The organism is Bacillus sp. Brlt_9 (assembly GCF_051948935.1).
GTDB lineage: Bacteria > Bacillota > Bacilli > Bacillales > Bacillaceae_G > Bacillus_A.
Window position 1 is genome coordinate 1 of sequence record NZ_JAYJLO010000014.1, and the last position, 57,671, is coordinate 57,671.

Below are 57,671 nucleotides of genomic sequence, written 5' to 3' on the forward strand. Positions count from 1 at the left end.
CATTTTCGCGGAAGTAGTTCAGTGGTAGAATACAACCTTGCCAAGGTTGGGGTCGCGGGTTCGAATCCCGTCTTCCGCTTAATTACTAAGGGGCCTTAGCTCAGCTGGGAGAGCGCCTGCCTTGCACGCAGGAGGTCAGCGGTTCGATCCCGCTAGGCTCCATCTAATAGAGAAGCTTACATCATATGATGTAAGCTTTTTTTGTGTTTGAAAAGACAACGTTCATACTTGTCGTTTAAAATGAAGAAAACGTAAAAGTAAAGGGTGGGGATAATTGTGAAAGTTGTTATTGCATCTGATTCATATAAAGAAAGTTTAAAAGCTATAGAAGTATGTGAAGCTATAGAAAGAGGTTTTGGAGCAATTTTCCCTAAAGCAGAGTATGTAAAGATCCCGATTGGAGATGGAGGAGAAGGAACGGTGAATTCCCTTGTTGATGCTACAGGGGGGAGAATTATATCACTTCATGTGACAGGGCCGCTTAGGGAGAGCGTACAAGCCTTTTATGGTATGTCTAAAGATAAAAAGGCAGCGTTTATTGAAATGGCAGCAGCATCAGGATTACAACATGTTCCGGTTAAAAAACGAAACCCACTTATTACAACGACGAAAGGGACAGGAGAACTTATATTACATGCCCTAGACGAAGGAGCAGAGCATATTATTTTAGGACTTGGAGGAAGTGCTACAAATGATGGCGGAGCGGGTATGTTGTCAGCTTTAGGAGTTAGGTTTATGAATCAAGAAGGGGAAGTAATAGAGCCATCTGGAGGAACATTACATTCGATTGTCACTATTGATTTTTCGCAAATGGATTCACGTTTAGCGCATATAAAGTTAGAAGCAGCATGTGATGTAGATAATCCGTTAGTTGGAATAAGAGGAGCATCTTTCGTATTTGGACGGCAAAAGGGTGCGGATGCAGAGATGATGAAAGAGCTGGATGAAAATTTAAAGCATTATGCGCATATCCTAAAACAATCCTTATCTTGCGACGTATGTAAAACACCTGGTGCAGGAGCGGCAGGTGGAATGGGAGCAGCTGTTATTGCAGTGTTAAAGGGAAACTTGCGGAGAGGAATTGAAATTGTATTAGATTATACAAACTTTGATAAGCATATAGAAGGTGCAGACTTAATTATAACTGGTGAAGGGAGAATAGATGAACAAACAGCATATGGAAAGGCCCCTGTAGGTATTGCGGAGCGTGCAAAGCATTTTCATATTCCTGTCATTGCTATTGGAGGATCTGTATCTCCGAATTATCCGGCTGTTCATGAAAAAGGAATTGATGCAGTGTTTAGTATTACAGCGAGTCCGATGACGTTAGAAGAGGCATATAAAGTAGCAGAAGAGAATGTTGAAATGACAGCAAAGAATATTGCAGCAGTGTGGAAAATTGCATCAGAAAAACACTTCTAAATGTAGGAGTGTTTTTTATTATTATTTAATAATAATGATGTTAGTTGTTTCATCAAGTTAACTTTATACATAGAATAGTCTTAACATTTGGATTTTAAAGCGGATATAAGTGAATAATTTGTATATCCATACAGAAAAATGTCGAGTTGAGTCAGACTATATAAAAGATTTAAAATATTTAGTGAAGGCACAAAAGGGGGATACTATCTATGAAAAAAGAAATCTCAGTTATTGGAGTTCCAATGGATTTAGGACAGATGCGTCGCGGGGTAGATATGGGGCCAAGCGCAATCCGTTATGCAGGCGTAATTGAAAGAATTGAAGAAATTGGATATAACGTTAAAGATATGGGAGATATATGTATAGAGAGAGAAAAAGAAGTAGATGTAAATACAAGCTTAAGAAACCTTACACAAGTTGCAACTGTATGTAACGAATTAGCAAGTAAGGTAGATCATATTATAGAAGAAGGACGTTTTCCACTTGTATTAGGTGGCGACCATAGTATCGCTATTGGTACATTAGCTGGTGTTGCGAAACATTATAAAAACTTAGGTGTGATTTGGTATGATGCACATGGTGATTTAAATACAGAGGAAACTTCACCATCTGGAAATATTCATGGTATGTCACTTGCTGCAAGTTTAGGATATGGACATCCCGCGCTTGTAGATTTATACGGGGCATATCCAAAGGTGAAAAAAGAGAATGTTGTAATTATCGGTGCACGTGCATTAGATGAAGGGGAAAAAGACTTTATTCGCAATGAAGGCATTAAAGTATTCTCAATGCACGAGATTGATCGTATGGGTATGACGGCTGTTATGGAAGAAACAATCGCGTATTTATCTCATACTGATGGTGTGCATTTATCATTAGATTTAGATGGTCTTGATCCTCATGATGCACCAGGAGTTGGAACACCTGTAATTGGTGGTTTATCTTATCGTGAAAGCCATTTAGCAATGGAAATGTTAGCAGAAGCTGATATTGTTACATCTGCTGAGTTTGTTGAGGTAAATACGATTTTAGATGAGCGAAATAGAACGGCAACAACAGCAGTTGCTTTAATGGGTTCTTTATTCGGTGAAAAACTAAAATAAATGTAAGAAAAGCAACTGAGAAGTTGCTTTTTTTATTTGAAAATAGGCGTATAATAATGATTTATATTATACTGTAAGATAAAAATGTTTGACATCTTACCAATTTGAGGTAAAGGGGGTTGTTTGTAATTGTCGTTTGTTTCATGTATGGTATAATTAACTAGTTGTTGGAAATACATACAGATAGAGCATAAAACAATATTTCAATATATGGATAGAATTGCTCGTAAGTAGGAGGAAGGGATAGCATGCCTTTTGAAGATACGACCATTTTGAAATATCTTAGTACGGCATTAGATATTGCCATTGTATGGTTTATTATATATAAGCTAATTCTTATAATCCGAGGGACGAAAGCTGTTCAACTTTTAAAAGGGATTACAGTTATCATTGTCGTTAAGATGATTAGTATTTTCCTTGAATTGCATACGCTATCTTGGCTAACTGAACAAGTATTAACGTGGGGATTTTTAGCCGTTATTATTATCTTTCAGCCAGAATTGCGAAGAGCACTTGAGCAGCTAGGACGTGGGAGCTTATTTTCACGTACTGGAACCCATGAGGATGATGAGTCTGAAATGGTTGCAACAGCGATAGCAAAAGCAACGGAATATATGGGGAAACGTAGAATAGGTGCATTAATTACTTTGTCAAAAGAGACCGGTATGGTTGATTATGTGGAAACAGGTATTCCGCTAAATGCAAACGTATCATCGGAATTACTCATTAATATTTTCATTCCTAATACACCTCTTCACGATGGAGCGGTCATTATGCAAGGAAGTACCATTAAAGCAGCAGCATGCTATCTTCCATTATCAGAAAGTCCGTTTATTTCTAAAGAATTAGGAACTAGACATCGTGCTGCAATGGGAGTTAGTGAAGTTACTGATAGTATTACAGTAGTTGTGTCTGAAGAAACTGGTCAAATTTCTTTAACGAAAAATGGTAAGTTGCATCGTGATTTGAAGACAGAACAGCTGAAGGATATGTTATTAGCTGAATTTAGTGGAAACGAAAAAACGACTTCTTCGTCTTTATGGAATTGGAGGAGAAAGCGTCATGGATAAGTTAATGGAGAATCATTGGTTTTTAAAGGGTATCTCATTACTATTGGCGTGTATGCTTTTTATGTCAGCGACGTTAACTGAAAAAAATACGACATCAGGTATATTACCTTTTGCAAATGATACGAAAGAAACATTAACTAATTATGAGATTAATCTTAAGTATGATGAGGAGAAATATATTGTAAGTGGTATTCCAGCAGAGGGCGTTAAGGTGAAGTTAGAAGGCCCAAAAGCATCAGTTGCTACAGCAAAAGCAAAAAAACAATTTGACATACCAATTGATTTGCGAGATAGTCCAAAAGGAACTTATGAGATTTCTTTAAAAACGAACGGGCTTCCAGATGATGTGAAAGGAACAGTTCAGCCATCAACAATTAAAGTTACTCTTCATGAAAAGGCGAGAAAATATGTTCATGTAGATTTGAAATTATCAAATGAGGATCAGATGCCAGCGGGGGCTACTCTCGAAAAATCAAGCCTTAAACCGGATACTGTTGAGGTAGTTGGGACGAAAGAAGAAATTGAAAGCATTTCAGCTGCCAAAGCGTATGTTGATTTAAAGGGTGTTAATAAAACTGTTACAAAAACGCCCGAAGTTACATTATACAATAAAGAAGGAAAACGTTTAAATGTAAGAACAAGTCCATCTAAGATTAGTGTAACGTTGAATGTGGCAACGCAAACTACAGCCAATAATACTGAAAAAACTGTTCCTGTAACGTATACGAAAAAGGGGAGTTTAGCAGAAGGATTGGCCGTTACAAATATTAGCGTTGAGCCGCGAGAAGTAACGATAGCAGGTCCAAAAGATGTATTGGATAATATACAATCGATAGGGGGGGTCGAAGTAGATCTTAGTCAATTGACAGAGTCTACAACATTCGATACCTCTGTTTTATTGCCAAAGGGTGTAACAAGTGCAAAACCGAATCAAGTGAAGGTTTCAGTAGGCGTACAAAAAACAAAACAAACGAAAACAAGAACGATTGATGGTATATCGATTCAAAAAAATGGACTTTCTAAAGATGTTACGGTCCAGCTACTTTCGCCGCAAGATGGGAAGATAAGCGTTGATATTTCAGGAGAAACAAGTATAGTAGATAAAATAACAGCAGCTCAAATAACAGCAGCCATTAATCTGCAAAATGTATCTCCGGGAACAAAAGATGTTTCCATTCAAGTGAGCGGTCCTAGTAATATTTCAATAGAACCAAAGCAAAAAAGTGCTAAGGTCACAATTGTGAAGAAAGAAAGTCCAGATAAAGAAGTACAAGGTGACGGTGAAAAAACAGATTCAAATCATAACCAAGATAATCAAACTGAAAAACCAAAAAATCCTGAACCTGAACCTAAGCCTGACCCGGAAAAGGAACAAGAACAAAATAAAGATAAAGAAAAAGAAACTAGTCAAGAGCCAACAGTAGATAATCAAAAAGAGCCAGAAAAAGGAGCGAATCATAATGGGTAAATATTTTGGTACAGATGGAGTACGTGGGGTTGCGAACCAGGAGTTAACACCTGAATTAGCGTTCAAAATTGGACGTTTTGGTGGTTATGTATTAACAAAAGATACAGATCGTCCAAAAGTAATTATTGGCCGTGATACACGTATATCAGGGCATATGTTAGAAGGAGCTTTAGTAGCAGGTCTATTATCAACTGGAGCAGAAGTAATGCGTCTTGGTGTTATTTCTACACCGGGTGTTGCTTATTTAACAAAAGCGTTAGATGCACAAGCAGGTGTTATGATTTCTGCATCTCATAATCCGGTACAAGATAACGGAATTAAATTCTTCGGTTCAGACGGTTTTAAATTAACAGATGAGCAAGAAGAAGAAATCGAAGCTTTATTAGATAAAGAAGTTGATGAATTACCACGTCCGACAGGTACTAACCTTGGACAAGTGAGTGATTATTTTGAAGGCGGACAAAAATATTTACAATACATTAAACAAACTGTAGAGGAAGACTTCTCTGGTTTACATATCGCTTTAGATTGCGCGCATGGTGCTACGTCTTCATTAGCTCCGTACTTATTTGCTGATTTAGAAGCTGATATTTCAACAATGGGAACTTCACCAAACGGTATGAATATTAACGATGGAGTAGGTTCTACACATCCAGAAGTATTAGCGGAATTAGTAAAAGAAAAAGGTGCTGATATCGGTCTTGCTTTTGATGGTGACGGTGACCGTTTAATCGCTGTAGATGAAAAAGGAAACATCGTTGATGGCGATCAAATTATGTTTATTTGTGCGAAATACATGAAAGAAACTGGTCAACTGAAGCACAATACAGTTGTTTCAACGGTTATGAGTAACTTAGGTTTCTACAAAGCACTTGAAGCTAACAGTATTACAAGTGATAAAACAGCAGTTGGTGATCGCTACGTAATGGAAGAGATGAAGCGTGGTGGATATAACCTGGGCGGAGAACAATCAGGTCACATTATCTTACTTGATTACATTACAACTGGTGATGGAATGTTAAGTGCACTTCAACTTGTAAACATCATGAAAATGACGAAAAAACCATTATCTGAGCTTGCAGGAGAAATGACGAAGTTCCCGCAATTACTAGTAAACGTTCGTGTAACAGATAAAAAACTAGCATTAGAAAATGAAAAAATTAAAGAAATTATTCGTGTTGTAGAGGAAGAAATGAACGGTGATGGCCGCATTCTTGTTCGTCCATCTGGAACAGAGCCACTTATTCGTGTAATGGCAGAAGCACCAACACAAGAAGTTTGTGACGCATATGTACATCGTATTGTAGAAGTTGTGAAAGCTGAAGTTGGCGCTGAATAATTCAATAAATTTATGAAAAAGGAGCACAAGAAGTGCTCCTTTTTCATATGTTTTATAGACGATGAAAAAAATTTCATTGACGGTTTATCTATGTTTGTTATAAGATGGTCTTGTTCTTTTTCTCAAAGGAAATATTGTAAATTATAGAAGCGCCAGAACTACAAGTAGTGTAGTTGACGAGGTGGGGTTTATCGAGATTTCGGCGGATGACTCCCGGTTGCTCATCACAACCGCAAGCTTTTACTTAAATCATTAAGGTGACTTAGTGGACAAAGGTGAAAGTGTGATGAGAGAAAAGGAACGGATACAAACTAGCTGTATAAGTATATACGGACTTAAACCCAATCGAGAGGAAGGTGAAAGCCGTTACAAGCTTACAGGGCTAGCAATATGTAATCCGTTTTTTAGTATAAATAAAAATGGTATCGGACTATGTCGTTACATGTTCGCAGAGCAATGTAAGCATTTGTAACGGCGACTAAACATGTGTGGAATCGTAGGATTTATTGGAGAGCAAGATGCAAAGGAAATTTTATTAAAAGGTTTAGAAAAGCTAGAATATCGTGGATATGATTCAGCAGGTATTGCAGTACAAGCAGAGAACGGTGTTGTTGTATACAAAGAAAAAGGCCGTATTGCAAAACTTCGCGAAATCGTAGATGAGAACGTAGCAGCAAGCGTGGGAATCGGTCACACACGCTGGGCTACACATGGTGTTCCAAGTAAAGTAAACGCGCATCCGCATCAAAGTACATCAAAACGCTTTACACTAGTTCATAACGGTGTAATTGAAAACTATGAATTAGTGAAAAAGGAATATTTACAAGATGTAACGTTCGTAAGTGAAACAGATACAGAGATTATCGTACAGCTTATGGAACAACAAGTGAGCACAGGATTAAGTGTAGAAGAAGCGTTCCGTAATACGCTATCTCTTTTACATGGCTCTTATGCAATCGGACTACTTGATGCTGAAAATCCAAACATGATTTATGTTGCTAAAAACAAAAGCCCGCTATTAGTAGGTGTTGGTGACAACTTTAATGTTGTGGCGAGCGACGCTATGGCGATGTTACAAGTTACAGATCAATTTATTGAATTGATGGATAAAGAAATCGTAATTGTAACGAAAGAAAGCATTACAATTAAAAACTTACAAGGTGAAACGATTGAACGTGCACCGTTTACAGCGGAATTAGACGCAAGTGATATTGAAAAAGGAACATACCCTCATTTCATGCTTAAAGAAATCGATGAGCAACCACTTGTAATCCGTAATATAATTCAAAAGTATCAAGATGAAAATGGCGAGATTGAATTAGATCAAGACATTCGCAATGCGATTTTAGATAGCGATCGTATTTACATTATTGCATGTGGAACAAGTTATCATGCAGGTCTTGTTGGAAAACAATTTATCGAGAAGTTTGCAAAAATGCCAGTTGAAGTGCATGTAGCAAGTGAATTCTCTTATAACATGCCATTATTAACAGAAAGACCATTCTTCATTTACATTTCACAAAGTGGTGAAACAGCTGATAGCCGTGCAGTACTTGTACAAACAAATGAAATGGGTCATAAAGCATTAACGATTACAAACGTACCTGGTTCTACACTTTCTCGTGAAGCTGATTATACACTTCCGTTATACGCGGGACCAGAAATCGCAGTTGCATCAACGAAAGCTTACACAGCACAGCTTGCAGTACTTTCAATTTTGGCTGCAGACATTGCGAAAGCGAAAGGTGAAGTTCTTGATTTCGACTTAACACACGAATTAGGACTTGTAGCAAATGCAATGGTAGAACTTTGTGATCGAAAAGAAGAAATGGATGCATTAGCAAAACAATTTTTAGCAACAACGCGTAACTGTTTCTTCATCGGACGTAGCGTAGACTTCTACGTAGGATTAGAAGGTGCGTTAAAGCTAAAAGAAATCTCTTACATCCAAGCAGAAGGATTTGCTGGAGGAGAATTAAAACACGGTACAATCGCCTTAATCGAAAACGGTACACCAGTTATCGCACTTGCTACACAAGAGCACGTAAACCTTGGAATTCGTGGTAACGTGAAAGAAGTAGTAGCACGCGGAGCTAACCCATGTATCATCTCAATGAAAGGCTTAGAAATGGAAGGTGACAGCTTCGTATTACCAGCTGTACACGAAGCACTAGCACCGCTAGTAGCAGTTATTCCATTCCAACTTATCTCATACTACGCAGCACTGCACCGCGAGTGTGACGTTGATAAGCCACGTAACTTAGCTAAATCTGTTACGGTTGAGTAGGAGATCGGTGGATTTGAAATAAAGATACGATGTTTTACCCCTTTAGATATAGCTATCTAAAGGGGTATTTTTGTGTTAAAAAGAGCATCTAAAATCGATAGGAGAAAGTCAGGTTGCCCGTACTCCACTAAAGTATCACTTTAATTTTTCTGAATTTTTCGTTATCATTTTAAGTATTCGTGAACAATTTCCTTTATTATGAAAAGAAGAGAGGATAGATTACTAGGTATTACAAGGGGGCTTATTAATGAAAGTGAAAGCAAAAACATATTTAAGTATAGAAGAGATTATTTCATTACCGGCCTTATCAAGTGCAAACATAAGTGATGATGGCAAAAATGTAGCGTTTGTCAAGAAGACCGCTAACTGGAAAGGCAATACGTATAGAAATCATGTATGGATATATGAGAAAGATAAAGGGCAGAGTTATCCACTAACAAATGGGGATATAGATAGTACACAGCCATTATGGTCTCCAGATTCTAAGAGCATTGCATACCTTAGCCCAGGTGGTGACGGGGATAATACAAATCAGATCTTTGTTAAGTCAATAGAAGGTGGTAGTGAGGTTCAAATCACGAATGAGAAGGATGGAGTTAATACATTCAAATGGGAGCCTACTGGTAAAGGTTTGTATTATAGTGCACAGTCAAAAGAATGTGAAGAAATAAAGAAACGTAAGGAACTATATGGAGATTTCGACCATGTAGGTAAGGAACATCGGAATAATTGTTTATATTACATTGAAATAGAAAAAGGGATACAAAATGATAAAGAGGAACGTGAGATTAGTGGTATTTATCAACTAACGGATGGTAAGGATTTTTATATACATAACTTTGATATTTCTAATGATGGAAAAAAGGTTGTATGTATGGCTACACCAAGCCTAAATGATTATATGAATGGTGATCTATACATATTAGATGTTGAAGCTGGGGAACTACAAAAGATGAATATAAATAAGTTGTTAGGAGCGAGTGTCTGCTTTTCTCCTGAGGGCGATAAAATATGTTACGCAGCAAGTATAAGAGAGAAGGATTACTATAGAAACCATATACAAGATAGTACATTAGAGATATATGATATGAATACGGGAGAGGTAATTCAACCTTTAACAAACTTTGATAGTACGGTTATGCCATTACAGTGGACGGCTAAAGGGATTTTAATTAGATGGCAGGATAAAACGAATTACCGTATTGGATTGCTATGTGAGAATGGCACTGTGGAAATGTTAAGCGAACCAGTAGATGGGTTTATAATGGATGCCGCTATAACAAGGGATGGCAATCATATAACATATACTAAGGCTATAACAAATGAAACCTTTGAAATCTATTTGGATGATAAAAAAATAACAAATGAAAATAGCTTTTTCGAAGGAAGGCTTAAAAGTAATAGAGAAATCATCTCATGGAAAAGTAGTGATGGTCTTGAAATAGAGGGTGTTCTATCAACTCCAGTAGAGTTTGATACAAATAAAAAATATCCCTTATTAGTAGTAATCCATGGTGGTCCGAATTGGGCGTCCTTTCCGATATTTTCAGATTATTTTAATGAGAAATATCCGATTGAGCAGTTTATCGAAAAAGGCTTTATCGTTTTAGAGCCAAACTATAGAGGAAGTTCTGGTTATGGTAATGAGTTTTTAAAAGCAAACTATAGAAAACAAGGAATTGCTGATTATGATGATGTTATATCTGGAGTGGATGCACTAGTTGAAAAAGGGATTGTAGATAAAGATAGAGTAGGAGTTATGGGATGGAGTAACGGAGGATATATATCTGCTTTCTGTTCTACATTTAGCAGTAGATTTAAAGCTATTTCAGTTGGAGGTGGCATTACGAACTGGAGTACCCATTATGTAAATACAGATATCCCTTACTTTATTAGCATGTATTTAGGAAATACTCCATGGAATGATCCAGAGATATATAAGAAGGCATCGCCAATGACATATATTAAATCAGCTTGTACACCTACGTTAATTCAACATGGGGAAAAGGATGCAAGAATTCCAATTACAAATGCATATGAGTTATATGAAGGATTAAGAGATATGGAAGTTGATACAGAACTAATTATATTTAAAGAAATGGCATATAGTTCTGATCAGCCAGGAATTCATGTAGCTATTATGAAGCAGAACTTGATGTGGTTTTCACATTATATTCTTGGCGAAAGTATGGAGGGATTTCGTACTATATAATGGATATTCGTACAGGGATTTTTCGTTGTGTAATCGTGTCAGGTTGTTGTAAACTGTATGCAAACCATTATGATTATAAGGAAACGTAATTCGGAGGACTAATATGACAGAGAATAAAAATGAGTTATCTGTAGAACAACGTGAAGAACTATTAAAAGTATTACAAGCACGTTTTGAGAAAAACATGAACCGCCATGAAAGTCTTGAATGGGCTAAAGTTGAAGCGAAACTGGCTACTAATAATGAAAAATTATGGTCAATTCATGAAATGGAAGTAACTGGCGGTGAGCCGGATGTTGTTGGTTATGATGAAGAGAAGGACGAGTATACTTTCTGTGATTGTTCAAAGGAGAGCCCTAAAGGCCGCAGAAGTCTTTGTTATGATCTTGAAGCGTTAGAGGCAAGAAAAAAACATAAACCAGAAAATAACGTTATTGATGTCGCAACTGCTATGGGCATTGAATTATTAACTGAAGAACAATACCGAGGGTTACAACAACTTGGGGATTTCGATATGAAATCATCAAGCTGGGTGCAAACACCTTCAGATATTCGAGAACTCGGTGGTGCGCTATTTTGCGATTATCGCTTCGGACACGTTTTCGTGTATCACAATGGGGCAGACTCTTATTACGCTGCCAGAGGTTTTCGTGGCTCGTTAAGAGTTTAAATTTGGAGTAAACAAAAAAGAGCCTATACGTAGGCTCTTTTTCTTACTTATATTTTAAAAGTAAACTGTTACTACGCAGTTTTACTTAATTTATATGTTTCATGTTTGTTTTTACGGAAAAGTTTAGGGAAAACATAGCCATCTAATCCAATGCGTCCAGCATTATGACCTGCAACTAAAATGAACATAGTTAAAATAAGTAGATTTGGGTTTACACTAACAGTTCCACTTAGTAAAAATGAAAGATTCATTATAATTCCAAAGAATGCAGCAGTTTTTGTTAATCCGCCTAAAATTAAACCTAGACCTACTAAAATTTCTCCCCATTGAACTAAAAAGCTAAATAGGTCTGCATTTGGAAGAACAAAGTGTTGAAGGAAATCTGCCCACCAACTTTGTACGGCAGGGTGGTCACCTGACGCTTGAGCGATAGCGCCCTTTAGAAAACCACTTGCATCAAAAGATTGTCCGAAAACTTTACCTATCCCAGCAGAGAGCCATGCATATCCTATGTAAAATCGTAAAAATAATAATATGAAAGCAGCACGTTTATCAGTCCTTAAAAAATTGATAACCATTGAAATCCCTCCAATATTGTATTTACAAGTTTATTATATATCCATTGTGAAAAAATTCACAATGGATAAAGTGTGAACAAAAATGGTTGTTTTATACAAATAAAAAAGGCATATAACAATCCTATGTTATATGCCTTTTCTATTATATATTTAGTAATTTATTTCGGTAATGTAAATTTAACTTTTTTCCCTTGTGAAATATCTTTTGCTTCTTTATTTCTCATAGGTCCTAACTCAATCTCAAAGCTTTTGTCTTTCCAAATCTTTTCATACTGCTCTTGATCTAAAATATATACTTGTAGTAACTCTCCAGATGTTCCCGTTTTAACTGCAGCGTTATAGTCGTAATTTAGTAGCATACCTTCATTAATTGTATATTGTGTACCATCATTCACTCTCAATGTAGAGCTTATAGGAGATAGTGAAACGTCTTGAGTATCTTTGTTATCAAGCTTGAATTTCACTGTTAATAGAACAATACCATTTTTGAAATTTGCAAAGCGTGGTGCTTCGACAGAATTTGGTGTGAATTGAGTAAATTGGTATCCGTCTAATGTAACATTAACAGCGCCTAATTCTTGGCTGTTATTAATACTTGATTTCTCTTTTAACATTTTTTTATCGCCCATGTTATTAGCTGTAGCTTTATCTTGGTAGAAAGTGTTATTTGTTGCAACTTTTTCAGCACCTTGTTTGTTTAAACTTAATGAAAAGCTTCCAGGGCTTCCGATTGGAGCATCAAATTTTCCTTTATTCGCTTGTGCAGTTGGGACTGTGACTGAGACTGTTGAGAGACTTGAAATTTTGGCTAAATCATCTTTTCCGAATGGATAAGCGATATAACCAGAAATAGTTTCTCCTGCTTTTACTAAGTAATCATTCGTTGGAGCAAGCTTAGTTGGGAGCTGGTCTTCTTTTGGAATTAAGTCTTTATAGTTACTATATACTTTCTGCGCACCAGTAAATGACATGTCCAATGCTGGCATATAATAAATATCTTTAGCTGAACTATTTTTTACGCTGTAGTTCACAAGAATAACTCCGCCCTCTGTTTGACGATTAAACGGAATGTCGAAGTTTGTATGGAATCCGTTTAATTCAACTACTGTATAACCATTCATTGTTACTGAAACATCTTCAGCTTTATACACTTGTGGTTCTTTATTTTCAAAAAGAACTTTTGTTTTACCACCTGTTTCTTTTTCCATATAGGAAATCAGCTTAGAGTAATCGCTTGAGCTAGTAGCTGTATTTTCAGGCTTTTTATCGTCATTTTTTTTATCTTCGGATTTTTTTTCTTCCGGTTTATTTTCTTTCGTTGTATCCGTTTTTTCTGTTTTGCTTTCTTTTGTTGTATTTTCTTTTTGTTCTTTATTTGTCGTATCGCTTTGACCACAGCCAGTTATTACAAACGCTGCTACGATTACTGTAGAAAATAAAGAAAGTAATTTTTTTGACATGCTTTTTCCCCCTATTTGTTTAAAACTAGTTGAGTCTGTATAATCAGACCGTTTATAACTCTCACATTAGCCCCACAGTTTATTATAAAAAATAAAGGCAGTATTTACCAGTGTTTTTCTGATTGTTTTAATTATTTAGTTATTGTAATATACTAAAATTAGTAGAAGATCAGCATGGAATATTGAGTTTTATTTTTTTATCATTTGAAATATTACATCATATTGGTATGATAGAAATAGAGATATATGGAAAGGGGACAAGGACTTAATATGTGGATGAGCTTGTAATGATTAGAAACTAGATAGATAAATTTTTCTCTCGTAAGTGAGTGTTTATTTAGCTATCTGTAAATCATGCGAGGACTGCATATTTGGCTTGTACATCCCTTTTGTAAGGATAATGTGTAGGGAAATTCATATCTCTTATATAAAGTATGCGTCCTTTAAATTGGAGGAGTATATGATGAATCAATTAAAAAATAAAATAGCAGTTGTTACAGGGGTAAGTCGTCTAGATGGTATAGGTGCAGCGATTTGTAAAGAATTAGCTGAAGCAGGATACGATATATTTTTTACGTATTGGACAGCGTACGATAAAGAGATGCCTTGGGGCGTTGAGCAAAGTGAACAAATACAATTAAAAGAAGAGTTACTAAAAAACGGTGTGAAAGTATCCAGTATGGAGTTAGATTTAACTCAGAATGCTGCACCGAAAGAGCTTATAAATAAAGTTACTGAACAATTAGGTTACCCTCATATATTAATTAATAATGCAGCGTATTCTACGAATAATGACTTCTCTAATTTGACTGCTGAAGAATTAGATAAGCACTACATGGTTAATGTTCGTGCGACTACGTTGTTAAGTAGTCAATTTGCCCGAGGATTTAATAAGAAATCTGGTGGTAGAATTGTGAATATGACATCGGGACAATTTAAAGGACCTATGGCAGGAGAACTAGCGTATGCAACAACGAAGGGAGCTATTGACGCTCTTACTAGTACATTGTCAGCTGAGGTAGCTCATTTAGGAATAACAGTGAATGCAATTAACCCAGGTCCAACTAGTACGGGATGGATGACCGAAGAGATACAGCAAGGATTAAAGCCGATGTTTCCTTTTGGTAGAATTGGTGAGCCAAGGGATGCAGCAAGACTTATTCAGTTTTTAGTAAGTGAAGAAGCAGAGTGGATTACTGGACAAGTTATTCATTCTGAAGGTGGATTTAAAAGGTAAAAAGAAGGTATCTCACCCTGGTGAGATACCTTCTTTTTTAATCTTTCTTCAATCTTCGTGCAACACCGTTGCCTAAAGACTGTAGTCCTTGAACGAGGATAATTAAAATAAAGACTGTTGCATACATTACTTCAGGTTCGTAGCGTAAATGTCCGAATCGATATGCTAAATCACCAAGACCGCCAGCACCTACAAGTCCAGCCATTGCTGTTGCGCCAATTAAGCCAATTGTTGCGATTGTTAATCCAAGTACAAGGGAGGGACGAGCTTCTTTCACCATAACGTGCCAAATAATTTTTATAGTAGAAACGCCCATCGCTTGGTAAGCTTCAATAACACCACGATCCACTTCTAATAAAGCTGTCTCCATTAGTCGTGCAATATAAGGAGCTGTGAATACGACAAGCGGTACGATAACACCTTGCACGCCAATGGATGTTCCCATTAGAAACTTTGTAAAAGGTAAAATGAAGAATAATAGAATGATAAATGGAAGAGAGCGAATGATATTAATAATTGTATTCAGAATTGGATAAATGATTTTATTTTCGTGCTGTCCACCAGGTCTCGTTAAAACAAGTGTGACACCGAGTGGTAGTGCAATAAGGATAGAGATGAATAGTGAAATAGATGTCATTTGAAAGGTTTGTATTGTCGCCTCCCATATAACTTTACCCCATTCATCCAAAAAGGACTTGTTTCCCATAATCTGTTCTACCTCCTTCTACGATGATCCCTTGCTCTTGTAAAAATGATAAAGCGCGGGCTACTTCATTTTTCTCACCCTGCATATGAATGATCAGTTTCCCATAAGCTTCATGTTTTAACTGTGTAATATTACCGGATAAAATATTTGGATATACTTGAAAACGTTTTGTAGCAACAGCTAATGCTGGCTCTCCTGAAGCATTCCCTATAAAGGAGAGAGTCACAATTTCACCGGTAGTTTGTAGTTCTTTTTGTACCTCTTCTGGAATCTTCGCTGCAAATGCACTATTTACGAATTTCTTCGTTGTTACATGTTGTGGGTTTGTGAAGATATCCTTCACAGTCCCGCTTTCAACTACTGCTCCATGTTCCATAACAGCAACTTGGTCACATATACGCTGGATGACATTCATTTCATGTGTAATTAATAAAATTGTAATCCCGATTTCTTCATTAATCTTTAGTAATAGGTCAAGAATAGAATCCGTTGTTTCTGGATCTAAAGCGCTCGTTGCTTCGTCGCTTAATAACACCTCAGGTTCATGTGATAGTGCACGTGCAATGGCAACACGTTGTTTCTGACCACCAGAAAGTTCACTCGGATAGGCATCTTTTCGGTTGAAAAGATCGACAATACGTAAATACTTTTCTACCCTTTTTTCAATTTCATTTTTGGAAAGACCAGATAGACGTAACGGTAATGCGATATTTTCATAAACTGTCACAGTTTTAAGTAAGTTGAAGCCTTGAAAAATCATCCCGATTTTTTGTCTCGATTTTGCTAGTTCTTTTGCTGATAAAGTTGTTAAGTCTTGGCCGTTTACGATGATATTTCCTGTCGTTGGTTTTTCTAATAAATTTACACATCGAATTAATGTACTTTTACCAGCGCCGCTATATCCAATGATTCCAAATACTTCGCCCTTTTTTACTTGGAGGGAAGTAGGTTTCAGAGCTTCCACATTCCCTTTTTTTGTTGTAAATATTTTGGATACATTTTTCAATTCAATCATTATCGTCAGCTCCTACCAAGACGGTAAAACAGAACCATCAAATTTTTTCTCGATAAATTCTTTTACTTCTTTAGATTGATAAGCTTTCTTTAATTTATTTACAACAGCATCATCTTTATTTTCAGTACGAACAACGACCCAGTTCACATATGGTGAATCTTTTCCCTCGCGGAAGATAGAATCTTTCGCAGGGCTTAATTTTGCACCTAATGCAAAGTTTGTATTAATTGCAGCTGCTTTCACTTCGCTTAGTTGTGTCGGTAATTGAGATGCCTCTAATTCAACAATCTTTAATTTTTTCGGATTTTCAATGACATCTTTCGCAGTCGCTTTTTCTGTCGCCTTTGGATCCACTTTTAAAACACCTGCTTTTTCAAATAGTTTTAAAGCTCGAAGTTCATTCGTTGGATCATTTGGCACAGCAATCGCATCGCCCTCTTTTAAATCTTTTACATCCTTTAAGCTTTTAGAATATACACCCATAGGGAATGTTACTGTTGAAAATACTTCCGTTAATTTCATATTGCGCTCAGCTTTAAATACGTCTAAATAAGATTTTGTTTGATAGCTATTTACATCAAGACTTTTTTCATCTAAGGATACGTTGGGTGCTACATAATCATTAAATACTTTTACATCAATTTCGAGTCCGTCTTTCGCTGCCACTTCTTTCACCTTTTCAAAGATTTGTTCATGCGGTCCGCCAGTTACGCCGACAGTAATCTTTTTCTCATCTAACGTTTTTACCTCTTTATCGGAATTAGCACCACATGCACCTAATAATAATACAGCTCCACTTACAATGCTCAATAATACTTTTTTCATCTATAATTCCCCCTTCATATACGTTCCAAAATAAAAAGCACCTCTCAAAAATAAGAGAGGTGCCGAATAGACAAAATAGTTTCCTCTCTTATCTTCCAAAACGAAAAATCGTTTTGCAGGAATTAGCACCTTAGCTTATACGTTATAAGCTCGGTTGCCGGGCATCATCGGGCCAGTCCCTCCGCCACTCTTGATAAGAGTATGTGTATGTAGTTTTTTAATATGGTACTAATAGTAAATCTTACAAAAAGAATTGTCAATGTTATTTTCTGAATATATTTTATTTTAAGGTAATCGAAACGTTACCTTTCTTATGTCCCTTTTCCACATACATATGAGCTTCAGCAATTTCTTCTAATTGGTAGGTTCTATCAATAACAGGCTTTAAATGTTCTGTTTCAGTTAGTTCTTTTAGTAGAATCATATCCTCTTTACTTACCTTTGCCATCATTCCATTAACAGATACATATTTTCCATTGGGTGTTAATGTATTTGTACAAAGGGATTTTTTATACTTCCCGACTGCATCAAATATAATATCGTAGCGCTCGCCCTGCTTAGTAAAATCTTCTTTCGTATAATCGATTACGTTATCAGCTCCTAAAGATTGAACGAGTTCAAAATTTGAATGACTACAAACAGCCGTAACGGTCGCACCGAAATATTTAGCAAGTTGTACAGCAGCTGTTCCTACCGATCCTGAGGCACCATATATGAGCACTTGTTGCCCTTTTTTTATACGGCCCTTTCTCAGGAAATGCAATGCTGAAGTTCCACCAAAAGGAATAACTGCCGCTTCTTCATACGTCACATTGGTAGGTTTTAATGTGATTAATCCACTTTCATGTACGCATGTGTACTCGGCATAACCACCGAGGTTTAGTTCTGTTAATGCAAAAATTTGATCCCCTTTTTTAAATTGAGTTACATCTGTTCCAATTTCCTCAATTTCTCCAGCTAATTCTACACCAAGTATAGGGTTTCTCGGTTTTCTGAAACCTAATATGATCCGCATAGGAATCCAAAATAAGAGGGGACTATTAAAACCGCGTATTCTACAGTCTCCAGTCGATACACTTGTTGCATGAATTTTAACTAATACTTCGTTCTTTTTAGGAGTAGGTTTCTCTATATTTTGAAGCTGAAGAACGTTAGGTGGTCCATACTTTGTGCAAATAATTGCTTTCATAATGACCTCCTGAAATGAGTTGTTGTTATTTACATCATATTTAAGCTCTTCATTAAACATGTCGCTATATAGCAAATATAGATTGAAAATTATATAGATTTCATAGGAAAAGAGGTGATATTATTTTGGGAAAGGGGGCGACATTATGAAAAAAATTATTTTTGTTTCAAGTTTAGTACTTGCAATCAGTCTAGGGGTAGGATGTAGTAATGAGAAAACAGCAAAGACGGATGAACCGAAAAAAGAATCTGTTCAAAAAGAAAAGGAATTAGCAGCGAAGGATGTTTTCAAGAAAACGAACGAAGCTTTTAAAAATGAAGAACATGTAACGATGACATATGATGTAGGGATAAAAGCTGAAGGAACAGAGATGGATATATTAAAGGCTAAGATGCAATTAGAGCCAAAGACAAAGAATTCTCGTTCTGAAATGAATATTTCTGGTACAGATGTTGTAGTGTATACTGTGGATGGTAAAGTAGCTGGTGAGGTGAAAAACCCTAATACAGGAGAAGTTATAACCGTGCCAGAGGAGCAATTAAACGCTGGTGGAATGAAAGCAACTCAAGATATTATAGATAAGTTAGAAGTACCGGAAGTAGTTTTAGATAAAATGAAGATGGAGAAAAGCGGAGATAAATATAAACTGAAATTTACATTAAAAGGGCAAGAAACAGAAAGTATGTTAACTAGCATGGATGAAACGCAGAAGAAAATGTTACAAGCACAAAATGCGAAGATAGAAGAAGTGGACGCAGAATATATCATTACAAAAGATTTTAAATATGAATCAGCAAAGATAGACATGATTATGAGTAGTAATGGCAAGGATAAAGCACACATTATTACGAACGCAAAATATACGTCGTACGAAAAGTTTGACCCAATACAATTGCCAGTAGCAAAGTAACAGTTTTGATGAGGGGACCTAAAATAAGGTGCCCTCTTTTTTGTATACTTTCTTCAAAGGAAAATAGGTACAATATGAAGAGGGAAAATTGTAGAAGAGGAGAGTGTCATTTGAAAAAAAGAAAGATAGCGGTGGTTATGATAGTTTATACAGTGTTGCTTGCGACATCTGTAAATACATATAAAGAGCAATTAAATCATCCGATTATGAGCGATGTAGGAAAGTTACTCCCGACGAAAATAAAACGTGTTGAAAATGCTGAGGATGAAATTTCATTAAAACAGGTTGTGCAAGATGCAAATGTTTCTGGGGAGAAAATTTCTATCGCAGGTATGCAACATAGCCAAGGCGGACAGACGTATTATCCGAACGGTACGATACTTGATATGAAAGGATATAATGAAATATTAGAGTTTAATCCGGAGAAGAAGAGGATTAGGGTGCAAAGCGGTGTCACATGGAATGACATTCAAAAGAAAATTAATCCGTATGGTCTTGCGGTTCAAGTCATGCAATCTCAAAATATTTTTACTGTTGGTGGTTCATTAAGTGTAAATGTACATGGGCGTGACATTCGTCATGAAGCATTGATTGATACAGTAGAGTCATTTAGATTGTTAATGGCAAATGGTACGGTGCGTAATGTAAGTAGAGAAGAGAATGCTGATTTGTTTCCGTATGTAATTGGGGGATACGGATTGTTTGGCGTGATTTTAGATGTGACACTAAAGTTAACAAAAGATGAATTGTATGAAACGCATACGAAGGTACTAGATTATAAGGAATACTCTTCATATTTTAAGAATAAAGTGCGAAGGGATGAGGATATACGTATGCATTTAGCACGTATTTCTGTTGCCCCACATTCATTTTTAAAAGAAATGTATGTGACAGATTATGTATTAGCAAAAGATCAGCAGAAGTTGAGAGAGTACAGTGAATTAAAAGAAGAAAATATTATAGCTGCGCCAAAGTTTTTACTCGGTTTATCACGCTATAGTGATTGGGGAAAAGATACATTTTGGGATATACAAAGAAGTTATTTTGAAAGTACAAATGGTAAGTACGAAACGCGAAATAATGTAATGAGATCGGATAGTGCCTTTATGGAATACGATAACCCAAACTTGACTGAGGTTTTACAGGAGTATTTCGTACCGATAGACAGTTTTGCAGCATATATAGATGACTTGCGGAGTGTTTTAAATGAAGAAGAATTAAACCTTCTTAATATTACAATCCGCTATGTAGAAAAGAATGAGAATGCGGTACTATCTTATGCGAAAGATGATATGTTTGCACTTGTGCTTTTAATTAATCAAGGGCGCTCAGAGGATGAAATAAAGAAAACAAAAGTGGTCATTCAGAAGATGATTGATGTTACTTTAAAGCATAATGGAAGTTATTATTTACCGTACTATTCTTACCCAACGAAGGAGCAGTTAAAGAGGGCATATCCTCGTATAGAAGAATTCCTTCAGAAGAAAAAAGAAGCGGATCCAAAAGAGAGATTTGTGAATTTATTTTATAGGGAGTATACGAAATGACATATAGAAGATTTGTAGCCTCACAAAGCATCATTATGATGGCGGGAAGTATGGTGTTTCCTTTTTATATACTATTGCTTCGAAACGTTGGGAATAGCTTCTCGCAATTTGGCTGGGCGTATGGCTTATTCGCTTTAACTTCAGCACTTGTATATCCGGTAGTAGGAAAGGTGTCTGACCGAGTAGGTGATCGGAAATTATTAATTATATATGCTTGGTCTATGGCAGTATTAATGCTTTGTTTCCCGATTGCCACGGAAGTCTGGCATGTGTATATTCTTCAAATTGTAATGGGGGTTTTAGGTGCTGTGCAGCGTAATACAGAGAAGACGTCGTTAGCACGAAAGGTTGTACAAGAAAATGCTGGTTATGAGATTGGAAAATATCATGTGTGGACATCGATTGGAGGAGCAGTAGCAATTATTGCAACGGGATATTTAGTAGATTTCTTTACGATTGGTACGATTTTTTATATTGCATCTATCTTATATGTAGTAAGCGGAGTTGTATTAAGTAGTAAAAAAATATAATTACCCCCATTTTTACCTGAATACCCTTTATTTGTTATACTAAAAGGGAAAATAAAAGAAAAGGGGACATTGCCTTTGATGAAATTTTTAATTTTAGCTATTCTCACTTTGTTTTTGATTCCATGGACAAGAAGCGGTAGTAAACTTCGAGCAGTGGATAAGAAAGGGGATGAGAAGGTTGTAAAGGGTAAGAAATCATCCATTTTAGTTATTCCTGTTTTATTTTGGATAGGTATTGCAATCTATGAATATCTTTGGCTAATTGATGATCGAGCAGATTCGATTCTTACTCATTATGCCGTTGCAGTAGCGGTTTTAATTGGGCTTGTTTTATTTTCACAAAATCAAATAGGGAAATTAGAAGGTACGTTAAAAGGGCTTCTCATGTTTGTTTTACTAGCAAGTTACGGCTATTTTGGTTATTTGCACGATATAGTAATCACGCAAAAAAAATATGATTCTGTTGTAAAGGTAGAGAAAGATATTTCAGAGCCATTTACTGAAAATGATCAGCCGTTTACAGTGCCGCCAAAGACAGCGGAAAATAAGATGAAAAAAGTATTTGGAGATATTCCGAAAGTAGCTTATTTTGAACTAGGAGAATTAACGCCACAAATGGTAAATGGCGAGGCTTTATATGTAGCACCAATTGAAGTTTCAGGCTTTTTTAAAGCACGTAAAGCAGAGACAATTCCAGGATACGTAACGATGTCAGGTACGAACCCGGATGCGGAAGCAAAACTGCACCTAGGTTATAAAATGAAATATGTGCCAAGCATGTTTTTCGGGAATAATTTAGAGCGTGTTGTAAGGAAAGCAGAACCAAATCTAATCTTTAAAGGGAACCCTAAATTTGAAGTAGATGATAAAGGGAAACCTTATTATACAATGACGTATGGTGAATTTATTTCAGGAAGATCTGGATTTGAAGTAGAGGGCGTTGTAGTAGTAGACGCACAAACAGGTGAAGTGAAAAGATACGACAAAGGAAAGGCACCTAAATTTGTTGATGGCGTATTAAATCACGAGACTGCATCTACATTAAATACGTATTTCGGTAAATATATTCACGGATTTTGGAATACAAAATTCTCACAAACGGATATGAAGATCCCGACTGAGTGGGGAACGAAAGAAGGAGTTACACCAATCTTCGGTAAGGATGGAACGTTATATTACTTTACTGATTTCACCTCTCCGAAAGAAGGAGTAGATTCTGCGTTAGGTTACTCACTTATTGATGCGCGTACAGGTAAGTTATATTACTATAACGGAAAAGAAGTGAAGGGAATTATGGATGGTTCAGCTGCTTCGGAAGTAGTGGATAATTCCTTTAAGAGAGAGAAATGGCATGGAACGATGCCGGTTATTTATAACGTGTACGGTAAACCTTCTTGGATTGTACCTGTTATTGATGACGGAGGGTTAGTACGTGCTCATACAGTTATCTATGCTTCTAATGCAAAAATATTTGCAACAGGTTCGACGCAAAAAGAAGCGCTTGAGAATTATAAAAATGCACTGAGCGGAAGTGGAGATTCATTTAGACCGACTTCAAGTGGTAAAGAGGCACAAAAAGAAGGCGTTGTACAACGTGTGTATAAAGAAAAATCAGGTGAAAATACAATTGTGTATGTACTGTTAGAGAATGAACAAAAAGTATTTATGATACCTGTGAAAAAATTCCCATATGCTATGTTTACAGAAGTGGGCGATCCAATTCAAATCACATATTTAGATACAGGAGAGGCGATGTCTTCCGTATCTAAATTTGCAAATAGCAATTTGAAAAAGTAAAGCGATAGAAATTCTATCGCTTTTTTTTTACAGTATGAAACAGGAAAATGCACTATACTTGACGTATGTTTATGTTGTAACTATAATTGTTACGATTTAGTAGTTATAGGAAAGGGTGAACGGAAAAAGTGAATGGAGTTAATCAAGAAATATATAAACCTGTAAAGACAAATAGGTTATGGATGATTCTTGTACTAGGGACACTTACGGCGATTGGGCCATTATCTATTGATATGTATTTGCCTTCTTTACCGAAATTAACAGATGACCTACAAACAGGTGCATCCCTAGCGCAGCTAACATTAACAGCTTGTTTACTTGGGCTTTCAGTAGGGCAATTATTTGTCGGTTCAATTAGTGATATTTACGGAAGGCGCAAACCTCTTATTATTGCTCTTATTATTTATGTTGCTTCTTCTTTACTTTGTGCTGTTGCGCCATCTATTTGGAGTTTAGTGTTATTGCGCTTCTTACAAGGGGCTTCAGGATCGGCTGGGATTGTTATATCACGTGCAATGGTACGTGACATGTATTCAGGTTCTGAAATGACGAAGTTTTTCTCACTGCTTATGTTAGTAAACGGAGCAGCGCCTATTTTGGCACCGATTATTGGAGGACAATTGTTACAATTTACAACATGGCGCGGTGTTTTCATCGTTCTTGGAGCAATTAGTGTATTCATGTTAATATCAGCTACTTTCGTATTACGTGAAACATTACCTCCTGAAGAGAGAGAAATGGGTGGATTGTCAGGAACATTGGCGACGTACGGAAAACTGTTAAAGGATCGTCTGTTTATGGGATATGCATTGTCACAAGGGCTAGTAACGGCGGCAATGTTTGCGTACATTTCGGGCTCACCATTTGTTTTACAGAACATATACGGAGCATCACCACAGCAATTTAGTTTATTCTTTGCAATCAACGGTATCGGTATTATTATTGCTAGTCAGGTAACGGGTCGTTTAGCAGGGAAAGTGAATGAGAAGACTTTATTTGTTGCTGGTATTATTATCGCAGCTGTTGGCGGTTTATCTTTACTACTGACAATCTTACTAGGAATAGGTTTAATTGGTGTTTTATGCTCGTTATTCCTTGTCGTATCAAGTGTCGGGGTTGTATCAACGACTGGGTTCTCGTTAGCGATGAGAAATCAGAAACAAGCCGCAGGAACAGCATCAGCCTTATTAGGATTATTACAGTTCATTTCAGGAGCACTTGTTGCACCGTTAGTAGGTATTGGGGGAAGCAACACTGCATTACCGATGGGGGTTGTGATCGCTCTTTGTGAAATTGGTGCTGTATTATGTTATCTATTTATGGCCAGAAGAAGTGAAAAGCAGTTTGAAATGCAACAAAGACAAAATTTAGAGGCTTAAATTATAAAAAAGAGCTGATTCAAATACATTTTGAATCAGCTCTTTTTTCATTTCTTTGAAATAATGAATGCAGCTTCGCAAGTTGATGCAAAAGTTATTTGCAGAAAGTGACGATACTGTGACAAAAATGTAGGCATGTATATTAAGGTATCGTCTTAAGTGTAAAAAGTAGGATGTTCTCGGTATAATAACAAGTGGAGATATAAGAAACTATAATGAGTAGTAGCTGTAGATAAAAGGAGAAGAAGAGATGAAGAAGGTTTTGGGTATTGCTGTAATGGGAAGTATGATCCTTTTAGCGGGATGTAATGGAAATAAAGATACGAAAGAACCGAAAGAAAAGGTAGAGCAATCTACTGAGCAAACAGAAGAGATGAAAGAATACCGTGCAGTACATGAAAAATACGATATGAAAATGAATAAAGAAATTAATAAAGCATTACAGTTATGGGAAGTGGCAAAAGAAAAGGGCGGTAAGGAAATAACGAATGCTAAATATAAAGAAGACGTGCAGAAGGTAACAACGGGCATGTTAGAAGATATAGATCACATACGTAAAGAAATTCGTGTGCCGAAGTCGAAAGAACAAGAACATGAAATGTATGTTGGTTTCTTAAATGAAGCAGAACAAGCGATGAAAAAATTACAGAAGTTAGCTAAAGAAGAAGATTCATCTTTGATTCGTGATATAGAAATTAATTTTTCAACAGCATCGACATACTATAAACGTTTTCAAGCAGAAACGAAAAAATAACCTTGCGCACGCGCAAGGTTATTTTTTCTTCTTACCATCTCCGTCTTCATCCTCGGATACTAATACCTTCTGTTCTTCGTGAAATTCAGAAATGGTTTGACCGGTAATATTATCGAATGGAGTATAAAAAGAAGTGATATGTTTCTTTTTAATAAAGAGTTTATAGAAGCCGATGATGACAAGTATAACGATTGTTAAGGGTAATCCTATAGTAGCAAGAAGTAAGGGATCCATCTTATAACTCCTTTAACAGTATTTCTTTTTAGTATAAGTGAAAACTATAATTTCGATAAATGACATTAAAAACTGATTTTTCTAAATATATCCAATTTGATTGACTTTTCATTTTTTCAGAATTATAATTCGAAATATACAATTTGAACCAAATAATAATATAGCAATTTACTTATCCAGAGAGGTAGAGGGACTGGCCCTATGACACCTCAGCAGCGGGTTCTGTAAGATGAACACCGTGCTAATTCCAGCAAGCAAGTCTTGAAAGATAAGTGATGGGCCTTCGTTTATTAAGCCTTGATCTTATTTTTTAAGATCAAGGCTTTTTGTATTTTAAGAAGCGGAAAGGTAATAGGAACAAATATGTCATTAAAACAAAGTAAATTCATTTGTTTAGGGGGTTATTGAAGTGTATGTTATTAAAAAACTATCGGTTATGGTTTTCACGCTATGGGTCATTACGACAGTAACATTTTTGATTATGCATATTATTCCGGGGGATCCATTTTCATCAGATGCGAAAATCTTTCCTGAAGAAGTGATACAAAACATGAGAGCGAAGTATCACCTCGATGAACCGTTATGGAATCAATATGTCGCTTATTTAGACGGCGTAGTTCATTTTGATTTTGGTGAATCTGTTCAATCCACAGGTCAAGGTGTATCAGAAATTATAACGACAGGATTTGGTCCTTCAGCGATTATTGGTTTACAAGCACTTATTATTTCATTATTAGTCGGAATTGCAGCAGGTACATTTGCAGCCCTATATCATGGGAAAGTAATTGATTATAGTGTGAGCTTACTTGCCATTCTCGGTATATCTATTCCAAGTTTTATTTTAGCACCATTATTTATACAAGTATTTGCTATACAGTTTGAACTGTTACCAGTAGCGTCTTGGGGCACATTCGAACATACCGTATTGCCATCCTTCGCATTAGCGTTAGGGCCAATCGCGGTTATTACGAGATTTGTTCGCTCTAATATGATTGAAGTATTGCAGAGTGATTATATTAAATTAGCAAGAGCGAAAGGTATACCAATTAAGAAGATTATTATAAGGCATGCCCTTCGAAATGCAATTGTTCCAGTTCTTACATTTGTTGGGCCTTTAATGGCTGGACTTTTAACAGGGACTTTCGTTATTGAAAAAATATTTTCCATTCCTGGTCTAGGAAAATATTTCGTAGATAGTATTTTTAACCGGGATTATCCGGTCATTATGGGAACGACGATTTTCTATAGTGCATTATTAATTTCTTGTATTTTCATTACAGATATTATTCACCGTATTGTTGATCCACGTATTCGTTCTATTACGTAAGGAGGGGGGACATTTAAATGGGAGCTTATGAAATCAATAAACAGTTATTAACGAATGAAGAGAAAAAAGAATTAACGATAAATAAAGAGCAGCAAACAATTAGCCGAAAGAAGGAAGTGTTTCGCAAGTTTATATCAAACCCTATAGCAGTTTTAGGGGCAGTGACGCTATTACTAATTATTATTTTCTCACTAATTGGCGAAAGTTTAACGTCATTTACTGCGAGTGAACAAGTGAAAGAAGCAACTAATTTACCTCCTAGTAGCGAGCATTGGTTCGGAACCGATGATTTAGGAAGAGACATATGGGCGCGTACTTGGGCTGGTGGGAAAATCTCGCTAACAGTTGGATTGGTAGCAGCAGCGCTAGACATAGGGCTTGGTGTACTGATCGGAGGATTTAGCGGATATGTAAGAGGGCGTAATCGTCTTGGAACGTTAATAGATGAATGGATTATAAGAGGGATTGAAGTGTTATATGGTATCCCATATTTATTAATTGTTATTTTACTATTGATCGTGATGAAACCAGGACTTTTTACAATTATAATCGCTCTTGCATTAACAGGTTGGATTGGCATGGCACGCCTCATTAGAGCCCAAGTCTTGTCTTTAAAACAAAGAGAATTTGTTATCGCAGCAGAGCGGTTAGGTACGTCTCATATGAAAATTATATATGGACACTTAATTCCAAACTTAACAGGCATTATTATCGTAAATTTATCATTTACAATTCCGGCAGCTATTTTCTCAGAATCATTTTTAAGCTTTATCGGACTCGGAGTGCAATCACCAGCGGCTAGCTGGGGAACGATGACGAACGATGCACTCGGGACATTGCTAAGCGGAGAGTGGTGGCAATTATTCTTCCCGGCAATCATGATTGCACTCATCATGTTCGCATTTAATGCAATTGGTGATGGCTTACAAGATGCAATTGATCCAAAAATCGTAAAACAGAATCGAAAGGAGAAAAAACATGGGACAGCTCTTATCTTTAGAAAACGTAACGTTAGCCGTTGAAAAAGAGAATAGTAAACAAGCAATTGTGAAGCATGTTTCCTTTTCTATTAGTGAAGGTGAAATAGTTGCGCTTGTAGGAGAAAGTGGCTCAGGGAAAAGTGTTACAGCACAATCTATTATCGGCTTAAATCAAGAATCAATTCATATTGATGATGGAAATATATCTTTTGAATCAGAGGAATTAACGAATCTACAAGAATCAGAATGGAATCAAGTTCGTGGGAAGGATATTTCTTTTATCTTTCAAGATCCACTTTCATCTTTAAATCCGACGATGAAGGTGGGAAGGCAAATTACAGAAGTGATTTTGCAACATGAGAAAAAATCGAAAAGAGAAGCAAAAGAAATTGCAATTAACTTATTAAATGATTTAGGGATACATGAAGCAGAGAAACGTTTTGAACAGTACCCACATCAATTAAGCGGAGGTATGAGGCAACGTATTTGTTTAGCAATTGCATTTGCTTGTCACCCAAAGCTCGTTATTGCAGATGAGCCTACAACTGCATTAGATGTAACGATTCAAAAACAAATTATGGGGTTATTAAAAGAGCGAAAAGAAAAACAAAATACGAGTATTTTATTAATTACACATGATTTGGCGCTTGTACGTGAAGTAGCAGATCGAGTAGTTGTGATGTACGGGGGACGTGTTGTTGAAAAAGGGACGATACAAGAAGTAATAGGTTCACCGAAGCACCCATATACGAAAAGTTTATTGCAAGCAATTCCGAATATGGATGATGCTGAAAAGGTACTTAGAGCAATTGAGGGAACAACACCATCAATTGAAACATTGAACAGCTTTGGGTGCCCATTTGTAAATAGATGTCCAGTAGCAATACAAGAATGCATTCATCGTTTCCCAGAGAGAACAACATATTCCGCGGAACACAGTTCACATTGTTGGCAGCATGTTCTAGAGCATAACCAAGCGAAATCAAAAGAGAAGGTGAATGCCTCATGAAGACAGATTTAATTACTGTAAAGCAAGTAACGAAGACGTATGGAAGTAAAAAGAAAGAAATAGCAGCGCTAAAAGAAATATCACTTTCTATCCCGAAAGGAACAACACTTGGCATTATTGGAGAAAGTGGTTCAGGAAAAACGACACTTGGTAAGCTCATAGCTGGGATTGAGAGTCCAACGTCTGGTGAAATTGATTATAACGGTCAAGTTGTTCACAAGTTGAAGTCAGCTCATAAGCGAGATTTCTTGCAGAAAGTACAGTTCATTTTTCAAGATTCAACAGCCGCATTAAATCCGCGCTGGAAAGTACGCGATAGCGTAACAGAAGGCTATATTTCATTCGGTTTAGGCGATAAAGGGCTGAAAGATAAAGTCGCAGGTGATGCACTAGAACGTGTTGGACTAGATAGACGATATATTGATCGTTACCCGCACGAATTTAGCGGAGGACAACGTCAACGTATTGCTATTGCAAGGGCGTTATTATGTGAGCCTGAGGTATTAATTCTTGATGAACCAATTTCTGCGTTAGATGTTTCATTGCAAATTCAAGTTGTACATTTACTGCAGAAAATTCAAAAGGAGCAAGGTTATACATATTTATTTATCGCGCACGATTTACCGATGGTTCACTACTTATGTGAAAAAGTGGCTGTCTTATATAAAGGAGAACTTGTTGAATTTGGAAATACGGATGAAGTGTTCCGTAATCCACAACATTCTTATACAAAAACATTATTAGCGTCAACACCAAAAATTTCGGGTTAAAGGAGAATGTAGGATGAAGAAGTTTTTATTATTTGTCATTATGACCGTATTAGCAATTACTTCTGTCGCTTGTGGTAAAAAAGAGGCACAAAAGGCGAGTGCTGGTAAAGGAGAAGGGGATAGATTAGTAACGAATATTGGTAGCGACCCATATACACTCGATTCCGCTATTGCAACAGATAGCACGTCAGGTTATGTAATTGGACATTTATTCTCAAGCTTATATACGCAAGATAGCGATGGGAAATATCAAAATGAATTAGCAGAGAAAGAAGAAGTAAATACTGAGGGAACTGAATATACAATTCATTTAAAGAAAGATATTAAATGGTCAGATGGTTCTCCTATTACGGCAAATGACTTTGAATTTGCATGGAAGCGATTGTTAAACCCAAAAACGGGTTCTATGAATGCGACAGAAATGTATTTTATTAAAGGGGCAGAGGCATATAATACTGGAAAAGGTGAAGAAGGCCAAGTTGGTATTCAAGTTGTTGATCCTCAAACATTAAAGGTAACACTTGAGCACCCAGTGTCTTCTATTAAACAAAAATTAGCGAGTTCATTATTTATTCCATTATCTAAAAAATCAATTGATGATAATAATAAATTAAAAACAGATCCAAAAGAGTTAATTACGAACGGACCATTCACGTTAAAAGAATGGAAGCATAACCAAGCAATTACAGTGCAAAAAAATAAAGAATACTATGATAAAAAGGTAACATTAAAAGAAATTGAGTTTCGTATTATTCCAGACTCTAAAACAGCTTACCAATTGTACAAATCAAAAGAATTAGATTTACTAAGTAGCTTACCACAAGAAATGATTGAGAAAGAAAAAGGAAATAAAGAATATAAGCGTGTTGCAGGATTCTCATCTTATATTTATTCGTTTAACGTAGAAAAAGAGCCATTCACAAATGCGAAAGTGCGTAAAGCATTCTCATTAGCAGTTGATCGTAAGTTCATCGTTGAAAAACTGTATAAGAATAATGCACAAGAAGCAAATGCATTCGTTCCAGAAGGAGCAAAAACACAAAGTGGCCGTGATTTCCGTAAAGAAAAAGGTGGTTACGTTAAATTTGATCCAGCAGAAGCGAAAAAGTTACTAGAAGAAGGTATGAAAGAACAAGGATGGTCTACATTACCTGAAGTAACATTAAAATTCACTACAGATACACAACATAAAAAAGTAGCAGAAGCAATGCAAGAAATGTTTAAGAAAAATCTTGGCGTAGATATTAAATTAGAGAATAAAGAGTGGAAGAGTTACATCGACACATATAAGCAAAGTGATTTCCAATTAGCTTATATGGGATGGGGCGGTTCTTTATTAGATCCAATTACTAAACTAGATTTATATGCAGGTGATGGTCCAAACAACTATGCAAAATGGCATAATAAAGAATTTGACGCTTTAGTAAAAGAAGCAGAAGTGGAACAAAATGAAGACAAGCGTTTTGACTTATTGCATAAAGCAGAAGATATTATGTTTACAGATTCACCGTTAATTCCAATTATATTCCCTTCTGATTCTTACTTACAAAAAGGATCAGTATCTGGACTTCAATATTATGTGGGATCTAAACCAGATTTAAGATATGCAAAAATAAAGAAGTAGGCAACCGCCTACTTCTTTATTTTATTTCTCTTTTATATTCCTTTTTTGTTCCATCAGAGAAGACAACTTCTAAATCGAATTTTTGATAGTCTTTATCAAGTTTAAACACGTTTACTACCTGATCGATTACTTCTTGGTCAGGAGTATCTTTATCAAATTTTAATTCTTGTAGAAGTGGGCTTAATTTTGTGATAGCTTCGTCACCTGTGAACTTTGCATTTGATTTGTGGTCTTCAAGTTTTGCTTCCATTTTTTTATCAGCCGCTACATTTTTATAATCAGCTTCGTAGTCTTTTTTCGTATCTTGATAGTCCGCATCTAAACTAAATTCATTAAAATTAAGTTTTAAATCTGCAGGAGCCTCATTTTTTGCTTCTTCCGTCGTTTTCTTATCAGAAGTTGTATCTTCTTTTGCAGGAGCTTTACATCCTGTTAATGCAGGTACTAGCATAAGAGCTAATAAAACTGATAGTAGAGTTCTCATTATAAATTCCTCCTTATGTAAATTGCTTCTATACAAGTTTTTCCAAAAAACATGTAATTATGTATGCATTGAAAATAAATTATTAACTTGTAGCCACAAAGATTAATCCGCAATTTAAATCAAAAACGATTTGTATGTATATGGTAAATTAAGGTTGTGAGGAGGGACTAAAATGCATGAAGAATATAAAGAGATGATAAAGAAGGCAATTGAGTATATAGAGAGTCACTTACATGAGGAACTTACAACAGAAAGAGTGGCGTCTCACAGTGCGGTGTCGATGTACCATTTTCATCGTATTTTTCAAAGTTATATTGGGATGAGTGTAACGGATTACATTCGAAAGAGAAGATTAACTCATGCTGCACAGGCTTTAGTATCGACTGAAAGAGCTGTTATTGATATTGCAATGCAATATGGTTTTTCCTCACAAGAGGCATTTACGAGAGCTTTTAAAAGAATGTTTCAATTGCCACCAAAGAAATATCGAAAGTACTTCCAGTCATTTTATATAGAAAGAGAGGGTGTTTCAATGCAAAAGGGTATACCGAAAGGATGGATCTTAAGTGGAAGCCATCCTGCTGAATATGAGATGGGTTTAGATTATGAAGTTGTCCATCAAGGAAAAGTATCTGCATACATAAAAGCAAAAGAGAATGTTACGCATGGAGGATTTTCAACATTAATGCAAATGTTTCGAGCGGATAAATATGTAGGGAAAAGATTACGTTTTACAGCATTTGTTAAGAGTGAGAACGTAAGAGATTGGGCAGGGTTGTGGATGCGAGTAGACGGAAAAGATACAGAACCGCTCGCTATGGATAACATGCAGAATCGCCCAATTAAAAATACGAATAACTGGCAATCGTACTCGGTTGTATTAGATATAAAAGAAGGAGCGCTTGGTATTGCATTTGGCGTTTTATTATCAGGAGAAGGCTGTGTGTGGCTAGATAGTATTCGATTTGATGAAGTGGATGAAAAAATTCCTTCAACAGATTTGGCTGAAAACTTTTATGAAACACTACTAGAAGAACCGGTAAATCTGCAATTTGAAGAAATAGAAAAGTAAGGGGAAAAGATATGCTCAAATATGTAAAACTAATAAGTATTAGTTTAGTAATATCGTCTTGTATTATGGGAATTAACTATTTAGTTAGCTATCTTTGGTCAGGGCATATACCTTCTTTGACGTGGAGAACATATTTGATGTTTATGTTTATATTTATGATGAGTTTTGGTTCAATGCAAAAGGAAGGTAAAGAGGATTATTGACAATAGTCTTCTTCGCATTTCTTTCATTAACACAAATGTTTCTAACTGTGTTTGGAAATGCAGGTATGATTTTTAATATTATCTCGCTATCGTTACAACTTGTAAGTTCGGGTGTAATCGTACCACATGAAATGCTTTCTAAAACATATCAAACAATTGGCGAATTATTTCCCGCAACATATGCAGCGAATGGCTATTATACAATAATATTTGGAGGAGTTAGTTTAGAGAAAAATATTATTGCATTATTAGTTATTGTATTGGTTACACAATCAGTAGCAGTGATGACTTTAGCTATAAAAGGAATGGTAAAGGGAAGAAGAAGCTCTGTAGTTAAAGAAGCATAAAATAAAAAGGTATCCTCGGTGGGATACCTTTTTATTACCACTTATTATTTTGCAACTTCTGTCCACTTGTAGTTAAACTCACCGCCGAAGTCAGTTGTTACAAGTCCTTTAATAAATCCGCGTTGTAAGTAAGAGCGACCTTGTTGATATAAAGGAGCGACAGCGCCGTCTTGTAATAGAATTTTCTCAGCTTGTTTCATTGCTTCAAAGCGAGCTTTTTCATCGCCAGCTAAATCTGTTTTCACTTTATGAATGAGCTCATCGTACTCTTTGTTAGAGTATTTATCGAAGTTATAAGCACTATCTGTTGTAAATAAATCTAAGAATGTAATTGGATCAGCGAAGTCAGGGCCCCAGCCATCAATACCGATTTCATAGTCACCACTTAATAGTAGTTTTAACTGTTGTTTACGTGGTTGTGGTTTTAATGTCACTGTTAATCCATCTAGATTCTTTTCTAATTCACCCTTTAAATACTCACCAGTCTTTTTAGCTAAAGCATTATCACTAGTTAATAGTTCGATTGTTACTTTGTCAGTACCAAGTTCTTGCTTCGCCTTTTTCCAGTTTTCTTTTGCTATTTTCACATCATCTTTGACTAGGTTTCCATTTTCTTTACGGAAGTCGTTACCTTCTGGACTTTTTGCGAATTTCACAGGAACCATTCCTTCAGCTGGAACAGCACCGTTATTTAAAATTGTTTCTACGTATGCTTTCTTATTCATTGCTCCGTTAATAGCAAGGCGTGCATGTTGATTTTTTAATGTTTCATTTTTTTGATTGAGTCGTAAAAATTGAATGCCAACTTCAGCGCGTTCTTTGAAGTTTGGATCGCCCTTATATTTATCAACAAACTCCGCAGTTAAAGCAACGCGATCAATTTGTCCTGAATCATATAAGTTAACTTCTGTAGACTTATCTTTAACGACATTGAAGTTGATTTCTTCTAATTTTACAGTTTTAGCATCCCAATAGTTAGGGTTTTTCTTCAATTGGAAGCTTTGCTCATGTTTCCAGTTATCTAATGTGAAAGCACCGTTGTAAATTAAATGATTTGTTTCTAAACCGTATTTATCGCCTTGAGACTTTAAGTAATCTTCATTAATTGGTAAGAATGTTGAGAATGTAGTTAAGCTTAAGAAGTAGGGAACAGGACGGTCTAGTTGTACTTCTAAAGTTTTGTCATCAACAGCTTTAATACCTAATTGATCAACCGGTAATTGTTTTTGGTTTATTTGTTTCGCATTTTTTATATCGAAGAATAAGAATGCGTATTCAGCTGCTGTATCAGGGTTTACGGCACGTTGCCAAGCGAAGACGAAGTCCTTTGCTGTAACAGGAGTACCGTTTGACCATTTTGAATCACGCAGGTGGAATGTATATTTTGTTTTATCGGGACTAACGTCAACGGACTCAGCGACACCAGGAATTGGTTTGTTATCTTCTCCCATTGCATATAAACCTTCAAAAACATTGCGCATTACGCTCATGGATTCCCCATCCGTTGCTTTTGCAACATCCATTGTTGGAATTTCTGAAGCGAATGATAAGTTAATTGCCTGTTTATCAGGTGCTTTATCATTTGCTTTCGCTCCGCTTGCATGATCTTTATTTCCCCCGCAAGCAGTTAGTAATAGACTTGCCCCTAAAACAGATGCAACAACAGGTACAACTTTTTTCTTCATTGTTCGTTCCTCCCTAAATGTGTTGTTCGTAACGTCATAATGTCCATGTCTTGAAGTGTAACTATAGAAGAAGAGAAAACCTATTATAGATATGTGTATGTAGGTAATCATGTGTTCTATATGTATATACATGTTGAACTATAATCTATCGTTATATGTTTCAACGTAGTAGACGTTATATTTTGATGGTGAAATATTTCGTTTCTTTGATTATTTAGAATATTAACACTGGAAAGAACTATATGTCAATAATAAAAATTGAGTATTAATTTTTTAAAATAATATATTAAAAAAGCGGATTTCCTCTTATTGAGAATCCGCTTTTAATACATTTTTTCAATAAAATAATTGCTGTAGATAGAAAAACTTCAATTCAGCTTGCCTTTTATTTTTTAATTTGTGCCCACTTGAAGTTTAATTGCCCTGCAAAGTCTACTTGCACAATTCCTTTCACATAAGAACGTTCTAGATACGATTCGCCTTTTTGGTAAAGAGGAGCGATAACAGAGTCTTTAAATAATATTTTCTCGGATGTTAGTAATGCTTCCCAGCGAGCTTTTTCATCACCAGCTAAAGTTGTTTTCACTTTCGCTATTGTTTCATCGAACTCCTTATTAGAGTAATGATCTAAGTTGTAAGGGTTATTTGTTGTAAATAGTTCAAGGAATGTAATTGGATCCGCAAAGTCAGGGCTCCAGCCGTCAATTCCAATTTCGTAGTCACCTTTTAATAAAAGTGAAACTTGTTGTTTACGTGGTTGTGGCTTTATTTTTACTGTTAAGCCGTCTAAATTCTTTTCTAGTTGTCCTTTTAAGAATTCACCAGTTTTCTTCTCAAGGTCACCGTCACTTGTTAATAGTTCTAACGTTATTTTTTCAGATCCAAGTTCTTGTTTCGCCTTTTTCCATAATTCTTGTGCAGATTTTGTATCAACCTTTGTTAAATCACCGTTTGCAGTACGGAAGTCTGTTCCGTCAGGTCCTTTTGCGAAGTTTTTCGGCACGAGACTAGAGGTTGGTGTAGAGCCGTCATTTAATAACGTATTTACAAAGGATTTTCGATCGATTGTTTGATCGATTGCTTGGCGGGCAGAAACGTTTTGAAGTACTTTGTTTTGTTGATTCATACGTAGAAACTGTACCCCTACGTTCGGCCGTTCTTTAAAGTTGGTATCTTTTTTATATTTATCAACGAAGTCAGATGTTAGTTTGATACGGTCTAATTGTTTTGACTCGAATAAATTTACTTCTGTAGATTTTTCTTTTACGACGTTAAAATTGATTTCTTCCAGTTTGACAGTATCTTTATCCCAATAGGTAGGATTTTTCTTGAATTTAAAGCTTTGCTCGTGCTTCCAATCGCTTAGTGTAAAAGCTCCGTTGTACAAGATTGTATTGTCTTCTAAAGCGTACTTATCACCTTGTGCTTTAAAGAATTCCTCGTTAATTGGTAGAAATGTTGGAAATGCTGTTAAGCTAATAAAGTACGGAACAGGGCGTTCTAATTCTACCTCAAACGTATGGTCATCAATTGCTTTTACACCAAGTTGATCGGCTGGAAGTTCTTTGTTGTTAATTTTTGATGCATTTTTAATATCAAAGAATAGAAATGCATATTCAGAGGCTGTTGCTGGATCAACAGCTCTTTGCCAAGCGAAGACAAAGTCTTTCGCTGTAACAGGAGTGCCGTTTGACCATTTTGAATCTCGCAGGTGGAATGTGTATTTCGTCTTATCACCACTTACTTCATGAGATTTTGCAACACCAGGGACAGGTTTATTACCTTCACCAAGATTATACAAACCTTCAAATACGTTTCTCATTACTTGACCAGAATCAGTATCTGTAGCACGAGCTGTATCCATTGTTCGTATTTCAGTAGGTGAAGATAAGTTTAAAACCTGCTTACTAGGCGCCTCGTCTTTTGCATTTGCTCCGCTTGCTTCGTTTTTATAACTACCGCAACCAGTTAATAAAATACTTACTCCTACAACTGATGCAATACCGGGTACAAACTTCTTTTTCATTTGATTTTCCTCCTAAATAATTAAGTTTGGATGATGATGAGGGAAATGAAAAATAAAAAATCCCTCTTTTCATATTGAGAAAGAGGGATTTTTACGTACAAGTTATGCACCCGTATATAAACGAAGTCCCTCATTCTATCTTTCAAGCATAAAGCTTGCAGGAAGTGGCACAGTATTCAAAATGAACCTGTTGCCGAGGTTTCAAAGGGCCAGTCCCTCCACCTCTCTTGATACAATGAGTAAACGAATAAACTTTATTAATTTTTGTGTTTCTTTGATAATTCAAAATCTTACACCTTGGATAATGAAGTGTCAACCAAATGAAACATAGTTTAAATTTTCAGTTTTTTTAACAAAAAAAACCACTGCATATGGCAGTGGTTCTTCTATTAGAAGTTAAAGTTATCTGGATCTGGACCAACGCGACGATCTTCATTTAGAGCTTGAATTGCTTTCATGTCATCCGCACTTAATTCAAAATCGAATATATTTGCATTTTCAATAATGCGATGTTCTTTAATAGATTTAGGGATTGTTACAACTTCGTTTTGTAGATCCCAGCGTAAAATAATTTGTGCAGTTGATTTATTATATTTTGTTGCAATGTCTTGTAATGTTTGGTTGTCTAGCAGTTGGCCTTGCATTAATGGTGACCAAGCTTCAAGCTGGATGTTATGTTCTTTACAGAAAGCGTGTAGCTCTTCTTGTGCTAAACGTGGGTGGTATTCCACTTGGTTGACCATTGGCTTAATTTCAGCCATTTCAAATACGTCTTGTAAGTGGTGAATGTGGAAATTACTCACACCGATAGCACGAACACGGCCGTCTTTATAAAGCTTTTCTAACGCTTTCCATGATTCAGTATATTTCCCTTTTACAGGCCAATGTACTAAATATAAGTCTAAATATTCTAGACCTAGTTTTTCTAGTGTAGTTTCAAATGCTTGAAGTGTTGTTTCATACCCTTGATCGCTATTCCATACTTTTGATGTAATAAATAATTCTTCACGTGAAACACCTGATTCACGGATTGCTTGTCCAACGCCTTCTTCGTTTTGATAAATTGCTGCAGTATCAATGCTGCGGTAGCCATTTTTAATTGCTGCTTTTACAGATTCAACTACTTCTGAACCATCTTCTACTTTAAAAACACCTAAACCGAACCAAGGCATTTTTACACCGTTATGTAATGTTGTATAGTCTTTTAAACTTGTTAAATTCATATTATTTCCCCCTAGCTTTTTTGTTTGTTGCTTCTACTGCTTTTTGAATTCCCTCTGAAAAATTATATTCATATAAAGCTTTGAGACCCTCAGCCGTGGAACCACCTGGTGTTGTTACTTGTTTTCGGAGGTTAGCTGGATCTTGCGTTTGTTCAAGCATAGAAGCAGAGCCAGAAATCATTTGAATGACAAGGTGTTTGGCAGTTGCTTCATCGATTCCATAATTTTTTGTTGCTTCAATTAAGCTTTCAGCAAAGTAATAAAGGAAAGCTGGTGCACTTCCAGTAACGGCAGTAAGCTGATGAACTTCTTCCTCAGTGCAAAGTTGCGAAGTACCAATGCCTTTTAAAAGCAGTTGCAGGGTTTCTTGATGCATCTCATTTACTGATTGTCCCATTGTATATAAGGAGATAGACTTTCCAATTTCAGCAGCTGTATTTGGCATAATCCAAGCAACAGGCGTTCCCCCGGGAAGTCTTTCTTCTAAATAAGATGGTCCAATGCCAGCAGCTACCGTTACGACAAGTTGATTCGATAGTAACGGAGATAATTCTGCTAATAATTCTTCATGTGCAGAAGGTGGCATTGCTAAAACAATCGTACCAACAGATGTAACATGCTGCTTCCAATCTGTTGTAGTAGACACATCATATCGCCCTTGTAATTGCTTTAGCTTTTCTACGTTGCTTCGGTTAGAAACGATAATTTCTTCGATGTATTCTTTGCTTGTTTTAAGTAATCCGGAAAATATAGCTTCTGCCATACGACCAGCACCAATAAATAAAATTCGATGTTTAGTTAGCATATCCTTTATTCCTTTCTAGTGAAGATATGTTATAAAAAACGATACCATTTTTAAGAGAATTTTGTAAAAAGAAAAGGCTTATCGTGAGAAGGATGAAAATGGAGGGAGGAGGGTTAATACAAATAAGGTTATAAAAATTATTATACTTAAAAAACAGTTGTAATAAAAAATCCCTGAAGCATAACTGCTTCAGGGATTAATAGATTATAAGTTTATGCTTTTGTCATACCTAACAATACAGCGCCACCGATAATTAAAACACTACCTAGTGCAATAAAGATTAATTGACGTTTTGTTTTCTTTTCACCTAAGAAGACAATGGCACCGAATGTTGAGATAACGATTCCAGTTTGAGATAATGGGAAGCTTGTTGCTACTCCGACACGTGGTAATGAAAGAAGTAAGAATAAGTTTCCAGTTCCCCATAGTAAACCAGATAAAGCATTACGGATTGCATATTTGTTAAATGGCTTATGTTTAGATGTCAGTACAACCGCACCAACAAACATACCAACTGCTTGTGGTAAAATAGCAGACCAACCATCGATATTATACCAACGAATAATAATTACATATACAAGGTAACCGAAAGTAGAAACAATTAAAGTAAGAAGCCCTTTTTTCAATTGTCCTGGCGGTTGTGCATTTTCTTTGTCATCTAGTGATGTGAATACAACACCAACTACGATTAATAGGATTGCAATCGTTCCCAGAACAATCGTTGTAGTAGTAGTCCACTCACGGAAAGCGATAACTCCAAAGATAGAAGTTGCAACAAGTTGCATACCAGTAGAAATTGTTACAGTAGTTGAAACACCTAGTTTTTCAACTGTTTTTAATTGGTTTACTTGTCCTAAAGCCCAGAATAAACCTGAAATAAAACCAACAATCAAGACTGTCATTGTTAAAGCGGGTTGAGTAAATACATACATAATTGTTGCGAAGAATAGAGCACCGATTGTCATACCTACCGTTTGGCTATATGCACCACCGCCCATTTTTACGCTTACTAATAAGATGTTTCCCCATGCAATTGCAGGAAGAAGCGCTAATAAAATGTCCATTACAAGACTCCCTTCGATTTCCTATACCAATATAATTACATATCGTTCTAACGATCGGTAATGCCCCACTAATAGAGTAGAAGATTACCGATCGCTAAAACAGGATGAAGAATTTACGATATAAATGCGTTTTCATTTCTTCATTTTTTGAAACACCTCCATATAATAACAGGAAATTGCCTATTTTAGAAAGTGAATTCAAATAAAATGTATATTTAAATAAGAGGTAAAATTCAGTTATTTCCCGAGGGTATATTTTATTTCCTAAGAAATAAATAAGCAGCTTCGAAAAAAGCTGCTTTAAGAGTTGGTAATTTTTTTATTGATAAGCTGGATACATAGCAGAAATAGGAGTGACATACTGATGGTGATAACTACAAGTGTCCAAGCGAGTTGCATATTACTTGCATCAATCGCCATATAAATTGCAGTTGGGATCGTCTGTGTTTTACCAGGAATGTTCCCAGCGAACATGAGTGTAGCACCAAACTCACCGAGCGCACGAACGAAGCTCAAAATCATTCCGCTTAGTAAGGCAGGAAATGCAAGTGGAAGTGTGACGTGTAGAAAAACTTGATACTCACTTGCACCAAGGTCACGAGCACTTTCTTCAATTTGTACATTCGCGATAGAAAATCCTGTTTTTGCTGATTGGTACATAAGCGGAAATGCAACAACTGTAGAAGCAATGATCGCAGCAGTAGATGTGAACATAATAGACTGCTGAAACAAGGATTCTATCCACATTCCAATGGGACTATTATTTCCAAAAATGATAATGAGGAAAAAGCCAATTACAGTTGGCGGAAGTACCATTGGTAATAAGAAAATTGTTTCTAATATAACTTTATATCGCCATGAGGAGCGTGCTAGCGCTCGTCCGATAATCGTCCCTAAAATGGTAACGATAATGGTGGCGCATGCAGCTACTCGTAAAGATAGAAAGATTGGTGACAAAATTGCATCAAAGCTCATGGCAATTATGATAGGACTGTAAATCCATATTTCTTGAAGATAGATTGTGCATCTTTTGACTGCAAATATTCATAAAATGAAGTCGCCTCTTTCTTGTGCTTAGATTCCTTTATAACACCTAAAGGATAGTGAATTGGTTCATGAGAAGTCGCAGCTGCTGTCTCGCCAATCTTTACTTTGTTTGAAATAAGAGCATCTGTTTTGTATACAATACCAGCATCGACATTACCTGTTTCTACATATGTTAACACTTGGCGAACATCTTTTGTAAATACGATTTTATTTTGAACATCATTCCAAAGGTTTTCATGTGTTAGAGAAGCCTTTGCGTATTTTCCGGCAGGTACAGATTCAGGTGTACCAAGTGCAATTTTTTTGATTTCCTCATCTTTTAAATCTTGAAATTTTGTAAGAGAGCTATCCTTAGGGATGACTAGAACTAGTTCATTTCCGAGAAGATTTTTCCCTTCTTTTTCATTAATGAATCCTTTTTTAACAAGAGTTTGGAATTTATCTTCGGCTGCTGAGAAGAATAAATCAGCAGGTGCACCTTGTTCAATTTGTTGTTGAAGTGCACCAGAAGCGCCGAAGTTAAAAGAAAGTTTAATATTAGGTTCTTTTTCTTTATATTTTGTTTCAATTTCCTTTAGCGCATCTTGTAAGCTTGCAGCAGCTGATATAGTAAGTTCAACTGCTTTTTCTTCTTTAGCGGTTAATTTCTCTTTCTTATCTCCGCTTGTACATGCAACACTAAATATAAGAAGAAAAGAAAGTATAAGTGCCCCGATGGATCGTAATGTAAACTTATTCATAAAAAAATCCCCTTTCGTTTTGACATAATCAATTATAACTAATTATAAATAAATATAACTAGTTATAATTGAATATAATTTGAACATGTAGATGTTTTTAAAAAATAGGAGAAATATTCTTTTCTTTGTTACAATGAAGGGAGAAAGTGAGGAATCGTCTATGGATCATCATTCCTACACAACGGAAGAGGTAGCAAAGCGATTAAAAGTATCAAAACTAACTGTATACGACTTAATTAAAAAAGGAGAACTTCCTTCTTATAGAGTTGGTAGACAGATGCGCATTGATGCAGCAGATTTAGAACAATATATTAAGCAAATGAAAACAGGAAAGGTACAAGTTGCCCCTGTAAAGAATGACGGCAATAGTATCTCGAATACATGCATTATTAGCGGACAAGAACTAACGTTAGATATGTTGGCAAAGCGTATAGAAAATGGTCTGCCAAGTTCTAATATATTACGGGCATATCAAGGTAGTTTAACGAGTTTAGTAAAAATGTATCAAGGCGAAGGAAGCATCGTTAGCTTGCATTTATTTGATGGCGAAACTGGTACATATAATGTTCCTTACGTAAAACGTATTTTAGTTGGACAACCATGTATTATGATTAATTTATTAGCAAGGAACGTTGGGTTTTATGTGCAAAAGGGGAATCCAAAAAATATAAAAACATGGGCTGATTTATCTCAATCATCTATAAGATTTGTAAATCGAGAAAAAGGCTCTGGCATTAGGGTGCTGGTGGATGAGCAATTGCGCATTCAAAAGTTAAATAAAGAACGTATTAGTGGATATGAATGGGAAGAATCGAATCATCTTGGTGTTGCCACGCAAGTGGCGAATGGAAAAGCTGACGTGGGAGTAGGATCAGAAAAGTTTTCACAGATTGTAAATGTAGACTTTATTCCAATCATGAAAGAACAGTATGATTTAGTGATTTTGAAGAATAAAGAAAATGAAGAGCTGATTGAAGTCGTGAAAGCTATTCTGCAATCGGAAGAATTTCATAATGAATTAAAAGCGATTGGTGGATACGATATGACGAACACAGGTCAGATTATATATGAAATAAAGTGAAACTTTAATCAGTGGTTTTTTTTTCATCCCCCACTGATTATTAGTTGAACCAATCGGACTTTTATGGGCAGCCCGACCCCCACGTAACTTCTTTGCTTTCGCTCAATTTTGAGGTGGGGGTCTTACTGCCCATTAAAGCGGGACAAACTAAAAAGCTGCTTGTCAATAAGACAAGCAGCTTTTTCTATATATAAAGGGGTTTGGGGAAACAAAGTGTTAAATAAGACCTTGAGCAAGTGTGTAAATGAAAGCTGTAAGAAGAGTAGCTCCACTTGCAAGTCCGATAAAGTCTGATTTGTTAAAGGTAATGTTGTTCATTGTAATCTCTCCTTATTTGTTTAATGTAGTAGCAACAGCTTTTGCATCGACAAGTGCGGATAGCACCATGCCCATTGTATTTAAAAATTTGTTTGATTTCATTTTGTTCATCATGCGTATCCGCTCCTTTTCGAATTGTTGTTGCCCTGCTTTATGTCTTAATTATAGGAAATATGATCGCCTGCAACTATCGAATTAGCTTACGGAAGGCTTACACTTTTGTAAGAAAAAAAGACATTCGTGTAAGAATGTCTTTTAAAGCATATTGATATGATGATGTTCTTCAATTGTTTTTAAAAAGCTACGCATTGAATTCGTCATATAGCTATCTTTACGGCGTATGAAAACCGTTGAAATACTACCATATTTTTCAGGGATTGCATGACAATGCACCTTACCAGCTTTAGAAAGATGGTGGACAGCAGACTGTGGTACGAGCGTAATTCCAAGGCCAAGTGCGACACTATTTAATATTGTCTCTAATATATTAAATTCCATAATTCTTTTTGGTAGCAAACCTTCATCTTTCAGCCATCTTTCTAGTTTGGAACGGTATCCACATCCTTGGTTAAAAACGAGTAGGGGCTTGGTTGTAAATTCTTCAATATGAAAAGCTTTATTTTGTGTTATAAGCATTAATTTTTCGGTACTAACATCGTATTGTTCGATTAGTGGATGTTTTATTGGCCCTGATATAAAAGCGCCATCTAGTTGATGATCGAGTACTTCTCTAATCAATTCTTCTGTTAGACCTGCTTGTAATGATAAGTCGACATTCGGATAGCGTTTATAGTAAGAAGATAAAATGGTAGGTAATGTACTTACTGTTTCGACTGTACCAATTTTTAATATACCGGAGGGTGTTTCACTATCTAAAAATACTTGTTTTAGCTCATCGACATCTTGCAAAATTTTATGAACATAAACGAGCATTTTTCTTCCTTCGGCTGTTAAAGTCATACCTCGTTTATGACGATAAAAGAGCGGTGTTTTTAGTTCGTTTTCTAGTTGTTTAATACGTGCGGTGACATTTGATTGTACGTAGTTTAATTCCTTTGCTGCGCCGCTTACACTGCCTTGGTCGGCAACGCTTTGGAAGATTTGTAAGTCTCTTAATTCCATTTTATACTCCTCCTTGATGTTAACTATCATTATAAGTGATAGTTAACATCATTTTGAATCATTTTACGTGATATATTTTTTCTTTTACAATTCTCTTTGTGCAAATAGAAGGAAGTGGGGGATTGTGGTGAGAAAAAGTCAAATAATAATAGGGGCTTTCGCATGTTTAATTGCAAGTATGTCATGGGGAGCAATGTTTCCAGTTGCTGATCATGCGTTAGAATACATAGATCCATTTTATTTTTCGCTTATTCGCTATGGAGCGGTGGCGATCGTACTGATTGTATTGTTGTTAATGAAAGAAGGAAAACAGGCATTTCGCTTAGAGGGAAGAGGAAAGTTACTCGTCTTTTTCGGAACGATGGCGTTTACTGTATATAATGTACTTATATTTTTAGGTCAAATGTTGATGGGGAAATCAGGCGTCATGGTAGCCTCTATTATGGAAGCACTGATGCCGATGATTTCTATTTGTATTCTATGGGGATATAAGAGTGTAAAACCGAAAAAATATATGATAACGAGTATGATTATTGCTTTTATAGGAGCTGTATTTGTTATTACAAAGGGCGATATGAGCTTCTTTTTAACGTTGAAAGATAACATGTTTTCACTAGCATGTATATTTGTAGGAGTTGTAGGTTGGGTTATTTATACGATGGGTGGTCAAACGTGTAGCGATTGGTCGACATTACGTTATTCTACGTTGACTTGTGTATTCGGTACGACTGTTACAGGAATTATAACTGTAATCATTACATCGCTTGGATATGTATCGGTTCCGAGTATGGGAACGATTTCTATCGTGAAATATGATTTATTGTTTATGATGACATTACCGGGAATTGTAGCATTACTCGCTTGGAATTACGGTGTGAAGATTTTATCATCTATTAATGGGATTTTGTTTATTAACTTTGTGCCTATTACGACTTTAATGATTATGATGATGCAAGGATATCAAATAACAATGTTTGATATTATAGGAACTTTATTTGTTATCGCAGCACTTATTCGTAATAACGTTTGTCAGAGAAAAGAAGAAAATATAAATAAGAAGATTTTACAAGAAGAGCAATTACGTCAAGCTGTTTAATAGGCAATTGGAGGATTTCATATGTTAGAAAGTTTATTGTTTTTCTTTGCCGTAGGAGTTGCTTGTGAGCTTGCAGCAATTAATCGGAATGGTCGTAAGAAGATAAAACAACAAGCTGAAATGATACAGCTTTTAAAAGAGTTGAAAGAAAGAAACATTTAAAAAGACGACCGGGCATAGACGGTCGTCTTTTTCTATATAAAGGGGAAAGGGGACACAAAGTTATACAAGCGTAGCAGCGTAAATAAAAGCAGTAAGAAGAATCGAGCCGCTAGCTAATTCTAAAAAATCTAATTTGTTAAAAGTGATATTGTTCATCATGCATTCTCCTTACTTGTTTAATGTAGAAGCAACAGCTTTTGCATCGATAAGAGCAGATAATACCATGCCCATTGTATTAAAAAAATTGTTTGATTTCATTTTGTTCATCATATTGATCCGCTCCTTTTCGAATAATTGTTGCCCTGTTTCTGACTTAATTGTATAAAATATCGTAAGAAGTAACTATCGAATTAGCTTACAAGACAATTACACTTTTGTAAGAATTGAAATGTAACAATTAATACTTAAAATTATTACCAACTCCTAAAACTTAGTGTTATAATTGTTGTAAGAAAATGATTATAATTCGGATGTTCAGAAAGGAACGAAATAAATGTATAAACCAATTACATTTTTGTTGAAATATATATTTAAAACAGCTGGGAAAGTAGAAGTGCAAGGAAGAGAAAAGTTACCAGAAGGTGGCCCGTATGTTGTTGCTTGCACGCATACAAGTTTTATGGATGTATTAATGTTAGCTACAGGGATGTATCCGACTCAAATTCATTACATGGCTAAAAAAGAATTATTTGAAGGGAAGTTCAAAAATTGGTTCTTTAAAAATGTGAATGCATTCCCTGTAGATCGTGCGAATCCAGGACCGAGTACACTTAAAATTCCATCACGCCTATTAAAAGAAGGTAAAGTAGTAGGGATTTTCCCGAGTGGAACGCGATCAACAGAAGACGTTTCATTAAAAGCTGGGGCTGTTACGATTGCGCTACGCTCTAATGTCCCGTTAGTACCGGCAGCTTATATTGGTCCATCAAGTGTAAAAGAATTAATAAAAGGGAAAAGGGCACAATTGATTTTTGGAGACCCAATTCAAATTGATGCTGAAGAACAAATAGATCGAAAAACAGCTATGAAAATGATGACAGATCAATTAAATGAGAAGTTTGAGGAGCTAAAGGAAACTTTGCAATCAAATCAAAAGTAAAAAAAGACGACCGGGCATAGACGGTCGTCTTTTCTATTACTATTTATAATAAAGGGGAAAGGGGACACGAAATTTATACAAGCGTAGCGGCGTAAATAAAAGCAGTAAGAAGAACTGATCCGCTAGCTAGTCCTAAAAAATCTAATTTGTTAAAAGTGATATTGTTCATAATGAATTCTCCTTACTTGTTTAATGTAGAAGCAACAGCTTTAGCATCGATTAGAGCAGAAAATACCATGCCCATTGTATTTAAAAAATTGTTTGATTTTACTTTGTTCATCATATGAATCCGCTCCTTTTCGAATAATTGTTGCCCTGTTTCTGACTTAATTGTATGAAATATTGCGGGGAGTAACTATCGAATTAGCTTACAGAAAAATTACACTTTTGTAAGAAAAACGAATGAAGGTGTAATGATGAGAGGATTTGACATATGTTCATGGGATTGATTAATTTAAGAGTAGAGGTGAGTGTATGGCTAATATTAAAGATATTGCAAAGATGGCGGGAGTTTCAGTTACGACTGTTTCGAGAGTATTGAACGATCATCCGTATGTAAGTGAAGAAAAAAGGAAAGCGGTTATAGAGATAGTTGAGAAGTTGAATTACTCACAAAACGCAAATGCCGTTCATTTATCAAAAGGGAAAACGAATATCGTTGGTGTAATTTTACCGTATATTAATCATCCATGTTTTGATGCGATGGTGGGCGGGATGATGGAGGTAGCGTTAGCTCATAATTACAGGGTGCTACTTTGCCAAACGAATTATAATAAAAAAGAAGAAATGAAAAGTTTACATATGTTAAAAACAAAACAGTTGGATGGCCTAATTATTTGTTCTCGTGCAAATGATTGGGAAACGATAGAGCCGTATGTTTCTTATGGGACAATTGTTGCTTGTGAAGATAATGATATTTCGAATATCTCAAGTGTATATACGAATCATTCAGCAGCTTTTCAATTAGGAATGGATTATTTGATTGAGAAAGGTTATAAAAAAATTGGCTATTGCACGGGAAGGAAATTAGGACCGAGTAGTCAAAAGCGTTTTGATGTGTATAAACAGCAATTGCGATCTATAGATGAAGAAGTGAATGAAGAATGGATTTTCACAGAGTGCTTTACATTAGAAGATGGTGTGAAAGTAGCTCATAAATTAAAGGGGATGCAGCATCTTCCTGAAGCATTAATCGTAGCGGGCGATGAAGTTGCGATTGGAGCTATGACAGAAGCTGAAAAATTAGGTATTCAAGTTCCTGAGGATTTAGCGATTATTGGCTTTGATAATCAACCTATTTCGCAAGTGTTACAACTTACAACTATTGATCAAAATTTAAAGGAAATAGGTAAAAAGGCCTTTGAAATGTTTTACAGGCAAATAAGTGATGAAAGTGCTAAACGAGAAAAGGTGGAAATTCCATATGAACTTGTGGAACGCTCTACCGTTTAGTTTTAATCCGTTATGTGTAAATTGCATAACGGATTATTTTTTTTTGAAATAACTTTGACAGGAAACGCGTTTCATACTTTATAAAGGAGTTACACCGGTCTGTAATAATCCATGGATTCTTTTCAAGAATAGTATTTGGAGGGATATGCATGAATGAACTTTTATGGAGTATGAAAAAGTATATAGAGGATGATGAAAAGGTTTTGGCTTTTGTAGTAGGGATATTTGAGAAGGATAATTTTACGTTATCATATCAACATGGAATTTTTGTTGCCACTACTAGACGGCTCCTATTTTACGGAAAATTTCCCTATTATCCTGCAACATTTAAAGATTATTCATATTTGCATATAGATAGCATAGATTTTTGTTCGTATTTCGAATTTACTTGTAATCATGAAACCATTCGAGCTAAGTATATTCAGAAGGGGGATGTGGAGCGATTTGTCCGTATAGTTAGAGCGAATGTGAATAATTAATCACCCCTCTGTTTAAACATAATATCTTGTTCTTTGTGAGGGGAAAAGCGTAATAAAAACAACTTCTAAACCTCTAGGAGATAGTGATACAATGTCAAATGGGGGGGAGGTATGAACTATGGTTAATCAACGTATAAAGGAAATAACACTAATTACAATTGGTTCATTATTATTCGCAATTGGTATTAATTACTTTGCAATTCCAAACCGTTTATCAGAGGGTGGAATTATTGGTGTAACGGTTGTTACGTACTATTTATTTGAGTGGTCGCCAGGGGTTGTAAACTTTGCTATAAATGCAATCTTACTAGCTATTGGTTATAAATTTTTTGATAAGAAAACGATGGTTTATACAATTTTAGGGATTGTAGAAACATCTTTGTTTTTATATGTTACGGAACATATTGAGTATCATGTAAATAGTGATACGTTATTAGCGGCTCTATTCGCTGGCTTATTTGTCGGTGTCGGATTAGGTTGTATGTTCAAAGCCGGAGGTACATCAGGGGGATCGGCGATTTTAGCACAATTAGCAAATCAATATTTAGGGTGGAGCGTTGGTAAAGGCGTACTTATTATTGATATCGTTGTAATTGCTGGTTCTGTATTTATAATAGGACAAGAAAAAGCAATGTACACACTTGTTGCAGTATTCATCGGAGCAAAAGTGATTGATTTCATTGTAGAAGGAATGGATACAAAAACGGCTGTTACAATCATTTCAAATCAACCAGACTTAATACGTGAGGCTATTACGAAAAACATGACACGCGGTGTCACTGTATTAGAAGGACGCGGCGGATATACTGGTAAAAATAAAGAAGTTTTATATGTTGTTATTAATAAACAAGAGCTTGTTAAGTTAAAGCAAGTTATTAGCCGAGTAGATGAAGATGCTTTCGTTGTTATTCATGATGTACGTGATGTGCTTGGCGGTGGCTTTAAAGCGAGCTAAAAGGTGAACGAGTAAATTCGTTCACCTTTTTTTATTCTTACAAAAATGTAAGTGTAATGTAATGAGATTCAATAGTAGATTTTATTCCTTCTTTTTAAAATGGATGTATATATATCCTGCTGAGGAGGAATGTTTATTATGAAGAAAAAAATGATCACTACTATAATAGCGATGGTAGTGATAGTAGTAATGTTACTGCCTACGAAACTTGGACCAGTTATCGATAAATATAATCCACTTTATAAGACGAAAGAATACTATACGGTTGTGAATACAATTGGTCAGCATATTGGTGATGAGTGGTATGAATATGAATTTATTGCATTTGACGAACGTGGAAGAGAACAAAAAATAAAGAAGACTGTTAAGCATATGTTAAAGAGAGATGAAGCATTAAAGGTGTATGCAAAGGGACGTTACGGCGAGGCAATTGAAGAAATTGAAGCAGTAAATATTCCTATTAATGCAAAGAGTAAACTTTTAGCGATGAGATAGCGGATTATACCCCTACCTATTTTTTGTCGAAAATAAAAATACGAGGTAGGGGTATTTTGAGATTCATAAAAAAGCCTTAGTCTATAGGGACTAAGGCTTTTTTATTATATAAAGGGGAAGGGGGTACATTGTAGTAGCATGAGTGAAAGGTATAAGAAGAGTAGCTACTAGCAATGTAATTTGGTTATGTGAGTGTTCTTCTTATTTGGCTTACTTGCTAACTTTATTGTACGAGATGTCAGTAAGAGAAACTATCGAATTACATTACACATAGCTTACAAACATGTAAGTCTTCTGTAATGTAATTCGATGGTTAAAAGATAGTGAATTTCATATAGTGTAATTAGAAAGTCTCACTGTATTACTTTCTGTTTGTAGTATGAATGAAGAATGAAAAACCAACTACTTTTTAATAGCCTCATCTATATGAAGATGAGGCCCTTTTTATAAACCTTACAACATTGTAAGGTTTACGTAAGTTAATTCGATAGTAAATTTGTCATATTTTTTGCATAATAAATACAAATAGATAAAAATAATTAGGGATATAGTAAGAAGGGAGAAGAATGGGATGCGTAAAGAAGAAGTAGTGAAGTTTCCAATTAAAGATTTCTGTAGCTACTTTACTGTTGCCGTAGTATGTATTGGATTATTTGATATCATAACAAACTTAATTGTTAAATAACATAGATGATAAAACAAGAAGGGGGATCCTTTCTTGTTTTTTTTATGGGGGCATAAAGATGAAATGGATTGATAGTCATATACATGTTGACCAATATAAAGATGAAGAGAAGGGCAGATTACTTAAAGATGTGGAAAATAGTAAAGAGATAAAGGGGCTTATTGCGGTATCTATGGATTATCAATCATGTAAAGAAACTTTATCTTTAGCAAAGCGATATCCTTTTGTGCATCCAGCGATAGGTTTTCATCCAGAGCAACTGATTCATAAAGAAGAATGTGAGCAAATTTATAAATTAATTGAAGATCATGTAGAGGACATAGTTGCGATTGGTGAAGTAGGCTTACCGTATTATTTAAGAAATGAAGATGAGCACATTGCTATCAATTCATATATATCAGTGTTACAACGGTTTGTTGAACTAGCTAGTAAATATGATTTACCAATTATATTGCATGCAGTGTATGAAGATGCTGAGATTGTATGTGATTTACTGGAGAAATATAAAGTTTCACGTGCACATTTTCATTGGTTTAAAGGAAGTGAAGCAACAATGAAACGGATGATGAGGAACGGTTATTACATTTCTATCACGCCAGATGTTTTACATAAGGAGAAAATTAGAAAAATCGTTTCGTATTATCCACTTGAATATATGATGGTAGAAACAGATGGACCGTGGGAATTTCAAGAAGATGTTATGACGCATCCGAGAATGATTAGGGAGGTACTTAAGGAAATTAGTGTTATAAAAAATATGTCTGTTGAGAAGGTTGCGAAAACGATATATGAAAATACAATTCAGTTTTATTTGGAAGGATAGGAGTGTTACTCTTATCCTTTTTATTATGAATATTTTTTTCTAATATTTTCTATAATTTATGAAAATCATCAATGGGTTATTAATAATATGCCACGTTTTGGTTTAAGTTAAAAAAACCACCAAGTATTTTGCTTGGTGGTTTTATATTAGGATTCTAATTTTTTTGCGCGTCTTAATAATAATAGAAAGACAAGGATGAAGAAACCAAGTATAAGGAAGAATCCGTATTGTTTTACATAATCCATTATGTCACTTACGCTTGTTGGCTTTTCTACGTGAATGCCGTCTTTATTAGTAGTAATATGAATGTCTTTCATTTTTACTTCGTTTGTTTCCTTTTGTAAATCAATCCATTCTATATTTGGAATGCTTTCTAGATCCTTTAATACTTCTTTTAATGGTTTCACACCTAAGTAAGGATGATAGAATGCACCAATAACTCCATCGGATAATTTAGCAACAGATACAGCATTTGCTTTCATCCTTGCAATAGCTTGTGGCTTATCTTCTTCAATAAAGCCGACTGTTTCAGGCATTAATTTCATGCCATGTAAAAATGATGGTGTACTTCTGTATGCTGGAGAGTGCATGGATTTCCAAGTTGTATCACTTAATTGTAGTTGTCCTACATAAGTTGAAAAGTACCTTGATAATATTTCATATCCTTTTTGAGACATTGTGTAATGAGGTGCCTCAAATGCGACAGGATATAGTTTGGCATCTACAAGTTCTTCAATGCCTTTTTCAATATGATCAGTTGTATATTTTTCTTCAAACTCTTCCCCTTTTTTTACATATGTATTATAGGCTTCTATATTAGGAAAGTCATCTTTTGTTTTTGGCTTTTCATGATTCGGTTGACGAATTGGTTGGTCTGTTTTGACGTCCCAAAACTCAAAGCCTTCCCCAGTTTCACTATCATAAAATTGGTGCGTATAACCATGCATAATAATTGCTGCACCATCATCTTGCATAGAGCGTAAAAGATCGACTAGTTCAGGTTTATCTTTTAAATGTAGCGTCTTTCCTGTATCCGGATCTTTATATACTGGGATGACTGTAATCATGTAAGGAATCTTTTTCTCTTTTAGTAATGCAGCAATTTCTTTTAATTGATTTATATCTGCGGCTGGATGAACGTCCTCAAGACGTAAATAAGCTTCTACTTTATTTGCCATTGGTTTTTGTTCGAAGTAAGAAAATAACATTTCACCGACGTAATGAGACATCCAGTCAAAGAGATGTGGCGTTGCAACGTAATAAGATGTTTCATGCTGAACGATTAGTGGGTTCTTACTATTTGAACTTACAGCGTTAGCAAGAACAGTTCCGTTTGTATCAAAAGATTGAATCAATCGTTCCTCTTCTAAAGTGTTTTTTAGCTTATGGCTTGGATATTCGATTTTATTAACTCGTATATCATTATCCTTTAGTGTAATGAAAGAAAAGCGATTAGATAATTGTTCAATATTTTTTCCTAGAACTAATACTGGGCCCGAGAAGTTTTCTATAAGTTGTTTTGCTTCAGTAGGAAATTCTTCTTTTTGTTCACCGATATAGACGATATGTGTATAAGAAGATGAATTATTAATTTCATTAATCTTATTCAAACGTTTCATAGTTATATCGTTTGTAAAATGGCCTAGTTGAGTATTAAGGATTTGAATATTATTTGTAATTTTATCTTCTTTTGTACTATATAAAACAAGTACTTTGGGTTTTGATGACGTTTGTGCAGAGATGTGGATGGGCATAAGAAGTAAAATACTGAACAAGAGTATTATGCACTTTTTCATTTGGTTTGCTCCTATTCTATATGTATAGTTCAATTTACAATTATATACAAGAAATAAGTTATAGTCTATGAAGGTTATATTTTTACACGTATTTACCAGCTATTTTTTCACAAAATCGGTCTAAAGCATGATGATAATATGTATAGTTCTTTGCTATGATGTAAGGGTAAGAGAATGATAGGTTGTGGGTAATTGTAAAGGGAAGAAGGCTGAAAGGGGACAAATTTCAGCGGAGAAAGAGGTAGAGGTAGTGAAGAAATTCTTTGTAGGATTTTTAGTCGTTCTTGGGGTGTACTTATATTTCCAAGGAAAGTCTGAAGGAATGGACAAGTTAGCGAATGAGGCAAGCTATGTTAATTCAGAAGAAGCAAAACAGGTGAAACAAATTATTATAGAGGAAGCAAAGAAAGTTAATCTTCCAGAATGGATACCTCTTACAATTGCCGAACATGAAAGCCGGTTAAATCCAAGAAGTGTTGGAGATAACGGAACTTCATTCGGATTGTTTCAATTGCACCGTGGCGGCGGACTTGCACCAGATCATTTAACTGATGAAGAGTTGAAAGATCCACGTACAAATGCACAAATTGCAATGCCGCATTTAATGAAAGGATATAAGCGCGGGGTGCAAAAAGGTTTGACTGATTTTGCATTATTAAAATATATAGCAAATACATCTGGATGGCCAGGTAATTTGGGTCCAGAGTGGACGGATAATAATATGAAGTATAACGTCGGGTTAGAGGATGTGTACTATCGAAATAAAGGCGTAATAAAAGAGTAGGTTTTTTATACCTACTCTATTTTTTTATGTATAATCGCGTCTTTTTGTTTTGTGAAATACTCCGCTAGTTGTATTTTCACCTCTTCTAGTTTTGTAGAAACTTGCGGTATTTTATATCCTACATACAACGGTGAAACGACAAACCTAGGAACAACTTTACAAATGATTTTTCCGTTGAAGTAATAGAAAAATAAGTTATAACTACTACATCCTTTATGGAAATCTGTCAGTATGTAACGTACAGTTTGCTGAATGTAATTTGCCAGTTCCTCTATGCAATCAACATCTTCAATGATGATATTAAATTCAGTAAAACCGATAATAGGACGATCTGAAATATTGAGTTCAATGCGTTCGTTTTTTTGTACAATTACTCCTTGGAAGTTGTCCTGTTCTACGTTGTCGAGATAGTCTACATATTTCATTCCGATAATTTGCATGTGTGCATGATGCAAACTTCCGCCTGAAAATGGACCATGGTTTTTGTATAAAATCACAGAGGTGAATTCTTCATTCTTCTGTAAGTCTAGCCAATGTTTAATGGAAAAACGAATTAGTGATCTCATATGTTCTTCTGTATATGTCGCAATATGGTCTTCACAATTATCTGTTTCGATTAGCACTGTTTGAAATGTATCTTGTAATGTAGGGAATTTGTTTTTTAGCCAAATAATTGATCCCTCAGTTGCTAAAATATCCGTTAAATTTTCTCTGTCGCAAAAAGGACATGCCGCGCTTCTATTCCGAATGCTTTCTGGTTTTTGTTTGCCGATATCGTTTAAAAAGTATAGTTGTTGTGTATCCATTTGTATGTATGCCCCTTTAAAATATGTGTAAAAATCCCGCTTAATACATTCGGGAAAAGGAGAAGAAAATCCTTTAAAGGGGATAGGAAAAATAAAAGACAAGATATCCTCATTAAGATAGGGTACCTTGTCTTTTATTTTTTCTTTAATAATGTGTATGGATAATATAGGTCATTTTTAATGTGCTTCTTTTTTCTATTTTTTATTGTGTATAAGGCAATCGCTGTACTTGCGATTACAATAATGGCTTTCTTCATATTCGTTTACCCCTTTTTTATTGTTGGTTTAATTCTTGGCTAACTGCTTTTGCATCAACTAGAGCGTGTAAAATCATTTTTACCATGTTCATCATATTCCTTCACTCCTTTTTATAGTTCGTTTAGTTCTTTTACAACTGCTTGTCCGTTCACTAATACCTCAAAGATTGCTTTTACGATTTCTTTCATCATGATTGTTTCCTCCTTATGTTGTCTCTCTTGTTTACATCTTTATTGTATAGGGAGGCATCTTTTCGTACTATCGCTTTCCATTACGTGAACATAACAGTTTTGTAAGATTTGATGTCACTTATTGAAATGTTTAGTCTATCTTCATTATTTTCAGAAAAATGACTATTCAAACATGAAATGGGAAAGTATAATAAAGAAGTAAGTATTAAATTCCGTACGAAAGAGGTGAATGAGATGAAACGTTCTTTAGCTGCACGTGCCAAATTTTTAGATTTTATCTATTTTTGTCGTGCGATTTTTCATGATGTAGTTGTTAACGGGATACGTCTGTCCTTTTTTAACAATTGCATAGTAGCTATTGAACGATAGAAATCTCTTCACCCATTTTTAATAAACGTGTGAAAAGGGAGCTATTTGGCTTCCTTTTTCTATGCCGAAAACCATGGGGAATGTTTCTTTCCCATGGTTTTTTATATTGAAAGGAGTACGGAAAATGACAATTTGTAGTGTAAATAATGTAACGAAATCTTTTGGTGGAAACATCATATTTGAAAATATATCGCTTGAAATAAAGAATGGTGAACGTGTTGGATTAGTTGGCCGTAACGGTAGTGGGAAGACAACAATCTTTCAGCTGCTAACTGGAATGGAAAGTTTGGATACAGGGGCCATTCATATGAAGAAAGGTACACGTATTGGTCATGTGGCACAAATTCCGAAATTTGATGAGGGTATGACGGTATATGATGTATTGAGTTCCGCTTTTAAAACAGAAAAGGAATTAGAAAGGGAGATGCGGACTTTAGAAAAACATATGGCGGAAGAACAAGAATCGTCTGCTTTACAAAGATTAATGGAGAGGTACGGAATAATTCAAGAAAAGTTTGCATTCCTTGGTGGTTATGAAATAGAAGCAAACATTATGAAGGTAGCAAATGGTCTACAGGTGACAGAACTATTTTCTCGATCATTTCCGGAGTTAAGTGGCGGGGAACAAACAAAAGTAAGCCTTGCATACATGTTATTGCATAAACCAGATTTACTTTTATTAGATGAACCAACCAATCATTTAGATTTATTTGCGGTGGAATGGCTAGAGCAATTTTTGAAAGAATACAATGGAACGGTTATGGTCATTTCACATGATCGCTATTTCCTTGATGAAGTTGTAACGAAGATTTTTGATTTAGAAGATGGAGAGATTCACGTGTATCATACAAACTACTCTCAGTTTGTTGAGGAAAAGGAAGAGCGGTTGCTTCAAGAGTTTCAGGCTTATCAAGAACAGCAAAAGAAAATAAAGAAAATGAAAGAAGCCATTAAACGACTACGTGAATGGGCAAATCAGGCGAATCCTCCGAATGAAGGATTGCATAAGAGAGCGAGAAGTATGGAACGTGCACTGGAACGTATGGAGAAACTAAAGAAACCTATTTTAGAACGAAAACAAATGGGACTTCAGTTTGAAGGGCAAGAGAGAAGTGGGAAAGATGTTGTTGTAATGAAAGAAGTGAGTAAAGGGTTTGCTGGCCATCCTTTATTTAATGAAGCAAATTTACATGTTCGTTTTCAAGAGCGTGCGGCAATCGTCGGTCGTAATGGTACAGGAAAGACGACGCTACTAAAATTATTATTAGAAGAAATAGAACCAGATGCTGGTGAAATTCGAATTGGTAGCAGTGTGAAAATCGGTTATTTATCACAGCATGCGTACGGAAATGTGAAGAGTAATGTATTAGAAGCCTTTAGGGAATATGTAGCTGTAACAGAGGGAGAAGCGAGACATATATTAGCTAAGTTTTTATTTTATGGTCCAGCGGTGTTTAAGAAAGTAACACAACTGAGTGGTGGAGAAAAAATGAGATTAAGGCTTGCGCAACTTATGTATCAAGATATCAATTTTTTAATTTTAGATGAGCCGACAAACCATC

58 protein-coding genes, 2 tRNA genes and 3 riboswitches (1 of these 63 running past the window's edge) are annotated in these 57,671 nt (G+C 35.6%); of the genes, 38 read left to right on the forward strand and 22 right to left on the reverse strand.

Annotated features, from left to right (window positions below; translation table 11 throughout):
- Positions 1–7: 7 nt before the first annotated feature.
- From VF726_RS28805 to VF726_RS28855, 11 genes are all read left to right on the forward strand, one after another.
- A tRNA-Gly gene (locus VF726_RS28805) sits at positions 8–79 on the forward strand.
- Between the two features lie 10 nt (positions 80–89).
- Positions 90–162: transfer RNA gene (locus VF726_RS28810), tRNA-Ala, on the forward strand.
- Between the two features lie 114 nt (positions 163–276).
- Complete coding sequence (locus tag VF726_RS28815) at positions 277–1,422, forward strand: glycerate kinase (RefSeq protein WP_440173639.1); 1,146 nt, start codon at positions 277–279, stop codon at positions 1,420–1,422.
- 209 nt (positions 1,423–1,631) lie between these two features.
- Entirely contained in the window at positions 1,632–2,525 is an 894-nt protein-coding gene (gene rocF, locus VF726_RS28820) for an arginase (protein ID WP_440173640.1), read from the forward strand.
- Between the two features lie 248 nt (positions 2,526–2,773).
- Positions 2,774–3,595, forward strand: coding sequence for a diadenylate cyclase CdaA (gene cdaA / locus VF726_RS28825; protein ID WP_440029325.1), 822 nt, complete (start codon positions 2,774–2,776; stop codon positions 3,593–3,595).
- Positions 3,588–5,063 (forward strand): CdaR family protein, encoded by a 1,476-nt coding sequence (locus tag VF726_RS28830; protein WP_440173643.1) that lies wholly within the window; start codon positions 3,588–3,590, stop codon positions 5,061–5,063. Before cdaA ends, VF726_RS28830 begins: the two co-directional genes overlap by 8 nt.
- Complete coding sequence (glmM, locus tag VF726_RS28835) at positions 5,056–6,402, forward strand: phosphoglucosamine mutase (RefSeq protein ID WP_440173645.1); 1,347 nt, start codon at positions 5,056–5,058, stop codon at positions 6,400–6,402. Before VF726_RS28830 ends, glmM begins: the two co-directional genes overlap by 8 nt.
- 286 nt (positions 6,403–6,688) lie before the next feature.
- Complete coding sequence (locus VF726_RS28840) at positions 6,689–6,874, forward strand: hypothetical protein (protein ID WP_001208183.1); 186 nt, start codon at positions 6,689–6,691, stop codon at positions 6,872–6,874.
- A gap of 12 nt (positions 6,875–6,886) precedes the next feature.
- On the forward strand, positions 6,887–8,689 hold the full coding sequence (glmS, locus tag VF726_RS28845; RefSeq protein ID WP_440173647.1) for a glutamine--fructose-6-phosphate transaminase (isomerizing): 1,803 nt from the start codon (positions 6,887–6,889) through the stop codon (positions 8,687–8,689).
- A gap of 247 nt (positions 8,690–8,936) precedes the next feature.
- Positions 8,937–10,901, forward strand: a complete 1,965-nt coding sequence (locus VF726_RS28850) for a S9 family peptidase (protein ID WP_440173649.1) — start codon at positions 8,937–8,939, stop codon at positions 10,899–10,901.
- 103 nt (positions 10,902–11,004) lie between these two features.
- Positions 11,005–11,571: a DUF4256 domain-containing protein gene (locus tag VF726_RS28855; RefSeq protein WP_440173650.1), complete on the forward strand. Its 567-nt coding sequence runs from the start codon at positions 11,005–11,007 to the stop codon at positions 11,569–11,571.
- Positions 11,572–11,642: 71 nt separating this feature from the next.
- Here VF726_RS28855 and VF726_RS28860 read toward each other — a convergent pair whose 3' ends face one another.
- Together VF726_RS28860 and VF726_RS28865 are read right to left on the reverse strand one after the other, a co-directional pair.
- Positions 11,643–12,149: a DoxX family membrane protein gene (locus VF726_RS28860; protein WP_440173652.1), complete on the reverse strand. Its 507-nt coding sequence runs from the start codon at positions 12,147–12,149 to the stop codon at positions 11,643–11,645.
- 158 nt (positions 12,150–12,307) lie between these two features.
- On the reverse strand, positions 12,308–13,609 hold the full coding sequence (locus tag VF726_RS28865; RefSeq protein ID WP_440173653.1) for a DUF5068 domain-containing protein: 1,302 nt from the start codon (positions 13,607–13,609) through the stop codon (positions 12,308–12,310).
- Positions 13,610–14,069: 460 nt separating this feature from the next.
- On the opposite strand from VF726_RS28865, the gene VF726_RS28870 reads away from it, so the two are divergent.
- Positions 14,070–14,846, forward strand: a complete 777-nt coding sequence (locus tag VF726_RS28870) for an SDR family oxidoreductase (RefSeq protein ID WP_440173655.1) — start codon at positions 14,070–14,072, stop codon at positions 14,844–14,846.
- Between the two features lie 37 nt (positions 14,847–14,883).
- On the opposite strand, the gene VF726_RS28875 is transcribed toward VF726_RS28870, so the two are convergent.
- The 4 genes from VF726_RS28875 to VF726_RS28890 all read right to left on the reverse strand — a co-directional run bounded on the left by VF726_RS28875 (position 14,884) and on the right by VF726_RS28890 (position 18,581).
- Positions 14,884–15,552 carry a methionine ABC transporter permease gene (locus tag VF726_RS28875; RefSeq protein ID WP_000527137.1) on the reverse strand — a complete coding sequence of 223 codons (669 nt, stop codon included), beginning with the start codon at positions 15,550–15,552 and terminating at the stop codon, positions 14,884–14,886.
- Positions 15,527–16,567 (reverse strand): methionine ABC transporter ATP-binding protein, encoded by a 1,041-nt coding sequence (locus VF726_RS28880; protein WP_440173657.1) that lies wholly within the window; start codon positions 16,565–16,567, stop codon positions 15,527–15,529. The genes VF726_RS28875 and VF726_RS28880 overlap by 26 nt, the downstream gene beginning before the upstream one ends.
- 12 nt (positions 16,568–16,579) lie before the next feature.
- Complete coding sequence (locus VF726_RS28885) at positions 16,580–17,392, reverse strand: MetQ/NlpA family ABC transporter substrate-binding protein (protein ID WP_440173659.1); 813 nt, start codon at positions 17,390–17,392, stop codon at positions 16,580–16,582.
- An 85-nt stretch (positions 17,393–17,477) separates the two neighbouring features.
- Positions 17,478–17,592: riboswitch (SAM riboswitch) on the reverse strand.
- A gap of 80 nt (positions 17,593–17,672) precedes the next feature.
- A complete protein-coding gene (locus VF726_RS28890; RefSeq protein WP_440173661.1) occupies positions 17,673–18,581 on the reverse strand; it encodes an NAD(P)-dependent alcohol dehydrogenase in 909 nt (302 codons plus the stop codon).
- A gap of 145 nt (positions 18,582–18,726) precedes the next feature.
- On the opposite strand from VF726_RS28890, the gene VF726_RS28895 reads away from it, so the two are divergent.
- From VF726_RS28895 to VF726_RS28920, 6 genes are all read left to right on the forward strand, one after another.
- Complete coding sequence (locus VF726_RS28895; RefSeq protein ID WP_440173664.1) at positions 18,727–19,491, forward strand: hypothetical protein; 765 nt, start codon at positions 18,727–18,729, stop codon at positions 19,489–19,491.
- A gap of 110 nt (positions 19,492–19,601) precedes the next feature.
- Entirely contained in the window at positions 19,602–21,038 is a 1,437-nt protein-coding gene (locus tag VF726_RS28900) for an FAD-binding oxidoreductase (RefSeq protein WP_440173667.1), read from the forward strand.
- Positions 21,035–21,568, forward strand: a complete 534-nt coding sequence (locus VF726_RS28905) for an MFS transporter (protein ID WP_078419377.1) — start codon at positions 21,035–21,037, stop codon at positions 21,566–21,568. The genes VF726_RS28900 and VF726_RS28905 overlap by 4 nt, the downstream gene beginning before the upstream one ends.
- A gap of 78 nt (positions 21,569–21,646) precedes the next feature.
- On the forward strand, positions 21,647–23,365 hold the full coding sequence (locus tag VF726_RS28910) for a DUF3981 domain-containing protein (RefSeq protein ID WP_440173734.1): 1,719 nt from the start codon (positions 21,647–21,649) through the stop codon (positions 23,363–23,365).
- A 128-nt stretch (positions 23,366–23,493) separates the two neighbouring features.
- On the forward strand, positions 23,494–24,744 hold the full coding sequence (locus tag VF726_RS28915) for a multidrug effflux MFS transporter (protein ID WP_440173670.1): 1,251 nt from the start codon (positions 23,494–23,496) through the stop codon (positions 24,742–24,744).
- 250 nt (positions 24,745–24,994) lie between these two features.
- Positions 24,995–25,498 carry a hypothetical protein gene (locus VF726_RS28920; protein WP_087958352.1) on the forward strand — a complete coding sequence of 168 codons (504 nt, stop codon included), beginning with the start codon at positions 24,995–24,997 and terminating at the stop codon, positions 25,496–25,498.
- 18 nt (positions 25,499–25,516) lie between these two features.
- Here the strand turns inward: VF726_RS28920 and VF726_RS28925 are convergent, their stop codons facing one another.
- Positions 25,517–25,732 carry a DUF3951 domain-containing protein gene (locus VF726_RS28925; protein ID WP_242256379.1) on the reverse strand — a complete coding sequence of 72 codons (216 nt, stop codon included), beginning with the start codon at positions 25,730–25,732 and terminating at the stop codon, positions 25,517–25,519.
- Positions 25,733–25,901: 169 nt separating this feature from the next.
- A riboswitch (SAM riboswitch) is annotated at positions 25,902–26,007 on the forward strand.
- 134 nt (positions 26,008–26,141) lie between these two features.
- Between VF726_RS28925 and VF726_RS28930 the strand changes: the two genes are divergently transcribed.
- The 5 genes from VF726_RS28930 to VF726_RS28950 are packed head-to-tail and all read left to right on the forward strand — an operon-like array spanning position 26,142 to position 31,442.
- Complete coding sequence (locus VF726_RS28930; RefSeq protein WP_048528645.1) at positions 26,142–27,059, forward strand: ABC transporter permease; 918 nt, start codon at positions 26,142–26,144, stop codon at positions 27,057–27,059.
- A gap of 17 nt (positions 27,060–27,076) precedes the next feature.
- A complete protein-coding gene (locus tag VF726_RS28935) occupies positions 27,077–28,081 on the forward strand; it encodes an ABC transporter permease (protein ID WP_440173674.1) in 1,005 nt (334 codons plus the stop codon).
- A complete protein-coding gene (locus VF726_RS28940) occupies positions 28,038–29,048 on the forward strand; it encodes an ABC transporter ATP-binding protein (RefSeq protein WP_440173676.1) in 1,011 nt (336 codons plus the stop codon). Before VF726_RS28935 ends, VF726_RS28940 begins: the two co-directional genes overlap by 44 nt.
- Complete coding sequence (locus VF726_RS28945; RefSeq protein WP_440173677.1) at positions 29,045–29,818, forward strand: ABC transporter ATP-binding protein; 774 nt, start codon at positions 29,045–29,047, stop codon at positions 29,816–29,818. Before VF726_RS28940 ends, VF726_RS28945 begins: the two co-directional genes overlap by 4 nt.
- Positions 29,819–29,831: 13 nt before the next feature.
- Positions 29,832–31,442 (forward strand): peptide ABC transporter substrate-binding protein, encoded by a 1,611-nt coding sequence (locus tag VF726_RS28950; RefSeq protein ID WP_440173678.1) that lies wholly within the window; start codon positions 29,832–29,834, stop codon positions 31,440–31,442.
- Between the two features lie 16 nt (positions 31,443–31,458).
- Here VF726_RS28950 and VF726_RS28955 read toward each other — a convergent pair whose 3' ends face one another.
- The gene (locus VF726_RS28955) at positions 31,459–31,926 is read right to left on the reverse strand and encodes a YusW family protein (protein ID WP_440173679.1); all 468 of its coding nucleotides are present in this window, start codon (positions 31,924–31,926) and stop codon (positions 31,459–31,461) included.
- A gap of 172 nt (positions 31,927–32,098) precedes the next feature.
- Here VF726_RS28955 and VF726_RS28960 point away from each other — a divergent pair, with 172 nt between their 5' ends.
- The 3 genes from VF726_RS28960 to VF726_RS28970 are packed head-to-tail and all read left to right on the forward strand — an operon-like array spanning position 32,099 to position 33,548.
- Entirely contained in the window at positions 32,099–32,998 is a 900-nt protein-coding gene (locus VF726_RS28960; RefSeq protein WP_440173682.1) for a helix-turn-helix transcriptional regulator, read from the forward strand.
- Positions 32,999–33,009: 11 nt separating this feature from the next.
- Positions 33,010–33,201: a hypothetical protein gene (locus VF726_RS28965; protein ID WP_440173685.1), complete on the forward strand. Its 192-nt coding sequence runs from the start codon at positions 33,010–33,012 to the stop codon at positions 33,199–33,201.
- Positions 33,198–33,548, forward strand: coding sequence for a hypothetical protein (locus tag VF726_RS28970; RefSeq protein ID WP_440173687.1), 351 nt, complete (start codon positions 33,198–33,200; stop codon positions 33,546–33,548). Before VF726_RS28965 ends, VF726_RS28970 begins: the two co-directional genes overlap by 4 nt.
- Positions 33,549–33,592: 44 nt before the next feature.
- Here VF726_RS28970 and VF726_RS28975 read toward each other — a convergent pair whose 3' ends face one another.
- From VF726_RS28975 to modA, 7 genes are all read right to left on the reverse strand, one after another.
- A complete protein-coding gene (locus VF726_RS28975; RefSeq protein WP_440173690.1) occupies positions 33,593–35,233 on the reverse strand; it encodes an ABC transporter substrate-binding protein in 1,641 nt (546 codons plus the stop codon).
- Positions 35,234–35,618: 385 nt separating this feature from the next.
- Positions 35,619–37,259 (reverse strand): peptide ABC transporter substrate-binding protein, encoded by a 1,641-nt coding sequence (locus tag VF726_RS28980; protein ID WP_440173692.1) that lies wholly within the window; start codon positions 37,257–37,259, stop codon positions 35,619–35,621.
- 132 nt (positions 37,260–37,391) lie between these two features.
- Positions 37,392–37,496, reverse strand: a riboswitch (SAM riboswitch).
- Between the two features lie 152 nt (positions 37,497–37,648).
- Entirely contained in the window at positions 37,649–38,482 is an 834-nt protein-coding gene (locus tag VF726_RS28985) for an aldo/keto reductase (RefSeq protein WP_440173695.1), read from the reverse strand.
- 1 nt (position 38,483) lies between these two features.
- Complete coding sequence (gene proC, locus VF726_RS28990; protein WP_440173697.1) at positions 38,484–39,287, reverse strand: pyrroline-5-carboxylate reductase; 804 nt, start codon at positions 39,285–39,287, stop codon at positions 38,484–38,486.
- A gap of 212 nt (positions 39,288–39,499) precedes the next feature.
- Positions 39,500–40,351, reverse strand: a complete 852-nt coding sequence (locus VF726_RS28995) for a GRP family sugar transporter (protein WP_000353549.1) — start codon at positions 40,349–40,351, stop codon at positions 39,500–39,502.
- A gap of 300 nt (positions 40,352–40,651) precedes the next feature.
- The gene (modB, locus tag VF726_RS29000) at positions 40,652–41,326 is read right to left on the reverse strand and encodes a molybdate ABC transporter permease subunit (protein ID WP_440173700.1); all 675 of its coding nucleotides are present in this window, start codon (positions 41,324–41,326) and stop codon (positions 40,652–40,654) included.
- A gap of 5 nt (positions 41,327–41,331) precedes the next feature.
- The gene (gene modA, locus VF726_RS29005) at positions 41,332–42,138 is read right to left on the reverse strand and encodes a molybdate ABC transporter substrate-binding protein (protein WP_440173703.1); all 807 of its coding nucleotides are present in this window, start codon (positions 42,136–42,138) and stop codon (positions 41,332–41,334) included.
- Between the two features lie 133 nt (positions 42,139–42,271).
- Here modA and VF726_RS29010 point away from each other — a divergent pair, with 133 nt between their 5' ends.
- Positions 42,272–43,219 (forward strand): substrate-binding domain-containing protein, encoded by a 948-nt coding sequence (locus VF726_RS29010; protein ID WP_440173736.1) that lies wholly within the window; start codon positions 42,272–42,274, stop codon positions 43,217–43,219.
- Between the two features lie 216 nt (positions 43,220–43,435).
- Here the strand turns inward: VF726_RS29010 and VF726_RS29015 are convergent, their stop codons facing one another.
- Positions 43,436–43,537: a DUF3948 family protein gene (locus VF726_RS29015; RefSeq protein ID WP_001060017.1), complete on the reverse strand. Its 102-nt coding sequence runs from the start codon at positions 43,535–43,537 to the stop codon at positions 43,436–43,438.
- Positions 43,538–43,792: 255 nt separating this feature from the next.
- A complete protein-coding gene (locus VF726_RS29020; protein ID WP_440173705.1) occupies positions 43,793–44,659 on the reverse strand; it encodes a LysR family transcriptional regulator in 867 nt (288 codons plus the stop codon).
- Positions 44,660–44,786: 127 nt separating this feature from the next.
- Here VF726_RS29020 and VF726_RS29025 point away from each other — a divergent pair, with 127 nt between their 5' ends.
- Positions 44,787–45,755 carry a DMT family transporter gene (locus VF726_RS29025; RefSeq protein WP_440173708.1) on the forward strand — a complete coding sequence of 323 codons (969 nt, stop codon included), beginning with the start codon at positions 44,787–44,789 and terminating at the stop codon, positions 45,753–45,755.
- Between the two features lie 21 nt (positions 45,756–45,776).
- The gene (locus VF726_RS29030) at positions 45,777–45,917 is read left to right on the forward strand and encodes a YrzO family protein (RefSeq protein ID WP_000894069.1); all 141 of its coding nucleotides are present in this window, start codon (positions 45,777–45,779) and stop codon (positions 45,915–45,917) included.
- Between the two features lie 60 nt (positions 45,918–45,977).
- Here the strand turns inward: VF726_RS29030 and VF726_RS29035 are convergent, their stop codons facing one another.
- Complete coding sequence (locus VF726_RS29035; RefSeq protein WP_156576831.1) at positions 45,978–46,073, reverse strand: DUF3948 family protein; 96 nt, start codon at positions 46,071–46,073, stop codon at positions 45,978–45,980.
- 337 nt (positions 46,074–46,410) lie between these two features.
- Between VF726_RS29035 and VF726_RS29040 the strand changes: the two genes are divergently transcribed.
- Positions 46,411–47,016 carry a lysophospholipid acyltransferase family protein gene (locus VF726_RS29040; protein ID WP_440173711.1) on the forward strand — a complete coding sequence of 202 codons (606 nt, stop codon included), beginning with the start codon at positions 46,411–46,413 and terminating at the stop codon, positions 47,014–47,016.
- A gap of 73 nt (positions 47,017–47,089) precedes the next feature.
- Here VF726_RS29040 and VF726_RS29045 read toward each other — a convergent pair whose 3' ends face one another.
- Positions 47,090–47,185, reverse strand: coding sequence for a DUF3948 family protein (locus VF726_RS29045; protein ID WP_001060010.1), 96 nt, complete (start codon positions 47,183–47,185; stop codon positions 47,090–47,092).
- Between the two features lie 305 nt (positions 47,186–47,490).
- On the opposite strand from VF726_RS29045, the gene VF726_RS29050 reads away from it, so the two are divergent.
- The 5 genes from VF726_RS29050 to VF726_RS29070 all read left to right on the forward strand — a co-directional run bounded on the left by VF726_RS29050 (position 47,491) and on the right by VF726_RS29070 (position 51,905).
- On the forward strand, positions 47,491–48,468 hold the full coding sequence (locus VF726_RS29050) for a LacI family DNA-binding transcriptional regulator (protein ID WP_440173714.1): 978 nt from the start codon (positions 47,491–47,493) through the stop codon (positions 48,466–48,468).
- 149 nt (positions 48,469–48,617) lie between these two features.
- A complete protein-coding gene (locus VF726_RS29055) occupies positions 48,618–48,947 on the forward strand; it encodes a PH domain-containing protein (RefSeq protein ID WP_440173716.1) in 330 nt (109 codons plus the stop codon).
- A gap of 118 nt (positions 48,948–49,065) precedes the next feature.
- Entirely contained in the window at positions 49,066–49,902 is an 837-nt protein-coding gene (locus VF726_RS29060) for a YitT family protein (RefSeq protein WP_440173718.1), read from the forward strand.
- A 138-nt stretch (positions 49,903–50,040) separates the two neighbouring features.
- Positions 50,041–50,397 carry a YxeA family protein gene (locus VF726_RS29065; protein ID WP_048525594.1) on the forward strand — a complete coding sequence of 119 codons (357 nt, stop codon included), beginning with the start codon at positions 50,041–50,043 and terminating at the stop codon, positions 50,395–50,397.
- Between the two features lie 743 nt (positions 50,398–51,140).
- Entirely contained in the window at positions 51,141–51,905 is a 765-nt protein-coding gene (locus VF726_RS29070; RefSeq protein ID WP_440173719.1) for a TatD family hydrolase, read from the forward strand.
- 146 nt (positions 51,906–52,051) lie between these two features.
- Here the strand turns inward: VF726_RS29070 and VF726_RS29075 are convergent, their stop codons facing one another.
- On the reverse strand, positions 52,052–53,701 hold the full coding sequence (locus tag VF726_RS29075) for a DUF2334 domain-containing protein (protein ID WP_440173721.1): 1,650 nt from the start codon (positions 53,699–53,701) through the stop codon (positions 52,052–52,054).
- A gap of 250 nt (positions 53,702–53,951) precedes the next feature.
- On the opposite strand from VF726_RS29075, the gene VF726_RS29080 reads away from it, so the two are divergent.
- The gene (locus VF726_RS29080; protein ID WP_440173737.1) at positions 53,952–54,485 is read left to right on the forward strand and encodes a transglycosylase SLT domain-containing protein; all 534 of its coding nucleotides are present in this window, start codon (positions 53,952–53,954) and stop codon (positions 54,483–54,485) included.
- Between the two features lie 11 nt (positions 54,486–54,496).
- Here VF726_RS29080 and VF726_RS29085 read toward each other — a convergent pair whose 3' ends face one another.
- Together VF726_RS29085 and VF726_RS29090 are read right to left on the reverse strand one after the other, a co-directional pair.
- Positions 54,497–55,291, reverse strand: coding sequence for a DUF4931 domain-containing protein (locus tag VF726_RS29085; RefSeq protein ID WP_440173722.1), 795 nt, complete (start codon positions 55,289–55,291; stop codon positions 54,497–54,499).
- A gap of 134 nt (positions 55,292–55,425) precedes the next feature.
- Complete coding sequence (locus VF726_RS29090) at positions 55,426–55,548, reverse strand: spore coat protein B (RefSeq protein WP_440173724.1); 123 nt, start codon at positions 55,546–55,548, stop codon at positions 55,426–55,428.
- A gap of 426 nt (positions 55,549–55,974) precedes the next feature.
- On the opposite strand from VF726_RS29090, the gene VF726_RS29095 reads away from it, so the two are divergent.
- Complete coding sequence (locus VF726_RS29095) at positions 55,975–56,109, forward strand: RAxF-45 family protein (protein ID WP_000830642.1); 135 nt, start codon at positions 55,975–55,977, stop codon at positions 56,107–56,109.
- Between the two features lie 124 nt (positions 56,110–56,233).
- A protein-coding gene (gene abc-f / locus VF726_RS29100) for a ribosomal protection-like ABC-F family protein (protein ID WP_440173726.1) crosses the window boundary here: on the forward strand, positions 56,234–57,671 show its 5' portion. Its footprint extends 443 nt past the window's final position; the window shows 1,438 of its 1,881 coding nt (coding positions 1–1,438); its start codon is at positions 56,234–56,236; its stop codon lies off the right edge, out of view.

What these genes read in the sequence shown, in the direction of transcription:
- VF726_RS29020 (WP_440173705.1), bottom strand. Translation starts at nt 44,659, where the DNA reads ATGGAATTAAGAGACTTACAAATCTTCCAAAGCGTTGCCGACCAAGGC.
- VF726_RS29090 (WP_440173724.1), bottom strand. Translation starts at nt 55,548, where the DNA reads ATGAAGAAAGCCATTATTGTAATCGCAAGTACAGCGATTGCCTTATAC.
- VF726_RS28880 (WP_440173657.1), bottom strand. Translation starts at nt 16,567, where the DNA reads ATGATTGAATTGAAAAATGTATCCAAAATATTTACAACAAAAAAAGGG.
- VF726_RS29050 (WP_440173714.1), top strand. Translation starts at nt 47,491, where the DNA reads ATGGCTAATATTAAAGATATTGCAAAGATGGCGGGAGTTTCAGTTACG.
- VF726_RS28860 (WP_440173652.1), bottom strand. Translation starts at nt 12,149, where the DNA reads ATGGTTATCAATTTTTTAAGGACTGATAAACGTGCTGCTTTCATATTA.
- VF726_RS28950 (WP_440173678.1), top strand. Translation starts at nt 29,832, where the DNA reads ATGAAGAAGTTTTTATTATTTGTCATTATGACCGTATTAGCAATTACT.
- VF726_RS28895 (WP_440173664.1), top strand. Translation starts at nt 18,727, where the DNA reads ATGAAAAAAATTATTTTTGTTTCAAGTTTAGTACTTGCAATCAGTCTA.
- VF726_RS28885 (WP_440173659.1), bottom strand. Translation starts at nt 17,392, where the DNA reads ATGAAAAAAGTATTATTGAGCATTGTAAGTGGAGCTGTATTATTATTA.
- VF726_RS28855 (WP_440173650.1), top strand. Translation starts at nt 11,005, where the DNA reads ATGACAGAGAATAAAAATGAGTTATCTGTAGAACAACGTGAAGAACTA.
- VF726_RS28890 (WP_440173661.1), bottom strand. Translation starts at nt 18,581, where the DNA reads ATGAAAGCAATTATTTGCACAAAGTATGGACCACCTAACGTTCTTCAG.
- VF726_RS28920 (WP_087958352.1), top strand. Translation starts at nt 24,995, where the DNA reads ATGAAGAAGGTTTTGGGTATTGCTGTAATGGGAAGTATGATCCTTTTA.
- VF726_RS28965 (WP_440173685.1), top strand. Translation starts at nt 33,010, where the DNA reads ATGCTCAAATATGTAAAACTAATAAGTATTAGTTTAGTAATATCGTCT.
- VF726_RS29045 (WP_001060010.1), bottom strand. Translation starts at nt 47,185, where the DNA reads ATGAACAATATCACTTTTAACAAATTAGATTTTTTAGGACTAGCTAGC.
- VF726_RS28980 (WP_440173692.1), bottom strand. Translation starts at nt 37,259, where the DNA reads ATGAAAAAGAAGTTTGTACCCGGTATTGCATCAGTTGTAGGAGTAAGT.
- VF726_RS29010 (WP_440173736.1), top strand. Translation starts at nt 42,272, where the DNA reads ATGAAGGGAGAAAGTGAGGAATCGTCTATGGATCATCATTCCTACACA.
- glmS (WP_440173647.1), top strand. Translation starts at nt 6,887, where the DNA reads ATGTGTGGAATCGTAGGATTTATTGGAGAGCAAGATGCAAAGGAAATT.
- VF726_RS29040 (WP_440173711.1), top strand. Translation starts at nt 46,411, where the DNA reads ATGTATAAACCAATTACATTTTTGTTGAAATATATATTTAAAACAGCT.
- VF726_RS28995 (WP_000353549.1), bottom strand. Translation starts at nt 40,351, where the DNA reads ATGGACATTTTATTAGCGCTTCTTCCTGCAATTGCATGGGGAAACATC.
- VF726_RS28850 (WP_440173649.1), top strand. Translation starts at nt 8,937, where the DNA reads ATGAAAGTGAAAGCAAAAACATATTTAAGTATAGAAGAGATTATTTCA.
- VF726_RS29065 (WP_048525594.1), top strand. Translation starts at nt 50,041, where the DNA reads ATGAAGAAAAAAATGATCACTACTATAATAGCGATGGTAGTGATAGTA.
- VF726_RS28840 (WP_001208183.1), top strand. Translation starts at nt 6,689, where the DNA reads ATGAGAGAAAAGGAACGGATACAAACTAGCTGTATAAGTATATACGGA.
- VF726_RS28910 (WP_440173734.1), top strand. Translation starts at nt 21,647, where the DNA reads ATGAAATTTTTAATTTTAGCTATTCTCACTTTGTTTTTGATTCCATGG.
- VF726_RS28985 (WP_440173695.1), bottom strand. Translation starts at nt 38,482, where the DNA reads ATGAATTTAACAAGTTTAAAAGACTATACAACATTACATAACGGTGTA.
- VF726_RS28940 (WP_440173676.1), top strand. Translation starts at nt 28,038, where the DNA reads ATGGGACAGCTCTTATCTTTAGAAAACGTAACGTTAGCCGTTGAAAAA.
- rocF (WP_440173640.1), top strand. Translation starts at nt 1,632, where the DNA reads ATGAAAAAAGAAATCTCAGTTATTGGAGTTCCAATGGATTTAGGACAG.
- VF726_RS29035 (WP_156576831.1), bottom strand. Translation starts at nt 46,073, where the DNA reads ATGAACAATATCACTTTTAACAAATTAGATTTTTTAGAATTAGCTAGC.
- modB (WP_440173700.1), bottom strand. Translation starts at nt 41,326, where the DNA reads ATGAGCTTTGATGCAATTTTGTCACCAATCTTTCTATCTTTACGAGTA.
- VF726_RS28870 (WP_440173655.1), top strand. Translation starts at nt 14,070, where the DNA reads ATGATGAATCAATTAAAAAATAAAATAGCAGTTGTTACAGGGGTAAGT.
- VF726_RS28905 (WP_078419377.1), top strand. Translation starts at nt 21,035, where the DNA reads ATGACATATAGAAGATTTGTAGCCTCACAAAGCATCATTATGATGGCG.
- VF726_RS28935 (WP_440173674.1), top strand. Translation starts at nt 27,077, where the DNA reads ATGGGAGCTTATGAAATCAATAAACAGTTATTAACGAATGAAGAGAAA.
- VF726_RS29095 (WP_000830642.1), top strand. Translation starts at nt 55,975, where the DNA reads ATGAAACGTTCTTTAGCTGCACGTGCCAAATTTTTAGATTTTATCTAT.
- VF726_RS29060 (WP_440173718.1), top strand. Translation starts at nt 49,066, where the DNA reads ATGGTTAATCAACGTATAAAGGAAATAACACTAATTACAATTGGTTCA.
- proC (WP_440173697.1), bottom strand. Translation starts at nt 39,287, where the DNA reads ATGCTAACTAAACATCGAATTTTATTTATTGGTGCTGGTCGTATGGCA.
- VF726_RS29075 (WP_440173721.1), bottom strand. Translation starts at nt 53,701, where the DNA reads ATGAAAAAGTGCATAATACTCTTGTTCAGTATTTTACTTCTTATGCCC.
- VF726_RS29055 (WP_440173716.1), top strand. Translation starts at nt 48,618, where the DNA reads ATGAATGAACTTTTATGGAGTATGAAAAAGTATATAGAGGATGATGAA.
- VF726_RS29015 (WP_001060017.1), bottom strand. Translation starts at nt 43,537, where the DNA reads ATGAACAACATTACCTTTAACAAATCAGACTTTATCGGACTTGCAAGT.
- cdaA (WP_440029325.1), top strand. Translation starts at nt 2,774, where the DNA reads ATGCCTTTTGAAGATACGACCATTTTGAAATATCTTAGTACGGCATTA.
- VF726_RS28875 (WP_000527137.1), bottom strand. Translation starts at nt 15,552, where the DNA reads ATGGGAAACAAGTCCTTTTTGGATGAATGGGGTAAAGTTATATGGGAG.
- VF726_RS29070 (WP_440173719.1), top strand. Translation starts at nt 51,141, where the DNA reads ATGAAATGGATTGATAGTCATATACATGTTGACCAATATAAAGATGAA.
- modA (WP_440173703.1), bottom strand. Translation starts at nt 42,138, where the DNA reads ATGAATAAGTTTACATTACGATCCATCGGGGCACTTATACTTTCTTTT.
- VF726_RS29085 (WP_440173722.1), bottom strand. Translation starts at nt 55,291, where the DNA reads ATGGATACACAACAACTATACTTTTTAAACGATATCGGCAAACAAAAA.
- VF726_RS28960 (WP_440173682.1), top strand. Translation starts at nt 32,099, where the DNA reads ATGCATGAAGAATATAAAGAGATGATAAAGAAGGCAATTGAGTATATA.
- VF726_RS28830 (WP_440173643.1), top strand. Translation starts at nt 3,588, where the DNA reads ATGGATAAGTTAATGGAGAATCATTGGTTTTTAAAGGGTATCTCATTA.
- VF726_RS28865 (WP_440173653.1), bottom strand. Translation starts at nt 13,609, where the DNA reads ATGTCAAAAAAATTACTTTCTTTATTTTCTACAGTAATCGTAGCAGCG.
- glmM (WP_440173645.1), top strand. Translation starts at nt 5,056, where the DNA reads ATGGGTAAATATTTTGGTACAGATGGAGTACGTGGGGTTGCGAACCAG.
- VF726_RS28975 (WP_440173690.1), bottom strand. Translation starts at nt 35,233, where the DNA reads ATGAAGAAAAAAGTTGTACCTGTTGTTGCATCTGTTTTAGGGGCAAGT.
- VF726_RS28945 (WP_440173677.1), top strand. Translation starts at nt 29,045, where the DNA reads ATGAAGACAGATTTAATTACTGTAAAGCAAGTAACGAAGACGTATGGA.
- VF726_RS28925 (WP_242256379.1), bottom strand. Translation starts at nt 25,732, where the DNA reads ATGGATCCCTTACTTCTTGCTACTATAGGATTACCCTTAACAATCGTT.
- VF726_RS28955 (WP_440173679.1), bottom strand. Translation starts at nt 31,926, where the DNA reads ATGAGAACTCTACTATCAGTTTTATTAGCTCTTATGCTAGTACCTGCA.
- VF726_RS29030 (WP_000894069.1), top strand. Translation starts at nt 45,777, where the DNA reads ATGTTAGAAAGTTTATTGTTTTTCTTTGCCGTAGGAGTTGCTTGTGAG.